The sequence below is a fragment of the Kitasatospora misakiensis genome, assembly GCF_042656005.1.
Lineage (GTDB): Bacteria > Actinomycetota > Actinomycetes > Streptomycetales > Streptomycetaceae > Kitasatospora > Kitasatospora misakiensis.
Genome location: NZ_JBHSOF010000013.1, coordinates 113,561 through 161,120, shown reverse-complemented (window position 1 = coordinate 161,120; position 47,560 = coordinate 113,561). Strand labels below are relative to the sequence as shown.

Below are 47,560 nucleotides of genomic sequence, written 5' to 3'. Positions count from 1 at the left end.
CCAGGGCCCCGGCGCCTGGCCCGTCTGCTCCGTCAAGGCCGGCCTCACCAAGTAAGGCCTGACAGCAACACCAAAGCAACGCCGCTGTGCCCGGACCGGGCACAGCGGCGTCGCGCGTTCCCCGGCCGCGCACGTCCCGCGGCTCAGACGAGCAGGACCCGGCGCCCCCGGGTGTGGCCGGCGCGGCTGTCGGTGTGCGCCTCCGCCGCCTCGGTGAGCGAGTACGCCTTCTCGACCGGGATATGGAGCCTGCCCCGGGAGATGAGGTCGACGGCCTCGGTGAGCGCGTCCGGCACGCTCCCGGCCACGCCGGAGAACCGGACGCCCAGCCGCGGCGCGCCGAGGTCGGCGATGGAGACGACCTTGCGCGGGTCCCCGGTCAGCTCGACGAGTTCGCGGATCACGCCCGACCCCGCCAGGTCGAGGGCCGCGTCGACCCGGCCCAGCCGCCGCACCCGTTCGACCCAGCCCTCGCCGTAGGTCGTGGCGAGGGCGCCCAGCTCGCGCAGGTAGTCCTGGTTCGCGGCCCCGGCCGTGCCGATCACCGTGATGCCGCGCGCGCGGGCGATCTGCAGCACCGCCGACCCGACGCCGCCGGACGCGCCGCTGACCAGCAGCGTCTGCCCGGGCCGCACGCCGACCTCGCGGATGATGCGCAGCGCCGTCTCCACCACCGACGGGTACCCGGCCGCCTCCTCGAAGTCCAGCCCCTCGGGCATCCGGGCCCAGGCCGACAGCACGGCGAACTCCGCGTACGTGTCGGCGCCTTCGCCGAACACCCGGTCGCCGACCTCGACCCCCTCGACGCCCTCGCCGACCTCGTCCACCACCCCGGCGGCGTCCAGGCCGACCCCGGCGGGCAGTTCGACCGGGTGGGCTCCCAGGACCTGGCCCTCCCGAAGTCTCCAGTCGACGGGGTTGACGCCCGCCGCCCGTACGGCGATGCGGATCCGGCCGGGGCCCGCGTGGGGCTCCTCGGCTTCCACCAGTTGCAGGACTTCGGGACCGCCGAACTCGGCGAAGCTGACTTTCCTCATACGGCCGAAGATAACCCTAACGGTTAGGGTTTCACAACGGTTGCGGATTCGTACCTGGTAGTGTCAGGCCATGACCGAGCCGCCCGGACGCCGCGAACGCAAGAAGGCCGTGACCCGCCAGAAGATCGCCGACACCGCGCTGCGCCTCTTCCTGGAGCGCGGGTACGACGCCGTGGGTATCCGTGACGTGGCGGCCGAGGCCGACGTGGCCGTCACCACCGTCTTCGCCCACTTCGCCTCGAAGGAAGCCCTGGTGTTCGAGCGCGACCAGGACTTCGAGCAGCGCCTCACCCGGGCGGTGACCGACCGGCCTCCGCAGGAGCCGCTCGTCCCGGCGCTGCACCGCGAGGTCCACGCCCTGGTGCGGCACTGCACGGCGGAGGGCAGCGCCCCCGTCCGAGACATGATCGAGGGATCACCCGCCCTGCGGGAGTACGAGGAGTCGATGTGCCTGCGTCACGCGCAGGCGCTGGCGGCGGCGCTGGTCGCCGACCCCCACCTCGCCCGGAGTGCGACGGCCTGCCGGGCGACCGCGCGCTTCACCATCGACGCCTACGCGCTGGCCTGCCGGGCGGACGATCCCGGGGCCACGGTGGACGAGGTCTTCCGGATGATCAAGGCGGCCTGGGAATCCACCGCGCCGTGAGCCGGGGACGCCGACGCGCTGCGGACCCTTGTCTTCCGATTTCCGAGCGATTCCCCCCGGCCGGACCCCGACGGGCCGGCCGAAGGGAAGCACCGTACGGCCGGTCAGCGCAGGTCGAACCGGTCCAGGTCCATCACCTTGGTCCAGGCCGACACGAAGTCACGGACGAACTTCTCGTCCGCGTCCTCGGCGGCGTAGACCTCGGCGAGGGCGCGCAGTTGGGAGTTGGCCCCGAAGACGAGGTCGACGGCGGTGGCCGTCCACTTCGTGGCGCCGGTGGCGCGGTCCCGGCCCTCGTAGACGTTCGCCTCCGACTCCGAGGGCTGCCACCGCGTGCCCATGTCGAGCACGTTGACGAAGAAGTCCGTGGTCAGCGCCTCCGGACGGTCCGTGAGGACACCGTGCGGGGAGCCCCGGAAGCCGGCGTTCAGCGCCCGCATGCCGCCGACCAGGACCGTCATCTCGGGTGCGGTCAGTGTCAGCAGGTTCGCCCGGTCGAGCAGCAGGGTCTCCGGCGACAGCTTCTCGCCCGGCCGCAGGTAGTTGCGGAAGCCGTCCGCCCGCGGTTCGAGCACGGCGAACGTCTCCACGTCCGTCTGCTCCTGCGAGGCGTCCGTGCGCCCCGGGGCGAACGGGACCGGCACGGCGTGCCCGGCGTTGCGCGCGGCCCGCTCGACCGCCGCGGAGCCGCCCAGGACGATGAGGTCGGCGAGCGAGATCCGCTTGCCGCCGGTCTGCGCGCCGTTGAAGTCGCGCTGGATCTCCGCCAGGCGCCGGACGGTCTCCGCGACCTCGGGCGCGTCGTTGACCTCCCAGTCCTTCTGCGGCGCCAGCCGGATCCGCGCCCCGTTGGCGCCGCCGCGCATGTCGGTGCCGCGGAAGCTCGCCGCCGACGCCCAGGCCGCGGCGACCAGCTGCGGAACGCCCAGGCCGGAGCCGTCGATCCGCTCCTTGAGGGCGGTGATGTCCTGCTCCGCGACCAGCTCGTGGTCGACCTCGGGGACCGGGTCCTGCCAGAGCTGCGGCTCCGGCACCCACGGTCCGAGGTAGCGCGACACCGGGCCCATGTCGCGGTGCAGCAGCTTGTACCAGGCCTTGGCGAACGCCTCGGCGAGCTGGTCGGGGTGCTCGTGGAAGCGCCGGCAGATCGGCTCGTAGACCGGGTCCTCGCGCAGCGCGAGGTCGGTGGTCAGCATCATCGGGGCGTGCCGCTTCGCCGGGTCGTGCGCGTCCGGCACGGTGGTCTGCGCCGCCGGGTCGGTGGGCTTCCACTGCCGGGCCCCGGCGGGGCTGGTGGTCAGCTCCCAGTCGTAGCGGAACAGGTTGTCCAGGTAGCCGCTGTCCCACTTCGTCGGCTCGCTGGTCCACGCGCCTTCGAGTCCGCTGGTGAGTGTGTCGGCGCCCGAGCCGCTGCCGTGCGTGTTGTGCCAGCCCAGGCCCTGCTGTTCTAGCGGGGCGGCCTCGGGCTCCGGTCCGAGGTAGGACGGGTCGACGGCGCCGTGGCACTTGCCGAAGGTGTGGCCGCCGACGATGAGCGCGACGGTCTCCTCGTCGTTCATCGCCATCCGCCCGAAGGTCTCCCGGATGTCCACGGCGGCCGCCCGCGGGTCCGGATTGCCGTTGGGGCCCTCCGGGTTGACGTAGATCAGCCCCATCTGCACGGCGCCGAACGGGTTGGCGAGCTGACGGTCGCCGCTGTAGCGCTCGTCGCCGAGCCAGGTGTCCTCGGAGCCCCAGAAGATCTCCTCGGGCTCCCAGATGTCCTCGCGTCCGAAGCCGAAGCCGAAGGTCCTGAACCCCATGGACTCCATGGCGCAGTTGCCGGCGAACACCAGCAGGTCGGCCCAGGAGATCTTCCGGCCGTACTTCTGCTTGACCGGCCAGAGCAGGCGCCGCGCCTTGTCCAGACTGGCGTTGTCCGGCCAGCTGTTGAGCGGCGCGAAGCGCTGGGCGCCGCTGCCGCCGCCGCCCCGGCCGTCCGCGATGCGGTACGTGCCGGCGGCGTGCCAGCTCATCCGGATGAACAGCGGCCCGTAGTGGCCGTAGTCGGCGGGCCACCAGTCCTGCGACTTGGTCATCAGCTCGATGACGTCGCGCCTCAGCGCGTCGACGTCGAGGGTGGCGAACTCCGCCGCGTAGTCGAAGTCCTCGCCCATCGGGCCGGCGACGGGAGAGTTCTGGTGCAGCACCTGGAGGTCGAGTTGGTTCGGCCACCAGTCGCGGTTCGTCCTCGGGCGGGTCCCCGTGGGGGTGGGGGAAGGAATTGCTGGGTTTTCGCTCTCGCTGCCGGACACGTCCGCCCCTTCTTCCTTGCTCGGTTTTTCTACCCTTTTGCCCGTATGGTCCCGCACCGGGGACCGTACGGCGGGCAGAACACGCGGGCACCTCCGCTCGGCGGCCGCCCTCGCGCGGGGGCGGTGCGCGGGGGCAAGCAAGGACGACGCGGGGGCGGTGCGCGGGGGCGGTGCGCGGGGGCGGTGCGCGGGGGCAAGCAAGGACGACGCGGGGGCCCGGGGGCCCGAGGGTCAGTCGCCCAGCGAGGCCAGCAGGTCGCGCAGCAGGCCGTTGAGCCGGTCGACCCGCTCGGGGCCGAGGGCCTCGACGGTGTCGCGCTGGACGGCGATGCCGGCGGCCAGCGCCGCGTCGACGGTGGACCGGCCCTCTGGGGTGAGGCTGATCCGCAGACCGCGGCGGTCGTTCGGGTCGGGAGAACGGGTGACCAGGCCGGCCCGCTCCAGCTTGTCCAGGCGGCCGGTCATACCGCCGGTGGTCAGCATCAGAGCGGCGGTCAGCTCGCGCGGCGAGAGGGCGTACGGCTCGCCGGACCGGCGCAGGGTGGCCAGCACGTCGAACTCGCCGCGCCCGATGCCGAACGGCGCGTACGCGCGCTCCATCCGCTCCCCCATGCCGCGGGCGAGCCGGTAGATCCGCCCGAAGGCCTCCATGGCGTACAGGCTGTCCGCGAGGTCGGGCCGCTCCTCGCGCCACTGGGCGGTGATCGCGTCCACCGGGTCGGCGGCGGGGCGGTGCGGGTCGGGGGTGGAGCCGGGGGTGGTGGTCATGGGCCCAGTCTTCCACAGGATCGCTTGCCAGGAAGCCGCTTGACAGTGATTCGCTTAGTGCTAAGTTACTTACATGCTTTCAAAAAGGAGCCAGGGCTTCCCCGGCGAACGCAGCCTGATGACGGCCCTGGCCATCGACGCCCTCGGCAACGGCATGTACGTGCCGTTCAGCCTGGTCTTCTTCCGCCACGTCACCGACCTCCCGCTGGCCGTCATCGGCCTCGTCCTCACCACCACCGGCCTGGCCGCGATGGTCGCGCTGCCGCTGGTCGGCAGCGCGGTGGACCGGTTCGGCGCCCGCCGCATGCAGATCGCCCTCCACCTGGTCCGGGCCGCCGGGTTCGCCGTCTACCCCTTCGCCGCCGCGCTGCCCGCCTTCATCGCCGTCACCCTGATCACCGCCGTGGCCACCCGCGGCTACCCCGCCGTCCAGCAGGCCAGGATCGGCGAACTCACCTCCGGCAGCGCCCTGGAGCGCGTCAACGCCCTCAGCCGCAGCCTCGCCAACGCCGGCCTCGGCGCCGGCAGCCTGCTCGCCACCCTGCTCGTCGGCCTGGCCGGCGACGGCGGCTACACCGTTGCCGCGCTGCTCAACGCCGTCAGCTTCCTGGCCGCCGCCGCTCTGGTCCGCCGCGTCCCGGACGGCCGAAGCGGCGACGGGAAGGCCGCCAACGTGAAGGCCACCGACGTGAGGACCGGCGGCGGGAAGACCCGCGGCGGGAAGGCCGGCTACCGCGCGGTCCTGGCCGACCGCCCGTTCCTCGGCCTGGCCACCGCCAACCTGCTGATCTCCCTCGGCTACGCCGCACTCGCGGTGCTGCTCCCGGTGTACGTGACGAGCGTCCTGCACGCCTCCGCCTCGCTGGCCGGCCTCTCCTTCGCCGTCAACACCGTGCTCTGCGCGGCCCTCGGCGTCCCCGCCGGGATCGCCGTCCGCCGGTTCACCACCCGCAACCGGGCCGCCGCCACCGGCGCCGCGCTGTTCGCCGCCGGATTCCTCGCCCAGGCCCTGCTGGTGCCCGCCGCCGGACGCTTCACCACCGCCGGACTGCTGGCCGTCGTGGTCCTGATCACCCTCGGCGAGATCGTCCACAACCCCGCCGCCTCGGCCCTGGTCACCGCCACCGCCCCCGCCGCCGTCCGCGGCCGGTACATGGCCACCTACCAGCTCTCCTGGTCGCTCTCCGCCGCCCTCGCCCCCTCGCTGCTCACCGGTCTGCTGGCCCTCGACAGCCGGCTGCCCTGGCTGGCCCTGGCCGCCGCTACCCTCGGCGGCGCGGGCCTCCTGCTCCGCCTGGAGCGCCGACTGCCGGCCCACGCCGTCCGCCCGGAGGCGCAGCGGGCGGCCCTCACCACCGCGGCATGAGCCCGACAGGCCCGTCCGCCGGACCTCACGGCCCCGAACTCCACGGCCCCTCACCTCCCCGCCTCCGACGCCCCGGGCGTCGGAGGCGGACCCATGTCGTCGAGCGGGGTCGCACTGTCGGGTGACGGCGCCGGTCGGGCGAGCGTGGACGGGGCACACTGGCCTCATGACCCGGGATCCCGAGAAGCGGCGGTCGGTACCGCCCGAGCTGGGCGCGTACCTGGCGGACCTCGTCCACCGCACCCGGGACGTCTGCGGGCCGCGCCTGGTGAGCGTGCTGGCGAGCGGTTCGGTCGCGCTCGGGGACTACCGGCACGGGCGTAGCGACGTGGACGTGACGGTCGTCGTCGAACCGGACGTACCACCGGAGACCCTGCGGGAGCTCGCCCGGGAACTCGCCCACCCGCGGCTCCCCTGCCCGGCGGCCGGCCTGGAACTGGTGGTGTACGACGCCGACTTCGCGAACCGCCCGTCGGGCGCCGCCGGGTACCTGCTGAACCTCAACACCGGCCCGCTGCTCCCGGAGCGGGCCGATCACGACGCCGCGGGGACCCCGGCGTTCTGGTTCGTCATCGACCGCTCGATCACCCACCGGAACGCGCTCACCCTGTGGGGCCGCCCGGCGCACCAGGTGATCGCGGAGCCCGACCCCGCCGCCCTGTTCGCCGCCCTGCGCGCCTGCGTGCGCGAGCACACCGACGGCGAGGGCCACCTCGCGGACAACCGGGTGCTCAACGGCTGCCGCGCGCTGGTGTACTGCCGTACCGGCCGCTGGACGCCCAAACGCGCGGCGGGCCGACGGATCGCCGCCACCGATCCCGACTTCCGGCCGCTGATCGAGGCCGCGCTGCACAGCTTCGAACTACCGCGCCCGGCCGCCGCCGCACTGCCCGCCGCCGAGGTGCGGGCCTTCCTCTCCCGGGTGCGTGAACAGGTCGACCGGGCCGCGGACGCGACCGGCGCCGCACCGTGACACCGGTCGCACGCCGCACGCCGCCGGTCCGGGATCCGGGGTCATCACCTGCGCGCCCGGCCCGCTGCCGATGGTCGGCAGCGGGCCGGGCGTGACCACCGTGGGCGCGGGCGGTCAGCCCTCCTGACGCGCGTACAGGCCCCGGTCCACGCGCTGCGCCCGGCCGGCCCTGGCCAGTCGCTCCAGCATGGTGCGGACCGTGTTCACGTTGCCCGGCGTGGCGTCGATCTCCAGCTGGACCGTCACGTCGCGGGCGCGCAGCGGCGCACCGGCGGCGCCGAGCACCTCCAGCACCTTCTCGGAGGTGGCACCGACCACGCGACGCACGGCCGTCGACGCACCCGTCGCCGCCCCGGCCTGCTCCTCCCCTGCGGGCTGCGTGTCGGCGGCGGGAGCGGCGGGGGCGGCCTTCTTGGCCACCTTCTTCGCCACCTTGCGCGCCGCCTTCTTCGCGGGAGACTTCTCGACGGCGGACTTCTCGGTCGGGGACTTCTCCGTCGCGGACTTCTCGGCGACCGACCGCTTCGCCGGGGCCTTCTTGGTCGTGGCCCGGGCAGCGGTCTTCTCAGCGACCGGCTGTTCCGCCACCGGCTCCTCGGCGACCGGCGGTTGGGCGACCGGCTCCTCGGCAACCGGCTGGCTGGCGACCGGTTCCTCGGCGACCGCCTGCTTCGCCGCGGCCTTCCTGACCGCCGCCTTCTTCGCCGGGGCCTTCTTGGCGGCGGCCTTCTTCGCCGTCGCCTTCTTGGCCGTCGTCTTCTTGGCTACGGCCTTCTCGGCCACCGGCTTCTCGGCGGCCGGTTCCGGAGCAACGACCGGCTCCTCCAAGGGAGTCGGGGCCTCCGCGCCCTCGGCTCCCTCGACGGCCTTCGCGGGTTCGCCGTCCGCCGTGGCCCCGACCTCCTCGCCGCCGCCCGTGGCCGCCTCCGGCTCCCCGGCGAGGGGAGCGTCGGCGAGGGGAACGTCGGCGAGGGCGCGCAGGCTCTCGATGGCGCCGCGTACGGCGTTCTCCTGGGAAACGACGGACGTCAGTTCGTCCTCCAGAAGTCGCCTGCGCGCCTCGATGTCGGGGAGTTCCGTCTCCAGGCGGGCAATGACGTCACCGAAGCGGCTTTCTGTCACGGTTCCTCGTTTCGTCGGTCCACACATCGGCCGTTGGGCTTGCACACTCGCTACCCCACTGTGGGGACCTGCTCAACACGAACGTGGGCCCCGTGGCAGACATCCTGCCCCGTTGTTGTCCTCGCATCCCACCAAATCCCAACCTGATGCACAACAGACGCCGACAGGCAGGGTGCGCCCCGGAGTTGCGCACGCGTTCCCACGCGTCTCCGGACCGGCTTGACGGTCGGACCGACCCGATCGGATCGACCCGGTCAACTCCACCTGGTCAGGCCGTCCAGATAGACGGCGGTGCGACCGGTCGCGTTGGGGGCGGGGGTGAACTCCACGCCCACCTCGCGGACATGGGCGAGGTCGGGCACCCCGGCCAGGTCGAGTCGCAGCGGCTTCCCGTACGGGCCGACGGTGACGGCCGAACTCTCGTTCCACGTCCAGGTGGAGGCGTCACCGGTGCCGGTCCGGACGTACAACTTGGCGGTGGTACCGGCCGCTTGGTCGCCCCAGGGCGCGGTGCCGGCGGCGACGGTGAGCACGGTGGCACCGGTCAGGTCCGCGGGGGCCGTCCGCCGGAGGTACACCGTGCCCCGGTCGGGTTCGACGTCCGCCTTGAGCGCGCTGCGCCGCTCGGCCGCGCCCTCGTCGGCGACCGCCCAGGGCCCGGCCGCCGTACCGGACCCGGACCAGCCCTCGGTGCCGTTCTCGAAGCCGGCCAGCAGGCCGCCGCGCCGCACGTCGTCGAGGTAGACCGCGGAGCGGCCCGTCGCCCCGGCCGCGGGGGTGAACTCGACACCGATCTCCCGGACATGGGCCCGGTCGGGGACCTTGGTCAGGTCGAGGACGAGCCGGTTGGGCTTGGTGTCGACGGTGACGGCACCCGAGTCGGTCCAGGTCCAGCCGGAGGCGTCACCGGTGCCGGTCCGCACGTACAGCTTGGCGCGGCTGCCGCTCGCCTGGTCGCCCCAGAGTGCGGTGCTGGCGTCGACGCTGAGCACGGTGTCCCCGGAGAGGTCGAGCGGGCTGACCTTGTTGAGGTAGGCGGGGCCGGTGGCGAGGTCCACGTCGGCCTTGAGCGAGCCGTTGCCGTGCGCGGACCACTCCGTGACCTGCCACGGGCCGTCTGCGAGGTGCCAGCCGCTCCAGCCCTCGGTGCCGCTCTCGAAGTCCTGGTACACCACCGGCGGGTTGTCCACCGGAGCGGAGGCGAGGTCGACCGCGCCCCGGTTGACCGTCCACGGGTCGTTCATCAGCTTGGCGCCGTTGACGTTCCGGGCCGGACTCCACTCGTTGTTCCAGGCCAGGAAGTAGGAGGTGCGCGGGAAGCGCTCGTGCAGGGCCTTCACCCACCGCTCGTAGTCGAAGGTGCCGCCGGCGCCCGAGCCGGGGCCGATCTCGGTGAACGCGAAGGGCTTGCCGAGTTCGACCAGCCGCTCGTACCCGGTGATCGCCGACGGGTCGGCCGTGTAGCAGTCCAACCCGACCACGTCGGCGTACGCCCGGCCGACCCAGTAGGCCGCGGGGTCGCCGGAGCCGCAGTTCGGCGCGTACGTCCACAGCAGGTTGTGCAGGCCCTTGGCGGTGGTCAGGTAGTCGTAGGTACCGCGCCACAACGCCGCGAAGTCCGCCGGGTCCTGCCGGCCCCACCAGAACCAGTCACCGTTCATCTCGTGGAAGGGACGGAACAGCACCGGCACCCCGGCGTCGGACAGCCGTCGCAACCCGGCGGCTATGTCGTCGAGTTCGGCCCGCCAGGCCCGGCCGGACGCGCTGGCCGGGTCGGACAGTTGACGGAACGTCGGCTGCGGCAGCGGGGTCCGCCAGTCGGCGCCCGCGACCGGGTTCGGCAGGTGGACGCTGACCGAGACCAGTCCGCCGCGCCCGGCGTGCTCGATCAACTCGGTGTCGCAGTCGGTATTGATCGCGGTCGGCGCCTGGGCGGCGTTCCAGGCGCTCGCGTAGTCGCAGGCCAGCACGGCCGGGAACTGCCCCGTCCGGTCGGCGAGTTCGGCGACGTCACGGTACTGGGTGGCGAAGTCCTTGCCCGATTCGGCCGCGGCGCTGCCGCTGTAGCCGGCGAAGAACCCGGAGGCCGTCCGGCTCCGCAGCCCCCGGTCGGGCAGTTGGGTGAGCCAGTTCAGCACCGCCCGCGCCTGTGGGCTCGCACTCGCGTCCACCGGCTGGACGACGGCCGCCCCTGCCGTCGGCGTACCGACGCTCCCGCCGCCGAACACGGTCAGCACCGTCACCAGGCCCGCGGCCGTTCGTCGACGCAGTCTCATCGACATCCCCCGTTCGTTCCCCGGCAGGGCCCTCCGCCCCGCTACCGGGCGACAACACTAGAGGCTTTTCGCGGACATTGATCTTGGCTCAGGAACCGCCCGCGCCGGCCGTCCGTCCTCTCCACGGGGGTTGCCGCGGACGCGGCGCCCCGGGGCAGGCCCCCTACAGCTCTTCACCGCTCTTCACCGCTCTTCACCACCGAGGTCCGAGGAGATCCATGGTCGACACCGTCAACTCACTGGTCACCCGTCTGCACGAAGTACTGGTGCAGATCCTCACCGAGGGATCCCCCGCGGCCGGGGCCAGGGGCCTCCAGGACGTCATCGCGCGCGCCGCCGCGCTCGGCCCCGACGCTGCCTGGATCGCCGCCTCGGGCCACGCGAGCCTCGCGGAGCTGGCGTGGGCCCAGGGCGAGGCGGAGCCGGCCATCCACCACCTGGAGGCCGCGGTGTCGGGCGGCTACAACGACTGCCTGTCGCTCCACACGCCCCTCATGCTGCCGCTGCACCGGGATCCCCGCTTCCAGGCGCTGTACGGGCTGATGCGCATCACCCAGGCCGATTTCGACGAACTCCTCTGGCTGCACCGGGAGATGCGGACCATGGTGCGGGAGGCCCAACAGGCGAGCGTCGACAACATAGGCCGCCTCGACACCGGGGTGTCCCTGCTCCCGCAGGCGCCCCTGCCGACCCGTGAACCCGACACCCTCGGGCTCCTGATCACCCGGATCGACGTCGCCGCCGTCCAGACCGCGCTCCAGCAGGCCGCCGTGAAGGCGGAGTTCCAGCGCAGCGCCGGGAACACCAGCCTCAGCCTCATCGACGACACCTGGGACTACACCCGCGCGAGGCACGACGCCTGGTACGCCGACGACCTGGACGAGCGCCGCCTGCGGGCCGCCGAGGCCCGGGCCTTCGTCGAACGCCCCGGCGCCGACACCACCCTCGTCCCCTGCCCTCCGCTGGGCTCGCTCACCTACCCGGGCTGAGGAGCGGCCGCACCGGCGTGGTGGCCGGTGCGGCGCCTGGGGCTGCTCAGGCCGGGGTCAACGCGTCCTCTTCGAGACCGTCGAGAACGAACCCGTTCTCGAAGCGCACCCGGTAGACGGTCCGGGTGCCGGCTCCGGGGCCGACGCCGCCTCCGGCTCCGGCCGCTTGCGCCCGGACGACCTTCTGACGGAGGTCATCGACCAGGCCGGCCGCGAAGCCCGTGAGCGGGACGCCGCGGACCTGCTGGTCGAACTCCGCGACGTAGTCCCGGCCCCCGCCGCCGCCGGCCTGCGTCCCGACGCCCGTGACGGTGCCCGCCAGACCCCCGCCCAGGAAGAGCGGGCCGGGGCCCCCTGCCCCGCCCGCTGTGCCATGCCCGGTGACCTGCACATCCCTGGTCAGCCGCACCCTCGCACCGGTGTCGTACGCCATGGGTGTACCCCCTCGTTCGATCATGGCCGTGACCCTGGCGAGCGTAGTCGAGTTGCCGCAGAAGGAAAGGGGTCCGGCGGGATCGGCGCTACGCCTCGGGGCGGCGACGGGCGAGGTGGACGGTGACGTCGGCGGCGATCTCGACCGCCTCCGGCAGGACCCGCAGGATCCGGCGGAACACCTCCTCCTGCTCCGGGGGCGGCAGCACGAGATAGGCGGAGACGGTCGACAGAAGGCCGACGTAGTCGCGGGCGCCCACGGTCAAGCGCCGTTCGAGAAGGGACTGTTGAACGTCGGTGAACCACGCGGACCGTTGGAGCTCGGTGCCCGGCCACTGCAGGTGCTGCCCCGGCGGGGTCCCGTCGGGGGACGGGACGTCGTCGCTCTCCAGGAACGGCGCCCGTGCCGCGCGGACGGCCTCCGCCACCGCCGGGTCGGCCAGCTGGACCGGTCCGCCGAAGGAGGCGAACACACCGCCGGGCTCCAGCAGCGCGGCCACGCGCGCCCACCGCCCCTCCGGCTCCGTCCAGTGCAGCGCGGCCGCCGCGTAGACCAGCCCGTACGTCGCGCCCGGTCGCAGCTCCTCGAACGCGGCCCGCACCGTCGTGACGTCGGCCGGCACATGTCGGCGCAACTCGGCGAGCATCGCCCCGTCGGGCTCGGTCGCGGTGACCGCGACCCCCCGTCCGGCGAACAGCCGGGTCGCCTTCCCGGTCCCGGCCCCGATCTCCAGCGCGGCGCCGAACGGCCGACCCGCGTACGCCGCCACCAGCTCGAAGAGCTCTGCGGGGTACCCGGGCCGGAAGCGTTCGTAGGCTTCCGCCTTCGTTCCGAAACTCAGCGCGCGACTGGACATGGTGGGCATCCTGACACGTCGCGCACCAACGATGCGCGGAATTCCACCCGGACCTCGCCGACCGGTCCGGCGGCCGGAGGGTGTCCGGAAGCCCGGAAGGGAGCGGGAACCGGGGACCCGAGCGGTTCCGCCTCTGGGCAAAGTGGGGTGGAGTCCCGACAATGAGCATGTCACTCGCTCGTTCCGTTCTGTCCCCTCACACCCAACGGGGGTACCACGCCGTGTCCTTGACCACGCGTACACCGATGAGCCGGCGGGCCTTCAGCCGCGCTGCCGTGCTGGTCGCCCTCGGGGTGGCGGGGCTGGCGGCCGGGGTGCCGCGGGCCCGTGCGGCGGGGGTGCCGGGCGGTGCCGACTGGCTGGGGGCCGTCGACGCGCAGGCCTCGCTCGCCCGGCTCACCCTGCCCGGGACGCACGACACCTGTTCGCTGTACGGCGGAGGGCTGACGCAGACGCAGACCCTGTCCGTGCCGGACCAGTTGGCGGCCGGGGTGCGGTTCCTCGACGTCCGATGCCGGGCCGTCGACGGGGTCCTGGCGATCCACCACGGGCCGGTGTTCCAGCAGATCTTCTTCGGCGACGTGCTCAACCAGTGCCAGGCGTTCCTCGGCGCCCACCCCGGCGAGGCCCTGGTGATGCGGGTCAAGCAGGAGTACTCCACCGTCTCCGACGCCGAGTTCGGCGCACTCTTCGCCGACTACCGGCGGCGCTGGCCGGGCCTGTTCTGGACGGAGGACCGGATCCCCCGGCTCGGCGAGGTGCGCGGCCGGGTCGTCCTGCTGGCCGACAACTCCGGCCTGCCCGGCATCCGGTGGGGCGGCGGGCGAACTGACATCGAGGACGACTACGACATCGGCACCGTCTTCGAGCTCAACTCGCGCAAGTGGCCGGAGGTCTCCGCCCACCTGACCGCCGCCCGCGCCGCCACCGACCCGCAGCGGCTCTTCCTGACCTTCACCTCCAGCTCCGGCTGGGGCCTCTGGCCCCGGCAGGCCGCCGACGCGATCACCCCCAAGCTGCGCGGCTACCTCGGCGGCCTCGACCGCTCGACGCGGCCGGTGCTCGGCACCGTCCCGATGGACTTCGTCACCCCCGACCTGGTGCGCTCGCTGTACGCGCTGAACTTCGGCGCCTGACGGCAGGCGGGGGTTGGAAGACGGGCGCTACCTCAGGGCCGCCGCCGGAACGGGGCGAGGGTGGCGCGGACGAGATCGGCGGCGCCCCAGTCGGGGGTGAACTGGGCGATCACGGCCAGGTGCTGGCGCAGTTGGAGGATCGGCATGCGGTCGCGCCAGTCGCGGTCGAGTCCGGTCAGCTCGGCGTAGCGGTCGAAGAACACGTGCGCCTCGGGCGGCGGTGCCGTCGTCCACAGGTGGGCCAGGTCGACCTCGGCCCAGGTGTACGACACGGCCGGGTCGATCAGTGCGGGCCGCCCGTCGGGGGTGGCCATGACGTTCAGCGCCCACAGGTCGCCGTGTGTCAGGCAGGCGGGCCGGACCGGCAGCAGTTCGGGCAGGCGGTCGCACAGCCGCTCCAGCGCCGCCCGGTCCGCGGCGTCGAGCGCCTCCCGGACGCGGGGTTCGTCGAGCCAGCGCAGCAGGCGGTGCTGGGCGAAGAACTCGAACCCGTCGTCCTCCCAGGTGTTGACCTGCCGGCGACGGCCCAGCCAGTTGTCCCGGTGCCACCCGAAACGGGGGTGCCGCGTGCTGGTGTGCAGGTGGGCGAGCGCGTGCGCGAGCTGCTCCCAGAACGCCTCGGTGCCCGGCCGGGGCCGCAGCACCGACAGCACCAGCAGGTCGCGGTCCGCGAGGATGATCTCGGGTGTGGCGATGCCGCCCGCCTCGCGCAGCGCGGTGAGCCCTTCGGCTTCCGCGGCGAAGGCGTCGAACGACGGCGGCTCGCCGAACGCCTCGACGAACACCTCGTCGAACGCCTTGACGAACACCGACGTGCCGTCGCCGCGGCGCGCGAGACCCGCGGTCGCGGCGAGGCCTCCGGTGGCCGGCTCGGCCGCGACGGCGTCGGTCAGGCCGGCCGCGTGCAGGCGTTGGAGCAGGAAGGACATCGCGTCGGTCACGGGTGTGCTCCTGTCGTTCCTGTCGTCCTGGGGTCCTTCTGCAAACCCCCGCCCGCCGTCCTGGCCTGCTTGCGGTAGGCGCCCGGCGGCGATCCGAAGTGTCGTTTGAAGGCTTTGGCGAAGGCGAACTCCGAGGTGTACCCGGCGTGCTGCGCGACGGTGCTCAGCGGGGCCGGCGAGTGGTGCAGCAACCGCGCCGCGGTGGCCATCCGCCAGTTGGTCAGGTAGGTCAGCGGCGGCTCGCCGACCACCGAGGCGAAGCGGCGGGCGAACGCCGCACGGGACAGCCCGGCGCGGGCGCCCAGCGACTCCACGGTCCAGGGACGGCCGGGATCGTCGTGGATCGCCTTCAGGGCCGGGGCGACCGCCGGGTCGGTCAGCGCGGCCGTCCAACCCCGGGTCCGCTCCGTCGGCGCCTCGGCGTACCACGACCGGAGGATGTACAGCAGCAGCAGATCGATGAGCGCCGTGACGACCGCGTCCGAGCCCGGCTGCGGCGCGTGGAACTCGGCGCACAGCTGATCGACCGCCGAGCGCAGCACCGGGTGGCGGCCGGGCACCGCGGGGAGGTGGATGACCTCCGGCAGATCGCCGAACAGCGGATGCGGGCGATCGACGTCGATCGCGTACGCGCCGCACACCAGCACCGTGCGCGGCCCCGGTCCGTCCACGGTGACCTGGCCGATCGGCGAGGAGCGGTCCACACGCTCCGGTACGAAGTCCACCGGATCGCGGTCCGGCACGTCGCACAGGGTGTGTCCGCTGCCGCGCCGCAGGAACACGATGTCGCCCGGTCCGAGCGCGAGCGGTTCGCCGTGCGGCGGCAGCAGATGGCAGCGCCCTTCCACGACCACGTGGAATCCGGCTCCCGAGACGGGTTGGAACTTCAGGGCCCACGGGGCGTGCGCGTCGGTGCGAGTCACCATCGGGCGTCCCGTGCGCAGGACTTCGAGGGTGTCGCTCAGGATGTCCATGGCGCCACCCTAGCGCCCGTGCGGCGAGACGATATGACAGGGAATCAAGATCTTCAGTCATTCACCGTCTCGCTGTGGCGGCGTACGTTCGTGCCATGGCGGTGCCGAGCCCTTGGCGCCGCATCGACGAAGGAGCGGATCCCATGTCTCTGGCCGGCAAGAAGATCGTGATCATCGGTGGCACCTCCGGCATCGGCTTCGCGGTGGCCCAACAGGCCGTGGCGGCGGGCGCGGACGTCGTGGTCGCCTCCAGCAGTCAGGATCGTGTCGACGCCGCGACGAAGCGCTTGGGCGAGCGGCCGGACGGGCGGGCCGAGGGCCGCCGTCTGGACGTCGCCGACGGCGACGCCATCGCCGCCTTCTTCGAGCAGGTCGGGGAGTTCGACCACCTCGTCTACACCGCGGGCGAAGCCCTGCTGATCAAGCCCTTGGTCGACACCACCCCGGAGGAGGCCCGGACCGTCTTCGAGCGCAGGTTCTGGGGCGCCTTCCTCTCCGCCAACTACGCCGCACCGCGACTGCGCGACTGCGGCTCGATCACCTTCAGCTCCGGCGTCCTCGCGATCCGCCCCCTGCCCGGAACCGCGCTCGCGGCAGGGATCACCGGCGGCGTCGAGGCCCTGTCCCGGGCACTCGCCGTCGAACTCGCCCCGCTGCGCGTCAACGTGGTCCAGCCCGGCGTGATCCGCACCGAGCTGTGGGACGGCAGCGTCCCGGACCCGGAGGCCTTCCTCCAGGACGCCGGGTCCGGGCTGCTCACGCGGCGCGTCGGCACGGCCGAGGAAGCCGCGGCGGCCTATCTGTTCGCCCTGTCCAACGCCTACGTCACCGGCACCACGCTCGCCGTGGACGGCGGCGCGGCACTGGTGTGACCCGGGCCCGGGCTCCGCGCAGGCCGGCCGACCGACGGAGCGACGCCGCACCCGCCCGTCAGACCTGCGGGAGGTGGTCGGCGAGCAGGGCGGCGAACTCGTCGGGCGTGACGATGCGAATGCCGAGCTCCTCGGCCTTCGCGCGCTTGGATCCGGCCTTCTCCCCGGCGACCAGCAGGGTGGTGCGCTTGGAGACCGAGGAGGAGGCCTTGCCGCCGGCCCGCTCGACGAGTTCGTTCATCTCGTTGCGGGAGAGCGCGGCGAGCGGGCCGGTCATGCTGCCGGTGACGACCACGGCCTCGCCGGCGAGCGGGCCCGTACCCGCCCCGTCCTCGGCCGCCGGCCCCTCGGTGACCGCCACGGCGGGGGCCTGGGGTTCGGTGACGGCCGTGCCGACGCCGTGGGCGGCGAGCTTGTCCAGCAGCGGGGCGAGCTCGGCGAGTTCGGCGACGATGACGCGGGCCTTCTCCGGGCCGATCCCGTCCACCGTCGCCAGCGTGTCGGCGTCGGCGGCGCGGATCGCGGCCATGGAACCGAAGTGGGCGGCGACGCGGCGCGACATCGTGCGCCCGGTGCCCCGGACGCCGAGCGCGCAGAACACCCGGTTGAGCGGGCGGCTGCGGGCGGTCTCGATCGCGGCGAGCAGGTTGTCCGTGCTGGTGTCGCCCATGCGCTCCAGGGAGAGCAACTGCTCACGGGTAAGGGTCCACAGGTCGGCCAGGTCGGTCACCAGGCCGGCGTCGACGAGCTGGACGACCCGGGTACCGCCCAGTCCCTCGATGTCCAGCTGGTCGCGACCGACGGCGTAGCCGATGGACGCCACGACCTGGCAGTTGCGGCCCCGTACGCAGCGCCAGCGCTGCTCCTCCCGGTCGATGGCGTCGCCGCAGCGGGGGCAGACCTCGGGGAAGGCGATCGGGCGTTCGTCACCGGTCCGCTGGTCGGTGAGCGGCGCCTCGACGCGGGGGATGACGTCGCCGGCGCGGTAGACGAAGACCTGATCGTTGATCATGAGGTCGCGCCGGGTGATGTCGGCGGGGTTGTGGAGGGTGGCGTAGGTGACGGTGACGCCGTCGATGACCACGGGTTCAAGGACGGCGCGCGGGGCGATGATGCCGGTGCGGCCGACGTTCCACTCGACGTCGAGCAGTCGGGTGACCTTGTGCTCGGCGGCGAGCTTGCGGGCGACGGCCCAGCGCGGCGCGCGCGAGCCGGAGCCGGCGTCCCGCTGGTCCACGGCGGCGTCCGCCTTGACCACGACGCCGTCGATGCCGAAGGGCAGGGCGGAGCGCAGGGCGACGATCTCGTCGATGCGCTGCTGCACCTCCTCGATCGTGGCGCAGCGCAGCGGGTGGGCCGCGGTGGTGGCGGCGGTGTGGGCGCCGAGGGCGGCGAGCCGTTCGAGGAGGGCGCTGTGGGTGAGGTCCTCGTCGAGGCCGACGGCGCCGTAGGCGAAGAAGGTCAGTTCGACGCGGTAGGGGCGGTCCTTGGCGCGCAGGGTGCCGGCCGCGCCGCTGCGGGGGTGGGCGAAGGGCTCGGCGCCGTGCTCGGTGCGGATCCGGTTGGCGTGCTCGAACTGCTCGTGGGTCAGGAGGACCTCGCCGCGCAGTTCGACGTCGACGGGCTCGGTGAGCGCGGCGGGCAGGCCGAGGACGGCGTCGGCGGCGTGGCTGATGTCCTCGCCGGCGAGGCCGTCGCCGCGGGTGAGGATCTGCTGCAGGCGTCCGGCGCGGTAGCGGGCGGCCACCGCCAGGCCGTCGAGCTTCGGCTCGACGCACCAGGCGGCCACCGGGCGGCCCAGCCGCCGGTCCAGTCCGCTCGCCCACTGGGCGAGTTCCTCGGCGGAGAACACGTTGTCCAGCGAGAGCATCGGCACGGTGTGCGGCACGTCGCCGACGACCGCCCCGGCGGCGACCTTCCCGCTGGGCGAGTCGGGCAGCACCTCGCCCGGGTGCGCCTGCTCGTAGGTCTCGATGGCGCGCACCAGGGCGTCGTACTCGTCGTCGCCGAGCGGGGTGGTGCCGTCCCCGTAGTAGGCGGCGGCGGCCCGGACGGCGGTGGCGACGGCATCGGCGTAGTCGCCGGGGGTGAGCAGAGCGGCGTTCATGGACGACATCATCGCCAGCACCACTGACAATTCCACTGAGGCCGGAGCGACCGAGGGGCGGGCGCCGTCAGTCGAGGCAGAACTCGTTGCCCTCGACGTCCTGCATCACGATGCACGACTCGTTCTCCTCGTCGGCGTACAGGACCTGCACGCAGACCGCGCCGAGCGCGACCAGGCGGTCGCACTCGGCCTGGAGGGTGGCGAGGCGCTCCTCGCCGACGAGGCCGGTGCCGGCCCGGACGTCGAGGTGCACCCGGTTCTTGACGACCTTGCCCTCGGGGACGCGCTGGAAGTACAGGCGCGGGCCCACGCCCGAGGGGTCCTTGCAGGCGAAGGCCGCGCCGCGGCGCTCGGGCGGCAGCGAGCGGTTGAAGGAGTCCCAGGTGTCGAAGCCCTCCGGCGGCGGCGGGGCGACGTAGCCGAGCACCTCGCACCAGAACCGGGCGACGCGCTCCGGCTCGGCGCAGTCGAAGGTGACCTGGACCTGCTTGACCGATGCCATCCGTCCTCCGTGGTACGTGCGGGTCACCGGAGTCCGCGCCCCGGTGATCTTGTTCACGGCGGGCGAGCCTGCCACATCGCCACCCGGAGCTCAAGCGGTTTTCGGTCCGCCGACCGCGGTGGCCGGCGGATCAACGGACCAGCGGATCAACGGACCAGCGGCAGGAAGACCGTGTCGACGATCTCTTCGAGGGCGTCGTCGGGGACCGGGGCGAAGGTCGTGAGGATGTCGTGCCGCAGCAGGTCGAAGGGGAGGGACTTGAGGCGTTCGGTGAGGCGTTCCGGTCGGACCTCGCCGCGGGCGACGGCGCGGGCGAAGAGTTCGTCGAGGGCTTCCGCCCGGCCGGTCAGGAGGGGGTCGCGCAGCTCGGCGGGGTTGGTGCCGGTCTCGCGGTGGTAGTCGGCCAGGCGCAGGTTCATCACGGTGACGAGCCGGACGCGGGTCCCGGAGTTGAGCTCCCGCAGCAGGGCCAGGACGTCCCCGCGCAGGCTTCCCGTGTCGGGGAGGGCGACGCGGGAAGCCCGGAGGGTGTGGGCGACGGCGGCGCGGACGAGTTCGTCGCGGTTGGCCCAGCGGCGGTAGAGGACGGGCGGGCTGGTGCCGGCGCGCTTGACGACGGCGTCCATGGTGAACCGGGCGTAGCCGTGTTCCGCGAGTTCCGCCCAGGCCGCGTCGAGGAGCGCCTTCTCCAGTGCCGGTCCGCGGCGTCGTTCGGTCATGCACCCCTCCGTTGGAAAGACTTGCCTTTCTTATTCTAGCGCCCTACTCTGACGGCCGTAAGATAGACCCGCGTATCTAAAGGTGGCTGTTGCCCATGAGTACTCCGAACCCCTCCACCCCCGATCGGGTGGATCCCGCCGTGTGGCGCATGGCGATCGCCCTCATCGTGGGCGCCCTCGCCGTCGTCTTCGACACCACCATCGTCAGCGTCGCGCTCGACGACCTGACCAAGGGACTCGACGCCCCGCTGTCCACCGTCCAATGGGTGGGCACCGGCTACCTGCTGGCCGTGTTCGTCACCGTCCCGCTCGCCGGATGGGCGCAGGCCCGGCTCGGCGGCCGACGCCTGTGGATCGCGGCCCTGGGCGTGTTCCTGCTCGGCTCGGTCCTGAGCGCGCTGGCCTGGGACGCGGCCGGCCTGATCGCCTTCCGCGTCCTCCAGGGCGCCGCGGCCGGCATCATGATGCCGCTCATGGCCACGCTGCTCATCCAGGCGGCCCGGGGCCGGAACATCGGCAAGGTCATGGCCGTCATCAGCGTGCCCACCGCCCTCGGACCGATCCTCGGCCCCGTCCTCGGCGGCCTGATCCTGCATCTGGCCGACTGGCGCTGGCTGTTCCTCGTCAACATCCCCTTCTGCGCCGTCGGCGCCCTGCTCGCCCTGCGCCACCTGCCCGACGACCGACCCGCGCCCGACCGCCCGGGCGCGCCCCTCGACCTCCTCGGCCTGCTCCTGCTCTCCCCCGGCTGCGCCGCCCTCGTGTACGGCCTCTCCCGGGTCGAGGGCAGCGCGGGCTTCGCCGACGCCGAGGTCCTCGCCCCGCTGATCGGCGGATTCGCGCTGGTCGCCGGCTTCGTCGCCCGGGCACTGGCCCGCCCCGAGGGCGCGCTCGTCCAGGTGCGGCTGTTCCGCCACCGCGCGGTGGCCTCCTCCGCCACCCTGCTCTTCCTCGGCGGCATCGCCCTGTACGGGTCGATGATGCTGCTCCCCCTGTACTTCCAGCAGGTCCGCGGCGAGGACGCGCTCGGCGCCGGACTGCTGCTCGTCCCGCAGGGGGCCGGCGCGCTCCTCGCCCGCGGGCTGGCGGGGCGGTACACCGACCGCGTCGGCCCGCGCGGGGTCGCCGTCGCGGCGTTCGCGCTGGTCGCCGTGACCACCGTGCCGTTCGCCTTCGTCACCGCCGACAGCAGCGCGGTGCTGCTCATGGCGGCGCTGTTCGTCCGCGGTATCGCGCTGGGTGCCGCCATGATCGCGCCGATGGGCGCCGCCTACGTCGGACTGGCGCACCGGGAGATCCCCGACGCCAGCATGATCACCCGGGTCGCCCAGCAGCTCGGCGGCTCGGTGGGCATCGCCCTCCTCTCCGTCGTCCTCCAGCACGGCACCCGCGCCGCCCGCACCCCGGACGCGCTGGCCGAGGGCTTCGGCACCGCCTTCTGGTGGGCGCTGGCGCTCACCGCCGTCGCCGTGCCGCTCTGCCTGCTCCTGCCCGGCCGCCCCGAGCCGGTGGCCGACCAGCCGGCGGCCCCCGAGCCCGCAAGCACCGGCGGAGCCGTCCGAGCGGCTTCCTCCGCCGAGGTCTGAAATCCGCTCGCGCGGCAACGCTCCCGGTGAGCGCCCGTCTCCCTCCAACCCGAACGAAGAACGCAGAAGGAGTACTCATGACGATCACTCTCCGCCCGGGAAGCACGGTGATGTTCACCGGAGACTCGATCACCGACGGCTGGCGGCTGGAGAGCGCGGACGGCCTCGGCTTCGGCTATCCGCTGCGCGTCGCGGGCGAATGGGGCCTCCGGCACCCGGACCGGCCCGTCACCTGGCTGAACACCGGGGTCGCCGGCCACAAGGTGATGGACCTGGAGGCCCGGTGGCAGGCGGACGTGCTCGACGCGCGCCCGGACGTGGTGTCGATCCTCGTCGGCATCAACGACGTGGGCTGGCACACGACCGCGCCGGACGGCCGGGTCATCCCCGCCGAGGAGTTCGCGGCGGGCTACGACCGGCTGCTCGCGCCACTGGCCGAGGCCGGCACGGACCTCATCCTCGTCGAACCGTTCCTCCTGCCGATCAGCGGCACCGTCGAGGCCGGTCACGCCCTGGTCGACGAGGAGGTCCGCAAGGAATGGCGGGCCGATCTGGACCCGAAGATCCAGGCCGTGCGCGAACTCGCCCGCAGGTACGGCGCGCACCTGCTCGCCGCGGACGGCATGTTCGCCGAACTCGCCGCGACGACCGGCCCCGAGCACTGGTCCGCAGACGGCGTCCACCCGACGGCCGCCGGCCACGCCGCCCTCGCCTCGGCCTGGCTACGCCTGGTCGGGTGAGCGCGAGCGGGGCGGGCGGGGGCGGGGGCGGGCGCGGGCTCAGAGGTCGGGCTGGGTCGGGGACCACTTCTTGCCGTTGTAGGAGTACGCGGGCGCGTCCCGGATGCCGACGGTGTGGAAGGGGCGGCCGTGGTTGTCGACCCGGAGCCGGCCCTGGCGGTCGCCGCTGCTCCAGACCAGGTAGAGGTTCCAGGAGACGTCCTGCGAGGCGGTGGTCGCGTCGACGTTGAGGACCTGCGGGTCGGTCGCGGAGACGCGGTAGGGGAAGTTCGAGAGGGCCGACTTGCCCGTGGTCCCCTCCGCCGGGACGGGGACGGCCCGGGGCGCGGGCGCGTCGAGGTCCACCGCGAAGGCCGCCGGGGTGAGGGCGCCGCCGCAGCCGGAACCGGGGGTGTAGGCGTTCCCCTTGGGTGCCGGCTGCGTGCTGACGACCTGGATGTACGCGGCGTGCAGGACGACCGGGGTGGCGTCGGCGCCCTGCGCGGTCAGTTGCAGACGCAGGTGGCCTCCGGGGACGGCTTGTTGGGCGGCCGCCCAGCTGTCGCTGTCCGCGGAGGAGTCCGGCGGCACGGTCACCTGGCCCGGGGGCCGGGGCGAGAGGAACCACTGGCCGCAGGGGCTGCCCCAGTTGTCGGTGAGGACGTTGACGTGGAAGGGCGCTGAGGTCTCGTCGACCGGGGCCGCAGTGGCTGACGTCGAGGCCGCCGGCGTCGAGGCGGCCGGGGTCGAGGCGGCCGGCGCGGGGGACGGCGAACTCGGGGGCGCGGACGAGGTCGGGGACACGCTCGGGGGCTCGGCGGAGGCGGTGGCGGAGGGTTCGGCGCGGCCCTGGAGCACGACCGCCGGTACGGCGACGACCAAGCCGACCACCGCCACCGCGCCGAGCACCACCCGGGACCGCCGCCGACCGGGACGGGCCGAGGGGCCCGGGGACGGCACCGTGGTGACTGTCACCGGGTCGGCCTGCGGCTCCGGCGCGGGTGCCGGCTGCTGACCGGGAGCCGGTTCCGCAGCCTCCGGCGCCAACGTGGTCGCCGCCCGGGCCGGTTGCGGCTTGGACGCCGCCGCCCCCGCCTCGCGGCGCCGTGCCGCGTCCGCCACGATCCAGCACCGGTGCAGCTCGACGAGTTCGGCGGCGGACGCCCCGCACGCCCGGGCGAACCGTTCCACCGGCGCGTACTCGGCGGGGACCGCCGCACCGTTGCAGTAGCGGTGCAGGGTGGAGGTGCTGGCGTGCAGTCGGGTGGCCAGCACCCCGTAGCTGTGGCCCGACCGTTCCTTCAGTGCCCGCAACATGCCGGCGAACTCGTCGGTCTCCACACCCATTACTCTGACTCCCCGCACCGCGCCCCGGCCCGACTCCCCGCCGAACCCGCAGCTCACGGTACCGGTTGCCGTTCCGGGACCTCCAATCCCGGGTGGCGCGCGGCGCGCTCAGGGCCGCGCTCAGGGCCGCCGGTGGTCCGCGGTGGCGGCGGAGGCCGCCGCGTCGGCGACCGTGCTCCGGTACAGGCCCAGCTTCGGCTTGAGCACCTTCGCGCCGGGGTCGAGGGGGAAGTTGCGCGTCTCCGCGGCGGGCATGTGGTCGCCGTCGGCCAGCACGTTGATCTCGTCGATCCCGGCGGCGGTGCCGGTGGTCGCGTCGCCGGGGTTCAGGTCGATCACGGCGTACGCCGTCCGCCCGGCCCCGAGCGGGTAGGCCGGGGCACCGCCCAACCCGCCGGGGACCAGCGGCGTGACGTCCTTGCTCCGGTCCGCGGCGTGCGAGTCGCCAAGGCTGACCAGCGGGTAGTAGCTCAGCCCGCAGGCCTGCGGGCCCTGGTTGCGGACCTCGATCACCCGCTGGGTCGGCGCCGCCGGGCGGACGGTCACCCGCACCGTCAGGCTCTTGCCCTCGCACGGGTGGGTGTAGGCGTAGGAGTCGCCGTCGGCGATGCCGCCACCGGCGGACGCGGCAGCGGCAGAAGGCGCGGCCGGAGCGGCGGGGGCAGCGGGCGCGGCGGTGCTTCCGGCACCCCCGCCCTTGGGCGCCGCCGTGGTCGGCTCCGCGGCGGGCTGAGGCCCGCCGGCAGGCTTCGACGCCGTAGGAACCGGACCGACCGGGTCCGCCCCGGCCGGAACCGGACCGGCCGTGTTGGGCGCGGCGGGCTTCGGCGAACCGGCCAGGTCGTCGGGCCCGCAAGCGGTCAGGGTGAGGACGGCGCCGACGAGCGCGGCCGGAACGAACAGAGCACGGCGAGTGGACATGAGGGATCCCCGTAAGCGATGAGCGGATGAGAGAGGCGGTCGGCGCCACCGTCGGCGCCCCGCTGAGCAGCACTCTGACCCGCCGTCCGTCCCACCGGCCAGGCTTTCCCGCCGATCCGGCACGCTGGAACGATTCCACCCCCTCTGACCTGCGGATTCGCTGGCGCCTGGAACGGCCCGGTGGGACGCGGCGAGTCCCGTCGTCCGCGACCTCCCCGCGCGGCCGGCCTGCCGGGCAGCGGGGATCCGTCGCGCTGGGTGTTGGAACGGTTACTCATGGGCAGTCTCCGGGGCGGGCGGATCCACGGACGGACAGCAGCGGAAGGAAAACGGCATGAGCCAGGACGCGGGACACGGCGACGGCGAGCGGACAGAGATTGCGGCGAGCGGCACCGACCGGGAGGACGGGCTGCGGAGCTCCGCCGCCTTCCTGGTCGACGAGGCGCTCGGCTTCCTGTTCCCGGCCGCGCTCCGGGCCGCCGCCGACGTCGGGGTCGCCGACCACCTCGTGAAGGGCCCCGCCTCCGCCGCCGAGCTCGCCGTCGCGACCGGCACCGACGCCCGCAATCTGCACCGGGTGCTGCGGCTGCTCGCCACCCGCGGCATCGTGGCCGAGGACGAGCGGGGCCGCTTCACGCTGACCGAGGCCGGGCAGGCCCTGCGCAGCGACGTCCCGTACTCCGCGCGGACGGCGGTCCAGATGCTGACCGACCGGACCATGTGGCGGCCGGCCGGGGAGCTGACGCACTGCCTGACCGAGGGCACAACGGCGTTCGAGAAGCTGTTCGGCGTGCCGTTCTTCGACCACTTCGCCAAGGACGAGCGGACCGCGGCCGTCTTCCACGTCGGCATGGCGGCGATGTCCGACCCGGAGAACGCGCCCATCGCGGCCGCCTACGCCTTCCCGCCGAGCGGCACGGTCGTGGACGTCGGCGGCGGCCACGGCGGTCTGCTGCTGGAGGTGCTGCTCCGCAACCCCGGTCTGGCGGGCGTGCTCTACGACCGCTCGCACGTCCTCGCCGGGAACCGGCTGGGCGCGCACGGGCAGATCGCGGGCCGCTGGACACCGCAGGAGGGCGACTTCTTCTCCTCCGTACCGTCGGGCGACGTCCACCTACTCAAGCGGATCACCCACGACTGGGACGACGACAGCTGCGTGACCCTGCTCGGCCACTGCCGCCGCGCCCTGCGTCCGGGCGGGCGGATCCTCGTCCTGGACGCCGTGGTCCCGCCGGGCAACGCGCCCCACCAGTCGAAGGCGCTGGACCTGATGATGATGGCCTCCCTCACCGGCCGTGAGCGCACCGAGGCCGACTTCGCGGAGCTGTTCGGCAGGGCCGGACTGCGGCTGTCCCGGGTGATCCCCACGCCCACGGTGCTGTCGGTGGTCGAGGCCGTCGCGGCCTGAGTCCCGAGCAGGTCATGGGCGGGCCCGACGGACGGGCCCGCCCGAGGGATCAGGCGGGCTGCCAGAGCTCGATGCGGTTGCCCTCGGGGTCGGTGACCCAGCCGAAGCGGCCGACGCCCTCCATGTCCTCGCCCTCCTCGGCCACGTCCGCGCCCTTGGCCCGGAGCTGGGCGAGCATCGCGTCCAGGTCGCGGACGCGGAAGTTGAGCATGGTCTGCTGGGTGCGGCGGCCGAAGTAGTCGGTGCCGGACTCGAAGGTCGCGAAGACCGTCGGCCCGGCGTCCTGCTGCCACAGGCCGTGCTCGTCGGCGTCCAGACCCAGGCAGTCGCGGTACCACGCGGCCAGGGCCTCCGGGTCGGCGGCGCGCAGGAAGTAGCCGCCGATGCCAGTCACACGTTCCATGTTTCCCGTTCCTGTTCTGTCCTGCCCGGAGGGCGACGTCCGGTGGGCGACGTCCGGTGGGCGACGTCCGGTGGGCGACGCACACCCTTCTACCAGGCGAGCAGCCGCAGGTCCCCGGTCGACGCGAGGCCGTCGACCCCTCCGACGCGCCGACGTGCCCGGCCGGGCCTCCCGGGAATTCCCCCGACGCCGTTGACGGGGCTTTCCGGGAGCATCCGGACACGCGAATCACCGGAGTAATTAGTTCCACTTCCGGAACCAGGGAGTTACGTCGCGCAGGTCGCCCCGAAAATACCCCAGAAATAACCCCGCCACAGAACAGCTGCGGTGAAATCGGAAACCGGTGAGCAACGGGCAGAATCCGCCCACGACCGAAATTCCGGCGTCTCACAATGACACGAATCGACTTCCCAAACCGCAGGTCAGCAGCCATTGATCGATTGAGACGTCTCAAAGCGGCGCACGCCCCTCGAAGCGGCCTGACCGCTGCGGCAGAGTCGCTTCCCGTCGGGCGGTGCACAGCCCGGCCTTGATCCGGGAATGGCTTCTCCCCTCGATGACGAGGCATGCGGAATTCCCGATCCATCGATCGAAAGGCAGTGACATGAACAAGAAGATCGCGGCCGGCATCCTGGCCGCGGCCACCCTGGGCACGGTGCTGCTCGGCAGCGCGGCGCCGGCCTTCGCGAGCAGCGGCGGCTGCATCACCGGCGACGCGTGCCTCTACTACAGCCCGAACCGGGCCGGCGCCAAGTTCGGCAAGGGCGAGGCCGGCAACTACAGCGGCAACTTCGGTGGCGGCGGCGCCGGCAACGGCCAGCCCGTGCTGAACAACGCCGCCTCGGTGTGGAACATGGACCACAACTTCAACCTCCGCGTGCACTACCGCGAGTACAGCATCCGCAACTCCGGGCCGAACCAGTTCGTCCCGCACGACCAGTGGGTGAACCTGGGCGCCGTGCCGTGGAACGGCGGCTCGGTCAACATGCGCAACAACAACCACTCGCAGAGCTGGGAAAACCGCTGATCCGGCCCTGACCGGGTGCCGGGCCCCCGATTCCCCGGGGGCCCGGCCCCCGGGTCGGCCCCACCGACCCACCGCCCGACCGCCCGACCGCCCGTGGCATCGCGCGGGCCGGTGTCCGAGGAGTCCCGCATGACACCCCCGCGCCGTGGCCGTTCGCTGCCGGCCCTGCTGCTGACCGCCACCCTCGCCCTGACCGCCGGCTGCGCCTCCGGATCCGCCGGAACCGCCGGCACCGCGGCCACGCCACCGCCGCCCTCCGCCTCCCTGGGCCCGATGGACCCGCCCCCGATCGGGGAGGTCCCCCGGTTGAGCCGGGCGGACGACCGGGCCCTGCCCATCGAGGCCTACCTGCTGAGCGGGGAGCAGTTCCGGCAGTACGACGCCGCGCAGGGCGTGCTGGTCACCCGGTGCGTGCGGCGGTTCGGCCTGGACTACTCCGCGCCGACCTCGACCGCGCCCGGCGAGACCCAGACCACCCACCGGTACGACCCGATCGAGCTCGCCGACGTCTCGGTGAACGGCTACCACTCGCCCGATCCGAACCGTGGGAAGAAGCCCGCCGCGGCGCCCTCGCTGAGTGCCGCCGTCACCACCGTGCTCGGCGCCGGCCTCGGGCCGGACGGCAGGCCCGCCGCCGACACGGCCGCCGAGTACGGCGGCAAGCGGCTGCCGCCGGGCGGCTGCATCGCGGACGCGCAGCGGGAGTTGACCGCGCGGGGCGGTACCGGCCGGGACGCGGACGTCGCGGTGGGCGTCAACTACGAGGGCTTCGAACGTTCGCGGCAGGACCCTCGGGTGAAGGCCGTCTTCCAGGACTGGTCACGGTGCATGGCCGAGCGCGGGTACTCCTACGGCACGCCCGGGGACGCCCTGCGGGACCAGCGCTGGGCGGCCACCGAGAAGCCGTCGGCGGAGGAGATCGCCACGGCGACGGCCGACGTCGAGTGCAAAGCCCGGGTCAACGTGGTGGGCGTCTGGTTCACCGTCGAGGCCGCGTACGAGCAGGAGTTGATCCGCCTGCGGCTGCCGGAGCTGACGGCGGCCAAGGCGGCGAACGACGCGATGCTGGAGGTCGCGGCGTCCGTGACGGCCGCCGGCGCCTGAGCCCCGGCGTCTGAGCACCGGCGTCTGAGCACCGGCGCCCCGACCGAAGCCCCCGGCCCGCGCGCGGGCCGGGGTCGCCGGCGCGTGCGGTCAGTTGACGTGGACCACCGGGCCGCCGGCCTGACTGGAGTCGGTCAGCGGGCCGTAGGTCGCGGAGAAGTAGCCCTCGCCCGGGCAGAGGCTCGACCCGCCGCTCTTGACGAAGTGCTCGTTGCGGAAGGCCAGGGTGTGCGTGGCGTTGTCGGCGGTGCCGGTGAAGGCGCCGCTGAGCTGGTAGGTGCAGGTCAGGGTGCCGAACCAGCTGTTCAGCACGGCCGAGGCCTGGACGGGGCCGGAAGCTCCGGCGGTGAGGACGACCGGGTGGCCGGCGCCGTCGCCGATCGCCAGGTTGTACGCGAGGTTGCCGACCGTGAGGCTCTTGACCGAGGTGACGCCGGTGACGTTGGCCGTGCAGGAGCCGAAGGTCAGACCGGTCAGGGACGCGGTCGCCGCCCCCGGCGCGTCCGGGTTGGTCAGCGCCCGTGCGGTGAACGGCGAGACGCCGCAGGTCACGCCGGTGGAGCCGGTGGCGGCCGAGTAGAAGGTGGCCTTGGTGCCGGCGGCGAGCGGGGCGACCAGCACGTCACCCGCGGCGACGGCCGGGCCGGCGGCGTCACCGGTGGTCAGGACGGGGACGGCGGCGGCCGCGGTGGGCACCGCGGACGCGGGGGCGGCGCCGACGGCGAGGGTCGCGGCGGCAGCGGCCAGGGCAAGGCAGGTGCGGATACGCATGGAGGGTGCCTCGTTCTCGGTGGGGGTGGCGAGCGGGCAGGGGCGGCGAGCCAGCACGGCTTCCGGAGCCCGCGAGGGGCAGGGGGCCGGGGCTTCCGGGAGCTGACTACGTTGTAGAGCGGTGTCCATGCACCGTCAAGGAGCTGGGTGGCACTTGTTGACGAATCGTCAGCAAGGCGTGTCCGAGGTATTGCCAGGGCCGCCGGGTGCTCCCTACCGTCGAGTACCGACCCGCCGCCCCTCCGGCGATCCCTCGGTCCGTCGATCCCTCGATCCCTCGATCCGTCGATTCCGACTTCGTGCACAGCCCTGCGCTGCGCACGCGCGAAGGAGCCCGCGATGCCCCTCCCCCACCCCCGGCGCTCCCGGCGCCTGCGGACCCTCCTCGGCATCACGGCCGCGCTCGGCCTGGCCCTGCCCGGCGCCACGGCGCTCGCCGACACCGGCACCAACACCGGCACCGGCACCGGCACCGGCACCGGCACGCGCGAGCGTCCCGCCCCGGCCGGCGCCGCCGCCCTGCGGGAGGTGATGTTCGTGGGCAACAACTGGGACGGCACCGCCGACGTCATCACCTCGCGCGGCGGCCTCAGCCGGATCGGCCGGATCAACGTCGTCCCCGACAAGGACCAGCGCCTCACTGAGATCTACCTGAACCCGGTCAAGCTCGGCTACTTCCTCGGCGTCCGGCTGGGCCCCGGCGAGGGCCACGACCAGTTCGTCGACGACATGTACTCCACCCCGGACGGCACCGCCGTCGTCGTCTCCCGGCCGAGCTTCGCCGACGTGGTGTCCGTCGACCTCGCCAGCGGACGGATCAACTGGCGCTTCCCCGTGGCGGGTTACCGCTCCGACCACATGGCGCTCTCACCCGACGGCACCCGGGTCGCGGTCTCCGCCTCCACCGCCAACACCGTGCACGTCCTCGACATCGCCACCGGCCGCCAACTCGGCTCGTTCCGGACCGGCGACAAGCCGCACGAGAACCTCTTCACCGACGGCGGCCGGCGGATCTGGAACATGTCGATCGGCGAGGTCACCACCGCCCTCGACGCCCCCTGGCTGGACTGGACCAAGGGCGACCGGCGGATCACCGTGGCCGACGCCGAGACCTTCGAGACCGTGCGGGTCGTCGACATGCGCGAGCGGCTCGACGCCTTCGGCCGCCCCGACCTCTCGGACGCCGTCCGCCCGGCCGCCTTCAGCCCGGACGGCTCGACCCTGTACTTCCAGGTCTCCTTCTTCAACGGCCTCGTCGAGTACGACGTCGCCGGCGACCGGATCACCCGGATCAGGACGCTCCCCGAGAACCCCGCGACCAACCAGGACCGCACCACCTGGGTCAACGACTCCCGCCACCACGGCCTGGCGATGAGCCCCGCCGGGGACAAGCTCTGCGTCGCGGGCACGATGGACGACTACGCCACCGTGGTGGACCGGAGCACGCTCCGGGAGGGGCCGCTCGTCCCCGCCGTCAAGCCCTACTGGGCGACGGTCAACGGCGACGGGACGTCCTGCATCGTCTCCGAGGCCGGGGCCGACCGGGTCAGCGCGATCGACTTCGCCACCGGGCAGCGCACCTCCTCCGTCGACGTCGGCGACCACCCGCAGCGCGTCCGCCTCGGCCGGGTGCCCACCGGCTGGACCGGCCCCGCGGCGCGGTGATCCGAGGGCCCCTGGAAACCGCCCGGGGCGCGGGGGCCGTCAGGCGTCGCTCCGCCGGTACCCGGCCGTGCCGTGCAGTACCGCCCCGGCCGCCCGGGCCGACTCCAGGCTGCGGGTGAGCGCCTCGGCGCCCGCCACGGGGTCCAGGTCCATCAGGCCGGGCGGCCAGGTGCCGGGCGGCACGACGAGCACCACGACCGTGCCCCGCCCGGCGGCGGCCGCCTGCCAGCCGGGCGAGGCCAGCACGTCGGAGGCCGGCTCCCAGGCCTGCCGTCCGCCCACCAGCACCAGCCGGGTCAGCACGTTCCCCTCCACCTCGACCACCGCGGTGGTGGCGGGCGGCTCGCCGGCGGCCAGGACGAAACCGCTGTCCACCACGTGGTCGACGAAGGCGTCGAAGAGTTCCGGGCCGATCTCCACGATCAGTTCCGCGAACGGCGGGCCGGCCGCCACCGCCCGTACCGCGAGCGCCCACACCATCGGCACCCGTCCGTCGTCGCCCGCGCCGTCCGTCTTGTCCGTCTCGTCCGCCATGCCCGGTCCAACGAGCCGCGAGCCGATCCGACGCGGGCCGCGCGCCGCACTGGAGATAGGACAGCTACGGCGCCGCCGACCGCAACCGGTCCTCCAGGGCGAGCACCTCCGCCAGGCCGGGGCCGTACAGGGCGGGGATCTCGGCGGCGAGCCCGCGCAGCAGGGCGACCGCCTCCGTCGCGGCGGCCAGCGCCTCGGCGCGTTCGATGCCGGCCTCGGCGCGCACCCGGGCGTGGAACGCCAGCGCGACGCCGAGGTCGCCCCGGCGCGCCGCCGGGTTGAGCGCGGCCTGCTCCCGCATCATCGCCACCGCCCGGGTGGTGACCCCGGCCGCCTCGCGGAACCGACCCAGATCGGCCAGGGCCGCCGCGTGCAGCGACAGGCAGTCGGCGAACAGGGCGCCGTGGACGCCGGGTTCGGTCCGGTCCAGCTCGTCGAGGACGGCGACCGCCTCGGCCGCGGCGGCCAGCGCCTCCGCCCGGCCGACGTGGGTCCGGGCCGCGTTGCCGAGCGCCATCGCCAAGTCCCGCCGGTGCACCGCCGGGTTGGCGAGCGCGAGCCGGCGGTAGAGCGCCACGGCCTCCTCGGCGCTCCGCAGGGCCCGGCGCCGCTGGTTGCGGGCGGCCTGGCGGCGGGCCAGGTTGTTCACCGCCTGGGCGAGCCCGTGGGCGTGGGCGGCCGGGTCCGCCGAGGAGAGCCGGCGGTACAGGGCCACGGACTCCTTGGTGACGTCCAGCGCCTCGGCGTGCCGGCCCAGCCGGGAGAGCACCACGCCGAGGTGGTTGAGCGCGTTGGCGAGCTGCGGGCGGTACGCGGGGTCCGCGTGGGCCAGTTGCCGGTGCAGGTCGACGGACTCCTGGGTGGCGGCGAGCGCCTCCTGCGGGCGCCCGAGCCCCCAGAGCGCCGTGCCGAGGCCGAGCAGGGTGGCGCCGAGCGGCGCGGTGAACGGCGCGGTCACCGCCTGGCCGCGCCCCCGATCGACCGCCTCGGAGGCGGTGCGCAGGCACTCGTCCCAGCGGTTGAGCTTGGCCAGGGCCTCGCAGCGCAGCACCAGGACGTGGGCGAGTACGGCGGCCGTCCCCGGATCGGTGGGACGGGTGGCGGCCGGGCGGGGGGTGGACGCCGTGCCGTCCCGGAGGAGCCGGGCGGCCTCGCCGGTCGCGGCCAGGGCCTCCTCGTAGCGGCCGGCCAGGACCAGCCGACCGCTCAGCTCGAAGGCCTCCCGGGCGGCGTCGGGCGGTCCGTCCGGCTGCGGCCGCCGCCCGGCCCTCGGCGTCTCGTCGGACATGGCCCTCCCGGGATTCGGGGCGGCCGTCGAAGGATCGGACCGCCGCTCGGTGAAGGGAACTGACGGATCGTCGATCAGGCGGCCCTCTCTTTCGGGCCTCGCCGCCGGGCGCGCGCCGGACGACCTCGTCAGTATGCCCGGCCGGGCCGCCCTCGGACCGGCGAACGGTCGACTCCGGCCGGCCGGAAGGGACTTAAGCGAGGAGGGTCACGCCGTCACCTTGGCGACGAACGCGGCGAGGTTGTCCACCGTGCGGCGGATCTTCTCCTCCACGCTGAGCGACTCGTGGAGCTTGGTGCCGATCTCCTTCTTTCCACGCACGTAGAGCGAGCAGGCCAGGTCGGCGCACATGTACGCGCCGACCGAGTTGCCCTGCTTGCCGGCCTTTCCGGCGCGGGGCGCCACCAGCAGCGAGACGCCCCCGGTGTGCGTGGTGACGCACAGCGAGCAGATGCTGCGGCGGGCCTGCCAGGAGGCGGCGCCGGAGGAGCGCAGCGCGACCGCCACCGGGCGTCCGTCGAGCTCGGCGACGAGGTAGGCGCGGTCGGGGGCCTGCGGGTCGCGCCAGCCCAGGAAGTCCAGGTCGCCCCAGGGGCGCTCGGCCAGGTCGCGGGGGATGTTCAGGCGCGACGCCTCACCCTTGGTGCAGTTGACGAAGGCGGCGCGGATCTCGGGTTCGGTCAATGGCTTCATAGGGAGCAACGTAAATTACCTAGAACCCCTAGGCAAATGTATTATGGCTCCAGGTGAGCGAAAGGACCGGAATGGCACGCGTGGGACTGAACACCGAGCGGCTCACGGTGGCGGGGGCGGAGCTCGCCGACGAGGTCGGCTTCGACAAGGTGACCGTCTCCGCGCTCGCCCGGCGCTTCGGCGTCAAGGACGCCAGCCTCTACTCGCACGTCAAGAACTCCCAGGACCTCAAGACCAGGATCGCCCTGCTCGCCCTGGCGGAGCTCGCCGACCGCGCGGCCGCCGCGCTCGCCGGCCGGGCCGGCCGGGACGCCCTGACCGCCTTCGCCAACGCCTACCGCGACTACGCGCACGAGCACCCCGGCCGCTACGCCGCCGCGCAGCTCGACCTCGACCCGGAGACGGCGCGCGCGAGCGCGGCCGTCCGGCACTCGCAGCTGACCCGGGCCCTCCTGCGCGGCTACCACCTCGCAGAGCCGGACGAGACCGACGCCGTCCGCCTGCTCGGCAGCACCTTCCACGGCTACGTCACCCTCGAACGGTCCGGCGGGTTCCAGCACACCCCCCGCTCGGGCGAGGACACCTGGGCCCGGATCCTCGACGCGCTCGACGCCCTCCTGCGGGCCTGGCCCACCGCCGACTGACCCCGGCGCCGGCCCGTCCACCACCACCACTGCCGCCGCCTTGACGGATTGTCACTCCCGTTACCGGCCAAGGCCAGCAGCCCCAGCCGGTACCTGGTACACACGCCCCGGACATCCGCCGTACACGCGACCGGAATACAGTCCGCCGTCATGAAACGATCATGTTCACGACCAGAAACCGCCCGGTCCCGGTTGGCCTGGTGGGCCCGGGTGGCCGCGCTCTGCACCGCGCTGGCCCTCGCGCTGGCCGGCGCGCCCGCCGACCGGTCGTTCGCCAGCGGGGTCACCGGCACCACCGACCAGGTGCTGTTCGCGGGCGGCACCGGCGGCTACGGCTGCTACCGGATCCCGGCCCTGACCCGGACGGCGGCCGGCACCCTGCTCGCCTTCGCCGAGGCCCGCAAGTCCCCGTCCTGCGCCGACCGGCAGGACATCGACCTCGTGGTGCGCCGCTCCACCAACGACGGGCGGACGTGGGGCCCGATCGAGGTCGTGCTCTCCGGCGGCCCGGGCGACCCCGACCAGCCCTACACCCGGGGCAACGCCACCGCCGTGGTGGACGCCGCCACCGGCCGGGTCTTCCTGCTCTCCACCTCCAACCCCGCGACGCCGACCGGCAAGCGGATCCCCTGGATCCAGCACAGTGACGACGACGGCCGCACCTGGTCGCCCGCCGAGCAGCTGACCGCGACCTTCACCGGCGCCACCAACGGCTGGTTCGCCACCGGCCCCGGCCACGGCGTCCAGCTGACCCAGGGCGCGCACGCCGGGCGGCTGGTCGTCGGCGCCCACCAGATCCCGTCCACCGGCGTGGTGCACGCGGGCGTGCTCTTCAGCGACGACCACGGCGCGACCTGGCAGGCCTCCAACACCCCCAACTCCTACGTGCCCGACCCCGCCCACCCCGGCCAGGCCCTGGTCAACCCCGGCGAGGTGTCGGTCACCGAACTGCGCAACGGCGACGTCTACACCGCGGCGCGCAACCAGATCGGCGGCAGCGCCGACCACCGCACCCGGGCGGTCAGCACCGACGGCGGGACGACCGTGCCCGCCGCCGGCGTCGTCCCCTCGCTGGTCACCCCGGACGTCCAGGGCTCCGTGCTGGCCCTGCGGCAGACCTGGCAGAGCGCGGCCGGCGACACCCTGGTCTTCTCCGGCCCGGCCGACCCGTCCAGCCGGCGCGCCATGACCGTCCGGTACTCCACCGACAACGGCGCCAGCTGGAAGACCCCGGCCCGCGGCCTGGTGACCGACGACCCGTCCGGCTACTCCGACCTCGTCGAGACCGCCACCGGCGAACTCGGGCTGCTCTACGAGACCGGCACGTCCTTCTCGGCGGACCGGATCGACTTCCGCGCCCTCACCCCGGCCGCGCTCGGGCTGCCCGGCGGCTTCCACGGCACCGGCTCCGACCAGCAGCAGGTCCCGGCGGCGGTCACCACCCCGGACGCCGGTCCGCAGCACGGCGACGCCTACCCGCGCGGGGGCGCCGCACTCGGCTCCGGCCGGTTCGGCCAGGGCCTGGTGCTGGACAACACCGGCACCGCCGCCCAGTACGCGGACCTGCCCTGGTCGCGCCCGATCGACCCGGGCGCCGGCGACTTCACCTACAGCCTCTGGTTCCAGTACCGGGCGAGCGCCGCCTCGGCCCAGCAGGTGCTGTTCTGGGGGTACGGCGCGGGGACGTCCGTGCCCCAGGTGTGGCTGCGCGCGCAGCCGGGCCAGGACCGGCTCTACGGCTGGGTCCAGGGCTCCGGCTCCGGCACCGCCGTGGCCCTGGCCGACCCCTCCCCGGCGTCCGCGTTCGGCGACGGCGGCTGGCACCTGGTGACGCTGTCCCGCACCGGCGGCACGGTCGCCCTGGCGGTCGACGGCGGCACGCCGGCCACCGCCACCGGCGTCACCGGCGCCGTCACCCCGGGCCCGGCCGACCGGACCACCGGGCTGCGCCTGGGCGCCAAGCCGGGCACCGCCGCCGAGGACCGGTTCACCGGCTCGCTGGACGAGTTCCGGCTGTACCGCACCGCGCTGACCCAGCCGCAGATCGGCGCGCTGCGCGACACCAACGCCGACGCCCTCGGCTCGGAGGCGGACGCGGCGCTCGGCGTCCGGCTGCCCTTCCAGGTGCTGGACGGGGCCGGCGCCGCCGCGCGGACCTCGGTGGCGATCGAGGAGGACGTCTCCGGGCACTGCGCCGACGGCACCCTGCTGGGCGGGCGGCCGCCGCTGGTGGCCGGCCGGATCGGCTCCAACGGCGTCGCGGTCGGCAGCGCCCACCCCGGCGTCGACGTGCGCTACACCCCGGCCCTCGACGTCGGCGCGGGCGACTTCACCACCACCCTCTGGTTCAAGTACCAGGCCGGGGCGAGCACCCCCGACCAGGCACTGCTCTGGGCCTACGGCTCCTCGGCCGGCCGGCGCTCCCTCTGGGTGCGGGCGCAGCCCTCCCAGGACCGGCTCTACGCCTGGGTGCAGACCACCACGGACGCCGTCTCGGTGACCCTGCCCGACACCTCCTCGGCCACCGCCTTCGGCAACGACGCCTGGCACCTGCTGGCGCTGACCCGCACCGGCGGCACGGTGCGGCTGAGCGTGGACGGCGGGGCGCCGGCCTCCGTCGACGGCCTGACCGGTTCGCTGACGGCCGGCCCCGAGCAGGGCATCGAGGGCCTGCGGGTGGGCGCCAAGTCCACCGGCGGCGACGTGCTCACCGGCTCGCTGGACGACTTCCGGCTCTACCACCGGGCGCTGAGCGGCACCGAGCTGGCGACGGTCGCGGGCTCGGCCACGGGCAGCGGTGGCGGCTACCCGGCCGACCTGCCGGCGCTCTGGTGGAGCTTCGAGAACCAGTGGACCCAGCAGCACGACGTGGTGCGGCTCGACGACGGCCCGTCCACCCCGGACAGCTCCGTCCACTGCGTCAACGCCCGGGTCGACGGCGGGGCGCGGCCGACCGCCGACGGCGCCTTCGGCGGCGCGCTCACCCTGGACGGCACCGACGACGACGTACGGCTGCCGTACCGGTCGGCGACGGCCCTGGGCGCGGGCGACTTCACCGTCAGCACCGAGGTCCGCCACTCGGCGAAGCCGACCGACCCCGACCAGGTGCTGCTCTGGGCCTACGGCACGGGCGCCTCGGAGCGGCAGCTCTGGCTGCGGATCCAGCCCTCGCAGGACCGGCTCTACGCGGCCTTCGAGACGGACACCGCGACCACCACGGTCACCGCGGTGGACTCCTCGGCGGCCACCGCCTTCGGTGACGGGAGCTGGCACCAGATGGCGCTGCGCCGGTCCGGCGGGACGCTCCAGCTGCTGGTGGACGGCGCGGTGGTCGGCTCCGCCGCGGTGCCGGCCGGCTCGGTGACGGTGACCGACGCCTTCGCGGTGAGCGGCTTCGAGCTCGGCGCGAAGCCGGACGGCACCAGCCGGTTCACCGGGTCGCTGGACGAGTTCCGGATCCACCGCCGGGCGCTGACCGGCCAGGAACTGGTGTCGGTCCACACCACCAACGCCGATCTCGGGCCGGTCACCGCCGTCCGGCTCGGCTTCGACTCGGTGAGCCCGACGGGCTTCGCCAAGGGGTGACGCGCGTGACGGCCCGGCCCGGCGGTACCGCTCCATGGTGCTGCCGGGCCGGGCCATCACCCGTCGCGGGTGGTGCGCGCGCGGGCCGTGAGCCCCACCGTGGGCCACGGGGGGGTCGGACCCCGCGCCCGGTGGCCCGGTCGGCACGTTCCCCGGAGGCAGGCGATGGACGACTACCCGCTGCTGGACATCTTCCTCACGACCATGTGGTTCTTCCTGTGGATCCTCTGGTTCATGCTCCTGTTCCGGATCTTCGGGGACCTCTTCCGGGACGACACGGTCGGCGGCTGGGGCAAGGCCGGCTGGTGCGTGTTCCTGATCCTGCTGCCGTTCCTGGGCGTGTTCGTCTACCTGATCGCCCGGGGCAAGGGCATGGGGGCGCGCGAGATGGCCAAGATGAAGCAGGCGGACGCCGAGTTCCGGGACTACGTCCGGGACGCGGCCGGGGCGGAGGCCAAGAAACCCAGCGCGGCCGAGGAGCTCGCCAGGCTGGCGGAGCTGAAGCGCGACGGCGCCATCACCGAGGAGGAGTACCAGCGCGCCAAGGCGCTCGTGCTGCAGTGACGACCCCTGCGGTGACGGCCCCCGCAGAGACGGCAGGACCCCCGGAGTGACGGCGGGACCCGGCCGCGATCGTTACACCGTCGCGGCCGGGGGCGCCGGCGGTGCGGGCGGAGCGGGGGGCGCGGGCGGCGCCGGCGGCTCGGGGGCCGGCGGCGCGTCGGCCGGGACCGCGTACGCGGGGGCGAGGAACTCCCGGACGGCGAAGGCCACCAGCACCACCACCACGAACCAGAACACCACCATGGCCGTCGGGTGGTCCCAGAAGGCGAAGACCACGGCCGCGACGAGCAGGATCGCCACCCCCGTCCACCGCTTGTAGCGGCGGACGAAGCGCTCCGCCGGGCCGCCCCGGAAGCCCGCCGAGTCGGCGGCCGAGCGCAGCGCCGCCACCCCGTGCCCGGTCACCGAGCGGACGGTCCCGGCGGCCCGCGAGGGGCCGATGAAGAACGCGCCGAGCGCGACGACCAGGGCCAGGAAGCCGACCGCCCGCACCGCGTTGCGCAGATAGGTGACGAGCGCGTCGTAGACGGCCCCGGCCGCGGCCGGCGAGGCGTCCGCGGGCAGGTGGTCGAGGAAGTAGGAGCGGAACACCGTCAGCGCGATGCCCAGCAGCAGCATCGCCGCCGCGATGCCGAGGGCGGCGCCGACCAGCGCGCGGCGGCGGTTGAAGGCCGTGAACACCGCGCCGGCCGCGACCAGCACCGTGATGATCGGCAGCCACCAGCCGAGGATCTCCAGGAGCCGGAAGCCGCCCCGGATCTTGGCGAGGTCGGGCGAGGAGAACACCACGAACTCGGTGTGCACCTCGGGGATCTTGGCGGCGGGCGCGAAACCGGCCTCGACCAGCGCGGTCTTCACCCGGTCGACCATCGGCCCGACGTCGACCACGACCTCGTCGTTCTTCAGCGCCACCGCGCCGCCGCCCTCGCCGGTGAGGGCTTTGACCATGGTGGCGTGCCCGGCCCGCACCGCCTCCCGCCAGACGGTCGCGAAGGCGTCGCTGGTGACCACCCGCTCGGCGGTGGCGTGCACGAGGTTGGTCAGCGCCCCCTCCAGCGGGCCGGTCAGGCCGCCGAGCAGCTGCGCGAGCCGCGGCGGCACGCCCTGCTCCGCGGCGGCCTGGGACAGCTCGTCGACGACGGCCTTGACGTCGATCCGCTCGGTCGTGGCGGTGGTGATGCGGTTGGCGAGGGCGTTCTGGACGTCGGGGTTCTCGGCCAGCGGCGCCATGGTGGCGACGAAGCGGCCGGTGTCGGTGATCTCGTCGTGGACCCAGACCGCGAGGACGGCGAGCAGCGACAGCACGGACGCGACCACCACCAGGACGACCGAACCCGTGGTGCGCAGCCGGTGGTGCTCCGGTTTCGTCCGGGCACCGGCACCGGCCTCCAGCTCGGCGACCCGGCGGTGCAGCGCGTCCAGCTCGGCGCTCTCCGGTCGGCCGGGCTGCGCGGGTCCGGGCTGCGCGGGTCCGGGCTCGGTCGGTGGCATGGGCGCGGCTCCTCGTCCTGGACACCCCGGGCTCCTGGACCACCCGGGCGAAGCGGTGGCGCCGGGAGGGGCGACCACCGCTGCACCCAGCCAAGGGCCCCGTGGCGCGCGCGGCGAGCAGGGCTGACCCACCGGGGTGACGGGGACCGGTCGCCGGCCGGCCGATCACCCCGAACAGGTGAGCCGGTGGCCGGGGGCGGCGGGTTAGCGTCGCTCAGGGTCGTTCTCCGGGCCGCGCCCGGACCGGCACCCTTCCCCCCTTCCCCCTCCCTTTCGCCCAGAGGAGCCGACGTGAGCAACGCATCCGACGCGCCCGGCGAACCGAACAACCCGAGCGAGAGCGAACTGCTCGAACCGGGCCCCATCGACTACCTGGTCATCGCGTTCCCCGGGAGCCACCTCACCGGCGAGGGGCTGCCGCTGCTGGTGGACCTGGTCGATCGCGACATCATCCGGATCCTCGACCTGACCTTCGTCCGCAGGGACGAGGACGGCACGGTGACCGCCGTCGAGCTGGCCGACGTGACCGGCGACGGGCAACTCGACCTGACCGTCTTCGAGGGCGCCTCCTCCGGTGTGCTCGGCGACGCCGACATCACCGAGGCCGGCCTCCTCCTGGAGCCCGGCGACTCCGCCGTGGTCCTCCTCTACGAGAACCGGTGGGCGGCCCCGCTGGCCGCCGCGCTGCGGCGCGCCGACGCCCGCATGATCGCCAGCGGGCGCGTCCCGGTCCAGGACCTCATCGAGGTGCTGGACGCGCTGGAGGACCTCGACGCCGCGAGCTGACCCCCGCGGCCCCTCCCCCATCACACTCACCCCTCAGGCAGGAAGCCATGCCCGGACTGCTTCGTGGCGTCGCCCGCACCGCGGTCGTCGCCGGAACGGCCACCGCCGTCTCCAACCGAGTCTCCCGCCGCCAGGCCGGCCGCTGGGCGCGGCAGGAGGCCTACCCCGAACCCGCGCCGCCCGCCCCGGCGGCTCCCCCGCCGGCCGCCCCGGCGCCCGCCGCGCCGACCATGGAGGAGAAGCTGGACCAACTCAAAGATCTCGCGGCGCTCAAGGAGCAGGGGGTCCTCACCGAGGAGGAGTTCGCCGCCCAGAAGGCCCGGATCCTCGGCAGCTGACCATGGCGAACCGGTGGAAGCCCCTGGTGGTGCTCGGGACCGGCCAGTTCCTGATGGTGCTGGACGCCTCGGTGATGAACGTGTCGATCAGCCAGCTGGTCGAGGACTTCGACACCGAGGTGACCGCCATCCAGGCCGTCATCACCCTGTACACCCTGGTGATGGCGGCCTTCATGCTGACCGGCGGCAAGATCGGCGACATGTTCGGGCGGCGCCGGGTCTTCGTGATCGGCCTGGTCGTCTACGGGGTCGGCTCGGGGCTGACCGCGGTGGCGCCCACGGTCGGGGTGCTCGCCCTGGGCTGGTCGATCATCGAGGGCCTCGGGGCGGCCCTGGTGCTGCCCGCGCTGGCCGCGCTGGTGGCCGGCTCCTACAGCGGCCGCGACCGGGCCGTCGCCTACGGCGTGATCGGCGGCCTGGCGGGCGCCGGCATCGCGGTGGGCCCGCTGCTCGGCGGCTGGGTCACCACCTACCTGACCTGGCGGCTGGTGTTCGCCGGCGAGGTGGTGCTGGTCGTGGCGATGCTGCTGCTGATGCGCTGGATCCCGGCGCAGCCCCGGCCGACCGACCGGCCCCCGCTCGACGTGCTCGGCTCCGTACTGTCCGCCGCGGGCCTGGCCGCCATGGTGCTGGGCGTGCTGCAGAGCGGCACCTGGGGCTGGGTCCAGCCGCGCAACCCGCCGTTCACCGTCCTCGGCTTCGCGCCGACCCTCTTCGTCGTCGCGCTCGGCGCCGGGCTGACGTACGCGTTCTGCGTGCACGAGCGCCGGCGCGAGGCCCGGGGCCGCACGCCGCTGGTCTCGCTCGACCTGTTCGGCAACCGGACGCTGCGCGCGGGGCTGACCACCCTGTTCAACCAGAACACCGTCCTGCTGGGCCTGTTCTTCGTCATCCCGCTCTACCTCCAGGTCGTCCAGGGCCTCGACGCCTTCGAGACCGGCCTGCGGCTGCTGCCGGTGTCCGTGACGATGCTCGGCGCCTCGATGTCCGGCACCCTGCTGCTGCGGATCGCCTCGCCGCGCGCCATCTGCCGGGTGGGACTCCTCGTCCTGCTCGCCGCCACCCTCTGGCTGATCGGCGCGATCGGACCGGAGCTGCACGGCGCCTCGTTCGCCGGGGCGATGGCGCTGCTCGGCGTCGGGATGGGGATGCTCGCCTCCCAGTTGGGCAACACGGTGCAGTCCAGCGTGCGGGCGGAGGAGCGCAGCGAGGCCGGCGGGCTGCAGTACACGGCGCAGAACCTCGGCTCCTCGCTGGGGACGGCGCTGATCGGAGCGCTCCTGATCGGCGCCCTCGCCACCTCCGTCACCAGCCAGATCGAGAGCGACCCGCGGGTCTCGGCGGCCGTCGCCGAGCAGGCCGGGGTGCATGTGGAGGCGGGCGTGTCGTTCGTGCCCGCCGACGAGGTGGCGGCCGCGCTGGCCGCCCAGCCGGGGGTGCCGCCCGAGGAGGCCGCCGCCGTGGTCGAGAACTACCGGGACGCGCAGATCGACGGCCTCAAGGCGGCCGTCCTCGCCTGCTCCTGCATCACGGCCGGCGCCGTCCTGTTCACCGGCCACCTGCCGTCCGCCCGCCCGGGCGCGCGGACGGACACGCGGTCGGCCCGCTGACGCGCCTGCTACGGCCCCGGCGGGGTGCCGGACGGGGTGCCGGACGGTCAGTGGCCGACGGCGACCTTGGCCGCGACGATGACCAGGCCCAGGACCAGGTTGACGGCACCCTCGGCGAGGATCTGGCGCGTCGGGGCGCCGGCCCGGCGGGCGCCCAGGGTGGCCCAGGCCACCTGCTGGCAGACCGCGACGGCGAGGGCGAGCCAGGCGTTGTCGCCGGTGCCGAGCCACGGGCTGATCAGGACCGCCAGGGCGGGCAGCGCGGCGGCCTCGACGATCGGCCACTCGTGCCGCCCGACCTCGCGCACCTGGCGCCGGGTGACCAGCTGGCCCGCCTCGCGCTGTCCGGCGATGTGGGCGTACACGTGCGCGGCCCAGAAGACCAGCCCGGTGATCACCAGCAGCAGGATGAGCGACAGCCTCGGGTGCGGCTCGTTCAGGCTGGAGGCGGCGATCACGGAGGCGGCCAGCATCGAGCCGTACACCGCGCCGGCGTAGTCCTTCGGCCGGGCGGGCACCGCCGCGCCCGGTTCGGGCGGGCCGGGGACACGGCGGCGGGGTGCCGGTCCGGGGACGGTCACGACGGCCTCCTGGGGACTGCGCTCTGCCGGCTCGCTGAGCCCTTCCCGCGATCCTCGCCGCTCCTGGGGCCGCCCGGCCTCACCCCCGCCAGGTGAGGCGCGATACCGATCGGCCGATTCGCCCGGTTGGCACCCCTCGTCCGGGCCGTACTACGGTCGAAGGGGCGCTACCCCGAACGGCTCGCGGCGCTGTCGCCGACGGCCGCACCCCGGGCCGCGTCGCGCCCGGCCGTGCCCTCCCGCACGGCGGAACCACCAGGCGGTGGCCGAATGCCGCACACCCGCACAGCACCCGCGCCCGTCCCCCCGCCGGTGCCGGTGACCGCACCGGAACCCACGGGCAGACCGCAGCCGACGGCCGCACCGACGCGGCTGCCCAACGGTGACCCGATGCTGATCACCCGGGTCCGGCCGCCGTGCCCGCCGGCCGCCGCCTTCCTGCGCCGCGACCGGCTGCTCGACCGGCTCGACGCGGCCGTGCTCCGGCCGGTCACCCTGGTCAACGGGCCCGCGGGGGCGGGGAAGACCCTGCTGGTGGCCGACTGGCTGGCCCGCGGCGGGCTCCCGGGCCCGGCCGGGTGGCTCACCCTGGAGCCGAGCGACAACCAGCCCGGCACCTTCTGGGCCTACGTCCGCGAGGCCCTGCAGACCGGGGTCGCCGGGCTGCCCGAGGAGGTCGGCGCCCCCGCCCGGGCCGAGCACGTCGAACCGTCCCTGCTGATCCGGCTGGCCGCCTGGATCAACGCCCAGCCCCGGCCGCTGGTGCTGGTGCTCGACGAGTGCGAGCACCTCGACAACCTCCGGCTCGCCGAGCAGCTGCACGACCTGGTCCGGCACACCGCCGGCCGGCTGCGACTCGTCCTGGTCGGCCGCAGCGAGCCGCTGCTGCCCCTGCACCGCTACCGGGCGGCGGGCGAACTCGCCGAGGTCCGGGCCGCCGACCTCGCGCTCGACCGGGCCGAGACCGCCGCCGTCCTGGAGCGCCACGGGCTGCGGGTCGGCGCGTCCACCGTCGAGGCGGTGCACCACGCGGTGTCCGGCTGGGCGGCCGGCGTGCGGCTGCTCGCCCTCGCCGCGCAGGACGCCGACGACCCCGAGGCCTACCTCGGGCGGATCGACGCCGGGCCGGGCGCGCTGTCGGACTTCCTGCTCGCCGAGGTCCTGCGGACCCAGCCCGCGCCGACCCAGGACCTGCTGCTGCGCTGCAGCATCCTGGGCCGGGTCCACCCGGACCTCGCCGACGCGCTCACCGGCCGGCGAGACGGGCGGCGGATCCTGGACCAGCTGCACCAGGACAACGCCTTCACCGAGGCCCTGCCCGACGGCTGGTACCGGCTGCACCCGATGCTCGCCGGCATCCTGCGGCTGCACCTGCGCGCCGCCACCCCGGACCGGGTCGACGAGCTGCGGGTGCGGGCCGCGCACTGGCTCGCCGACCACGGCCAGTACCGGGCCGCGCTGGACCACGCGGCCGAGGCCGGGGCCTGGGAGCTGGCCGCCCGGCTGCTGGTCGACCAGTTCGCCCTCGGCGAGCTGGTCGCCGGGCGGGACGCGCCGCGGTTGTGCGCCCTGTTCGCCCGGATGCCGCCGAGCGAGCACGCCCCGGCCGCCGAGCTCGTCCGCGCGGCCGTCCACCTGGCCCACGACGAGGCCGCCACCGCGCTGCGGATCGTGGAGCGCGTCGAACCCCGGCTGCCCGCCGACCAGACCCCGCTCCAGCTGGCGGCGGCCTTCGTGCAGACCGGCGCCGCCCGGCTGCTCGGCTCGGCCCCGCTCGCCGACCGGGCCGCCCGCCGGGCCCGCGAGCTGGAGGACCGGGCACCGGCCGACCTGCCGGAGCGCCACCCCGAGCTGCTCACCCTGATCGCCGCCGACCTCGGCTCCGCGCTGCTCTGGCACGGGCGCCTGGACGAGGCGTGCCGGGCGCTGGACCGCGCGGCGCGGGCCCCCGTCGCGCCGACCACCGCCCGGCTGCGCCACGACGCGCTCTGCCGGCTCGCGCTCATCGACTACCTGCGCGGCTGGCCGGGGCGGGCCGAACGCCGGGTGCGCGAGGCGGACGAGGAGGCCGACCGGTCCAGCCTGCCGCCCGACAGCCGCACCGAGGTCCGCGACCTGGTGCTGGCCGCCACCGCGCTGGAACGCGACGAGGTGGCCGAGGCCCGCGAGAGCCTGCACCGGATGACGACCGGCGGCGCGCCGGAGCACGATCCGGTGGTGACGCTGGGGAGCAGCGTGATCCGGGCCAAGCTGCACCTGGCCCAGGGCCGTCCGGACACCGCGCTGCGGCTGCTGGAGGAGACCAGGCGGCACGAGCTCGCGGACCGTCCCTCCGACTGGAGCCGCGAGCGCCTCGCCGTCACCGCCTGTGCCGCGCACCTGGCGGCCGGCCGTCCGCAGGCGGCGGTGGCGGTCCTGGACGAGGTGCCGACCCGGGCGCCGGACTCGGTCGTGGTGGCGGCCGGGGCCCGGCTGGCCGCCGGCCGGGACGAGGAGAGCGCGCTGGCCGAGCTGCGCGCCCTGCGCGACGATCCGGCGGTGGGCAGCGCGACCCGCACCCGGGCGCTGCTGCTCCTGGCGCAGGCCGACGCCGGGCACGACGGCCCGGACAGCACCCGGCTGCTGACGCAGGCGCTCGCCACCGCCGAGCCGGAGCGGCTGTGCCGGCCGTTCCGCGAGTCGGCCCCGTGGGTGCGCCGCCGGCTGCGCCACCTGCCCCAGCTGGCCCGCGCGCACAGCTGGCTGCCGGGCGACCTGCGGCCGCCCGCCCGCGACCCGGACCCGGATCCACACCGGGGCGCGGACGGCGAGCCGGCGCCGCCGACCGAGCCGCTGACGGAGCGGGAGCGGGAGATCCTGCTCTGCGCCGCCCGGCTGCTGTCGACCCAGGAGATCGCCGAGGAGCTGTTCCTGTCGCCGAACACCGTCAAGACGCACCTCAAGAGCGTCAACCGGAAGCTGCTCACCGCCAACCGCCGCGACGCGGTGCGCACCGCCGCCCGGCTGCGGCTGCTGGACGCGAAGTGAACCGGGACGGGCGCGGGGCCCGCTGAATCGTACTCGGGGGCGGTGCTCACTCGGGCAGCCGGCGCAGCTCCGTGACCGTCAGTCCGAGCGCCTGGAAGCGGTTCAGCAGCCCGTACAGGTGCGCCTCGTCGACGACGTCGCCGACCAGCACCGTCTGGTCCGGGACGACCGTACTCTCCAGCTCCGGGAAGCCCTCCCGGCGGGTCGTCTCCTGCAGCAGGCCGGACACCCGGATCTCGTAGCGCATGGGGCCGGCTCCCTTCGCCTCGGCGGTGACGTCCAGTCTCCCCGCCGTCGGGAAGGCGCCGCATCACCCCGGCGAGGTGACCTCCCGGGGCGCGGCGGCCGAGGCACCGAAGCCGGCCGGAGGGCGACGGCGGTCGGGCCGGGCCGTCACCCGGGCCGGGTGATCCGCCCGCCCGGCGGCGGTCCGTACGGTGGCGGCGCCGGCAGTTCCTCCGTAAGCCCGGGGAGCCCCCACCATGAGTCCGTACCCCCCGATCGCCGACCACGGTGTCATCGGCGACCTGCAGACCGCCGCCCTCGTCTCCACGGCCGGCGACATCGACTGGTGGTGCACCCCCCGGTTCGACTCCCCCAGCCTCTTCGCGGCCCTGCTGGACGACGCCGGGGGCGGCCGCTGCCGGCTCGCCGTCGACCGGGACGCCGTGCCCGAGGTCTCGGTGAAGCAGCTCTACCTCGCCGACACGGCGATCGTGGTCACCCGCTTCCTCTCCCCCGAGGGCGTGGCGGAGGTGGTCGACTTCATGCTGCCCGACACCTCGCCGACCCCGAGCGACCGGCACCGGATCGTCCGGGTCGCCCGGGTGGTCCGCGGCCGGGTACCGTTCGTCCTGGAGTGCCGGCCGCGCTTCGACTACGGCCGCGCCGAGCACACCCTCACCGTGCTCGACGACCGGGGCGTCCGCCTGCGGGGGCCCGGCCAGGACCTCTGTGTGCAGGCCACCGAGTCGCTCGTACTGCGCCCGGACGGCGCGGACGTGACCGCCCGGTTCACCCTGGAGGCGGGGCGGACGGCCACCGTCTGCCTGACCGCCCTGCCGTCCGGTGCCGAGCCGCCCGCGGCACCGGACGAGCGGGCGACCTGGGCCGCCTTCGAGGCCTGCCGGTCGTTCTGGTACGGGTGGCTCAAGTCGTCCAGCTACCGGGGGCGTTGGCGGCAGATCGTGGACCGCTCGGCGATCACGCTCAAGCTGCTCAGCTACCGCCCGACCGGCGCGCTGATCGCCGCCGCGACCATGGGCCTGCCCGAGCAGGTCGGCGGGGAGCGGAACTGGGACTACCGCTACACCTGGATCCGCGACGCCTCGCTCTCCGTGCACACCCTGATCGGCCTCGGCTTCCGGGAGGAGGCCCTCGCCTTCCGCCGCTGGGTGCGCGAGCGGATCGAGTCCGCCGGCGCCGAGCGGGACGGACTCCAGATCATGTACCGCGTG

The 47,560-nt window shown here is 74.2% G+C and carries 42 protein-coding genes (1 of these 42 only partly in view); 20 read left to right on the top strand and 22 right to left on the bottom strand.

Annotated features, from left to right (window positions below; translation table 11 throughout):
* Nucleotides 1–143 precede the first annotated feature (143 nt).
* Entirely contained in the window at nucleotides 144–1,037 is an 894-nt protein-coding gene (locus ACFP3U_RS13390; protein ID WP_380225678.1) for an NADP-dependent oxidoreductase, read from the bottom strand.
* A 70-nt stretch (nucleotides 1,038–1,107) separates the two neighbouring features.
* On the opposite strand from ACFP3U_RS13390, the gene ACFP3U_RS13385 reads away from it, so the two are divergent.
* A complete protein-coding gene (locus ACFP3U_RS13385; RefSeq protein ID WP_380225677.1) occupies nucleotides 1,108–1,683 on the top strand; it encodes a TetR/AcrR family transcriptional regulator in 576 nt (191 codons plus the stop codon).
* A gap of 104 nt (nucleotides 1,684–1,787) precedes the next feature.
* On the opposite strand, the gene katG is transcribed toward ACFP3U_RS13385, so the two are convergent.
* Entirely contained in the window at nucleotides 1,788–3,977 is a 2,190-nt protein-coding gene (katG, locus tag ACFP3U_RS13380) for a catalase/peroxidase HPI (protein ID WP_380225676.1), read from the bottom strand.
* 231 nt (nucleotides 3,978–4,208) lie between these two features.
* Nucleotides 4,209–4,745 (bottom strand): MarR family winged helix-turn-helix transcriptional regulator, encoded by a 537-nt coding sequence (locus ACFP3U_RS13375; protein ID WP_380225675.1) that lies wholly within the window; start codon nucleotides 4,743–4,745, stop codon nucleotides 4,209–4,211.
* A 73-nt stretch (nucleotides 4,746–4,818) separates the two neighbouring features.
* Between ACFP3U_RS13375 and ACFP3U_RS13370 the strand changes: the two genes are divergently transcribed.
* Together ACFP3U_RS13370 and ACFP3U_RS13365 are read left to right on the top strand one after the other, a co-directional pair.
* Nucleotides 4,819–6,111, top strand: coding sequence for an MFS transporter (locus tag ACFP3U_RS13370; protein ID WP_380225674.1), 1,293 nt, complete (start codon nucleotides 4,819–4,821; stop codon nucleotides 6,109–6,111).
* Between the two features lie 166 nt (nucleotides 6,112–6,277).
* Nucleotides 6,278–7,084, top strand: coding sequence for a nucleotidyltransferase domain-containing protein (locus tag ACFP3U_RS13365; RefSeq protein ID WP_380225673.1), 807 nt, complete (start codon nucleotides 6,278–6,280; stop codon nucleotides 7,082–7,084).
* A gap of 114 nt (nucleotides 7,085–7,198) precedes the next feature.
* Here ACFP3U_RS13365 and ACFP3U_RS13360 read toward each other — a convergent pair whose 3' ends face one another.
* Both ACFP3U_RS13360 and ACFP3U_RS13355 read right to left on the bottom strand, forming a co-directional pair.
* Nucleotides 7,199–8,206, bottom strand: a complete 1,008-nt coding sequence (locus tag ACFP3U_RS13360; protein WP_380225672.1) for a histone H1-like repetitive region-containing protein — start codon at nucleotides 8,204–8,206, stop codon at nucleotides 7,199–7,201.
* 254 nt (nucleotides 8,207–8,460) lie between these two features.
* Entirely contained in the window at nucleotides 8,461–10,488 is a 2,028-nt protein-coding gene (locus tag ACFP3U_RS13355; RefSeq protein WP_380225671.1) for a glycosyl hydrolase, read from the bottom strand.
* Nucleotides 10,489–10,700: 212 nt separating this feature from the next.
* Here ACFP3U_RS13355 and ACFP3U_RS13350 point away from each other — a divergent pair, with 212 nt between their 5' ends.
* Entirely contained in the window at nucleotides 10,701–11,471 is a 771-nt protein-coding gene (locus ACFP3U_RS13350; RefSeq protein WP_380225670.1) for a hypothetical protein, read from the top strand.
* Nucleotides 11,472–11,517: 46 nt separating this feature from the next.
* On the opposite strand, the gene ACFP3U_RS13345 is transcribed toward ACFP3U_RS13350, so the two are convergent.
* Nucleotides 11,518–11,904, bottom strand: a complete 387-nt coding sequence (locus ACFP3U_RS13345; RefSeq protein ID WP_380225669.1) for a hypothetical protein — start codon at nucleotides 11,902–11,904, stop codon at nucleotides 11,518–11,520.
* Nucleotides 11,905–11,992: 88 nt separating this feature from the next.
* On the bottom strand, nucleotides 11,993–12,760 hold the full coding sequence (locus ACFP3U_RS13340; protein ID WP_380225668.1) for a class I SAM-dependent methyltransferase: 768 nt from the start codon (nucleotides 12,758–12,760) through the stop codon (nucleotides 11,993–11,995).
* Nucleotides 12,761–12,987: 227 nt separating this feature from the next.
* On the opposite strand from ACFP3U_RS13340, the gene ACFP3U_RS13335 reads away from it, so the two are divergent.
* The gene (locus tag ACFP3U_RS13335; protein WP_380225667.1) at nucleotides 12,988–13,896 is read left to right on the top strand and encodes a phosphatidylinositol-specific phospholipase C; all 909 of its coding nucleotides are present in this window, start codon (nucleotides 12,988–12,990) and stop codon (nucleotides 13,894–13,896) included.
* Nucleotides 13,897–13,928: 32 nt separating this feature from the next.
* On the opposite strand, the gene ACFP3U_RS13330 is transcribed toward ACFP3U_RS13335, so the two are convergent.
* Both ACFP3U_RS13330 and ACFP3U_RS13325 read right to left on the bottom strand, forming a co-directional pair.
* Entirely contained in the window at nucleotides 13,929–14,837 is a 909-nt protein-coding gene (locus ACFP3U_RS13330; RefSeq protein ID WP_380225666.1) for a fructosamine kinase family protein, read from the bottom strand.
* A complete protein-coding gene (locus ACFP3U_RS13325) occupies nucleotides 14,834–15,811 on the bottom strand; it encodes an AraC family transcriptional regulator (protein ID WP_380225665.1) in 978 nt (325 codons plus the stop codon). Before ACFP3U_RS13325 ends, ACFP3U_RS13330 begins: the two co-directional genes overlap by 4 nt.
* Nucleotides 15,812–15,954: 143 nt before the next feature.
* On the opposite strand from ACFP3U_RS13325, the gene ACFP3U_RS13320 reads away from it, so the two are divergent.
* A complete protein-coding gene (locus ACFP3U_RS13320; protein WP_380225664.1) occupies nucleotides 15,955–16,683 on the top strand; it encodes an SDR family oxidoreductase in 729 nt (242 codons plus the stop codon).
* A 58-nt stretch (nucleotides 16,684–16,741) separates the two neighbouring features.
* Here ACFP3U_RS13320 and ligA read toward each other — a convergent pair whose 3' ends face one another.
* The 3 genes from ligA to ACFP3U_RS13305 form a co-directional block, all read right to left on the bottom strand.
* On the bottom strand, nucleotides 16,742–18,799 hold the full coding sequence (ligA, locus tag ACFP3U_RS13315) for an NAD-dependent DNA ligase LigA (protein ID WP_380225683.1): 2,058 nt from the start codon (nucleotides 18,797–18,799) through the stop codon (nucleotides 16,742–16,744).
* Nucleotides 18,800–18,857: 58 nt separating this feature from the next.
* Complete coding sequence (locus ACFP3U_RS13310; RefSeq protein ID WP_380225663.1) at nucleotides 18,858–19,292, bottom strand: VOC family protein; 435 nt, start codon at nucleotides 19,290–19,292, stop codon at nucleotides 18,858–18,860.
* A gap of 146 nt (nucleotides 19,293–19,438) precedes the next feature.
* Nucleotides 19,439–20,011 (bottom strand): TetR/AcrR family transcriptional regulator, encoded by a 573-nt coding sequence (locus ACFP3U_RS13305; RefSeq protein WP_380225662.1) that lies wholly within the window; start codon nucleotides 20,009–20,011, stop codon nucleotides 19,439–19,441.
* Nucleotides 20,012–20,106: 95 nt separating this feature from the next.
* Between ACFP3U_RS13305 and ACFP3U_RS13300 the strand changes: the two genes are divergently transcribed.
* Together ACFP3U_RS13300 and ACFP3U_RS13295 are read left to right on the top strand one after the other, a co-directional pair.
* Nucleotides 20,107–21,597, top strand: a complete 1,491-nt coding sequence (locus ACFP3U_RS13300; RefSeq protein ID WP_380225661.1) for an MDR family MFS transporter — start codon at nucleotides 20,107–20,109, stop codon at nucleotides 21,595–21,597.
* A gap of 77 nt (nucleotides 21,598–21,674) precedes the next feature.
* Nucleotides 21,675–22,337 carry an SGNH/GDSL hydrolase family protein gene (locus ACFP3U_RS13295; RefSeq protein WP_380225660.1) on the top strand — a complete coding sequence of 221 codons (663 nt, stop codon included), beginning with the start codon at nucleotides 21,675–21,677 and terminating at the stop codon, nucleotides 22,335–22,337.
* A 39-nt stretch (nucleotides 22,338–22,376) separates the two neighbouring features.
* Here ACFP3U_RS13295 and ACFP3U_RS13290 read toward each other — a convergent pair whose 3' ends face one another.
* Together ACFP3U_RS13290 and ACFP3U_RS13285 are read right to left on the bottom strand one after the other, a co-directional pair.
* Entirely contained in the window at nucleotides 22,377–23,663 is a 1,287-nt protein-coding gene (locus ACFP3U_RS13290; RefSeq protein ID WP_380225659.1) for a helix-turn-helix domain-containing protein, read from the bottom strand.
* A 120-nt stretch (nucleotides 23,664–23,783) separates the two neighbouring features.
* Complete coding sequence (locus tag ACFP3U_RS13285; protein ID WP_380225658.1) at nucleotides 23,784–24,584, bottom strand: DUF4232 domain-containing protein; 801 nt, start codon at nucleotides 24,582–24,584, stop codon at nucleotides 23,784–23,786.
* Nucleotides 24,585–24,918: 334 nt separating this feature from the next.
* Here ACFP3U_RS13285 and ACFP3U_RS13280 point away from each other — a divergent pair, with 334 nt between their 5' ends.
* Nucleotides 24,919–25,992 carry a methyltransferase gene (locus tag ACFP3U_RS13280; protein ID WP_380225657.1) on the top strand — a complete coding sequence of 358 codons (1,074 nt, stop codon included), beginning with the start codon at nucleotides 24,919–24,921 and terminating at the stop codon, nucleotides 25,990–25,992.
* A 49-nt stretch (nucleotides 25,993–26,041) separates the two neighbouring features.
* Here the strand turns inward: ACFP3U_RS13280 and ACFP3U_RS13275 are convergent, their stop codons facing one another.
* A complete protein-coding gene (locus ACFP3U_RS13275; RefSeq protein ID WP_380225656.1) occupies nucleotides 26,042–26,395 on the bottom strand; it encodes a VOC family protein in 354 nt (117 codons plus the stop codon).
* Nucleotides 26,396–26,999: 604 nt separating this feature from the next.
* Between ACFP3U_RS13275 and ACFP3U_RS13270 the strand changes: the two genes are divergently transcribed.
* A complete protein-coding gene (locus ACFP3U_RS13270) occupies nucleotides 27,000–27,422 on the top strand; it encodes a hypothetical protein (protein ID WP_380225655.1) in 423 nt (140 codons plus the stop codon).
* Between the two features lie 129 nt (nucleotides 27,423–27,551).
* Nucleotides 27,552–28,526, top strand: a complete 975-nt coding sequence (locus tag ACFP3U_RS13265; protein ID WP_380225654.1) for a hypothetical protein — start codon at nucleotides 27,552–27,554, stop codon at nucleotides 28,524–28,526.
* A 90-nt stretch (nucleotides 28,527–28,616) separates the two neighbouring features.
* On the opposite strand, the gene ACFP3U_RS13260 is transcribed toward ACFP3U_RS13265, so the two are convergent.
* Nucleotides 28,617–29,297, bottom strand: a complete 681-nt coding sequence (locus tag ACFP3U_RS13260) for a Tat pathway signal sequence domain protein (RefSeq protein WP_380225653.1) — start codon at nucleotides 29,295–29,297, stop codon at nucleotides 28,617–28,619.
* A 339-nt stretch (nucleotides 29,298–29,636) separates the two neighbouring features.
* Here ACFP3U_RS13260 and ACFP3U_RS13255 point away from each other — a divergent pair, with 339 nt between their 5' ends.
* Nucleotides 29,637–30,962, top strand: coding sequence for a YncE family protein (locus tag ACFP3U_RS13255; RefSeq protein ID WP_380225652.1), 1,326 nt, complete (start codon nucleotides 29,637–29,639; stop codon nucleotides 30,960–30,962).
* A gap of 39 nt (nucleotides 30,963–31,001) precedes the next feature.
* On the opposite strand, the gene ACFP3U_RS13250 is transcribed toward ACFP3U_RS13255, so the two are convergent.
* The 3 genes from ACFP3U_RS13250 to ACFP3U_RS13240 form a co-directional block, all read right to left on the bottom strand.
* The gene (locus tag ACFP3U_RS13250; RefSeq protein WP_380225651.1) at nucleotides 31,002–31,496 is read right to left on the bottom strand and encodes a hypothetical protein; all 495 of its coding nucleotides are present in this window, start codon (nucleotides 31,494–31,496) and stop codon (nucleotides 31,002–31,004) included.
* Nucleotides 31,497–31,560: 64 nt separating this feature from the next.
* Nucleotides 31,561–32,784, bottom strand: coding sequence for a tetratricopeptide repeat protein (locus ACFP3U_RS13245; RefSeq protein ID WP_380225650.1), 1,224 nt, complete (start codon nucleotides 32,782–32,784; stop codon nucleotides 31,561–31,563).
* A gap of 207 nt (nucleotides 32,785–32,991) precedes the next feature.
* Complete coding sequence (locus tag ACFP3U_RS13240) at nucleotides 32,992–33,477, bottom strand: FBP domain-containing protein (protein ID WP_380225649.1); 486 nt, start codon at nucleotides 33,475–33,477, stop codon at nucleotides 32,992–32,994.
* Between the two features lie 71 nt (nucleotides 33,478–33,548).
* Between ACFP3U_RS13240 and ACFP3U_RS13235 the strand changes: the two genes are divergently transcribed.
* The 3 genes from ACFP3U_RS13235 to ACFP3U_RS13225 all read left to right on the top strand — a co-directional run bounded on the left by ACFP3U_RS13235 (nucleotide 33,549) and on the right by ACFP3U_RS13225 (nucleotide 38,270).
* A complete protein-coding gene (locus tag ACFP3U_RS13235; RefSeq protein WP_380225648.1) occupies nucleotides 33,549–34,121 on the top strand; it encodes a TetR/AcrR family transcriptional regulator in 573 nt (190 codons plus the stop codon).
* A 192-nt stretch (nucleotides 34,122–34,313) separates the two neighbouring features.
* Nucleotides 34,314–37,706 carry a LamG-like jellyroll fold domain-containing protein gene (locus ACFP3U_RS13230; RefSeq protein ID WP_380225647.1) on the top strand — a complete coding sequence of 1,131 codons (3,393 nt, stop codon included), beginning with the start codon at nucleotides 34,314–34,316 and terminating at the stop codon, nucleotides 37,704–37,706.
* A 165-nt stretch (nucleotides 37,707–37,871) separates the two neighbouring features.
* Nucleotides 37,872–38,270, top strand: coding sequence for an SHOCT domain-containing protein (locus ACFP3U_RS13225; RefSeq protein WP_380225646.1), 399 nt, complete (start codon nucleotides 37,872–37,874; stop codon nucleotides 38,268–38,270).
* 72 nt (nucleotides 38,271–38,342) lie between these two features.
* Here the strand turns inward: ACFP3U_RS13225 and ACFP3U_RS13220 are convergent, their stop codons facing one another.
* Nucleotides 38,343–39,761: a hypothetical protein gene (locus tag ACFP3U_RS13220; RefSeq protein ID WP_380225645.1), complete on the bottom strand. Its 1,419-nt coding sequence runs from the start codon at nucleotides 39,759–39,761 to the stop codon at nucleotides 38,343–38,345.
* Nucleotides 39,762–40,052: 291 nt separating this feature from the next.
* Between ACFP3U_RS13220 and ACFP3U_RS13215 the strand changes: the two genes are divergently transcribed.
* Genes ACFP3U_RS13215 through ACFP3U_RS13205 form a run of 3 tightly spaced genes read left to right on the top strand, consistent with a single transcriptional unit; the run spans nucleotide 40,053 to nucleotide 42,495 of the window.
* The gene (locus tag ACFP3U_RS13215; RefSeq protein ID WP_380225644.1) at nucleotides 40,053–40,547 is read left to right on the top strand and encodes a DUF6325 family protein; all 495 of its coding nucleotides are present in this window, start codon (nucleotides 40,053–40,055) and stop codon (nucleotides 40,545–40,547) included.
* 47 nt (nucleotides 40,548–40,594) lie between these two features.
* Nucleotides 40,595–40,885, top strand: a complete 291-nt coding sequence (locus tag ACFP3U_RS13210) for an SHOCT domain-containing protein (RefSeq protein WP_380225643.1) — start codon at nucleotides 40,595–40,597, stop codon at nucleotides 40,883–40,885.
* Nucleotides 40,886–40,887: 2 nt separating this feature from the next.
* A complete protein-coding gene (locus ACFP3U_RS13205) occupies nucleotides 40,888–42,495 on the top strand; it encodes an MFS transporter (RefSeq protein WP_380225642.1) in 1,608 nt (535 codons plus the stop codon).
* 47 nt (nucleotides 42,496–42,542) lie between these two features.
* On the opposite strand, the gene ACFP3U_RS13200 is transcribed toward ACFP3U_RS13205, so the two are convergent.
* A complete protein-coding gene (locus tag ACFP3U_RS13200) occupies nucleotides 42,543–43,076 on the bottom strand; it encodes a hypothetical protein (protein ID WP_380225641.1) in 534 nt (177 codons plus the stop codon).
* Between the two features lie 390 nt (nucleotides 43,077–43,466).
* On the opposite strand from ACFP3U_RS13200, the gene ACFP3U_RS13195 reads away from it, so the two are divergent.
* On the top strand, nucleotides 43,467–46,103 hold the full coding sequence (locus ACFP3U_RS13195; protein ID WP_380225640.1) for a winged helix-turn-helix domain-containing protein: 2,637 nt from the start codon (nucleotides 43,467–43,469) through the stop codon (nucleotides 46,101–46,103).
* 46 nt (nucleotides 46,104–46,149) lie between these two features.
* On the opposite strand, the gene ACFP3U_RS13190 is transcribed toward ACFP3U_RS13195, so the two are convergent.
* Nucleotides 46,150–46,350: a hypothetical protein gene (locus ACFP3U_RS13190; RefSeq protein ID WP_380225639.1), complete on the bottom strand. Its 201-nt coding sequence runs from the start codon at nucleotides 46,348–46,350 to the stop codon at nucleotides 46,150–46,152.
* A 235-nt stretch (nucleotides 46,351–46,585) separates the two neighbouring features.
* On the opposite strand from ACFP3U_RS13190, the gene ACFP3U_RS13185 reads away from it, so the two are divergent.
* Nucleotides 46,586–47,560, top strand: the 5' portion of a protein-coding gene (locus tag ACFP3U_RS13185; RefSeq protein WP_380225638.1) for a glycoside hydrolase family 15 protein. 855 nt of this gene lie beyond the right edge of the window; the window shows 975 of its 1,830 coding nt (coding positions 1–975); its start codon is at nucleotides 46,586–46,588; the stop codon falls past the right edge of the window.

Coding starts and splice junctions, on each gene's coding strand:
- ACFP3U_RS13370 (WP_380225674.1), top strand. CDS start 4,819: ATGCTTTCAAAAAGGAGCCAGGGCTTCCCCGGCGAACGCAGCCTGATG.
- ACFP3U_RS13270 (WP_380225655.1), top strand. CDS start 27,000: ATGAACAAGAAGATCGCGGCCGGCATCCTGGCCGCGGCCACCCTGGGC.
- ACFP3U_RS13295 (WP_380225660.1), top strand. CDS start 21,675: ATGACGATCACTCTCCGCCCGGGAAGCACGGTGATGTTCACCGGAGAC.
- ACFP3U_RS13355 (WP_380225671.1), bottom strand. CDS start 10,488: ATGTCGATGAGACTGCGTCGACGAACGGCCGCGGGCCTGGTGACGGTG.
- ACFP3U_RS13310 (WP_380225663.1), bottom strand. CDS start 19,292: ATGGCATCGGTCAAGCAGGTCCAGGTCACCTTCGACTGCGCCGAGCCG.
- ACFP3U_RS13340 (WP_380225668.1), bottom strand. CDS start 12,760: ATGTCCAGTCGCGCGCTGAGTTTCGGAACGAAGGCGGAAGCCTACGAA.
- ligA (WP_380225683.1), bottom strand. CDS start 18,799: ATGTCGTCCATGAACGCCGCTCTGCTCACCCCCGGCGACTACGCCGAT.
- ACFP3U_RS13365 (WP_380225673.1), top strand. CDS start 6,278: ATGACCCGGGATCCCGAGAAGCGGCGGTCGGTACCGCCCGAGCTGGGC.
- ACFP3U_RS13190 (WP_380225639.1), bottom strand. CDS start 46,350: ATGCGCTACGAGATCCGGGTGTCCGGCCTGCTGCAGGAGACGACCCGC.
- ACFP3U_RS13250 (WP_380225651.1), bottom strand. CDS start 31,496: ATGGCGGACGAGACGGACAAGACGGACGGCGCGGGCGACGACGGACGG.
- ACFP3U_RS13285 (WP_380225658.1), bottom strand. CDS start 24,584: ATGTCCACTCGCCGTGCTCTGTTCGTTCCGGCCGCGCTCGTCGGCGCC.
- ACFP3U_RS13320 (WP_380225664.1), top strand. CDS start 15,955: ATGTCTCTGGCCGGCAAGAAGATCGTGATCATCGGTGGCACCTCCGGC.
- ACFP3U_RS13280 (WP_380225657.1), top strand. CDS start 24,919: ATGAGCCAGGACGCGGGACACGGCGACGGCGAGCGGACAGAGATTGCG.
- ACFP3U_RS13325 (WP_380225665.1), bottom strand. CDS start 15,811: ATGGACATCCTGAGCGACACCCTCGAAGTCCTGCGCACGGGACGCCCG.
- ACFP3U_RS13260 (WP_380225653.1), bottom strand. CDS start 29,297: ATGCGTATCCGCACCTGCCTTGCCCTGGCCGCTGCCGCCGCGACCCTC.
- ACFP3U_RS13375 (WP_380225675.1), bottom strand. CDS start 4,745: ATGACCACCACCCCCGGCTCCACCCCCGACCCGCACCGCCCCGCCGCC.
- ACFP3U_RS13220 (WP_380225645.1), bottom strand. CDS start 39,761: ATGCCACCGACCGAGCCCGGACCCGCGCAGCCCGGACCCGCGCAGCCC.
- ACFP3U_RS13255 (WP_380225652.1), top strand. CDS start 29,637: ATGCCCCTCCCCCACCCCCGGCGCTCCCGGCGCCTGCGGACCCTCCTC.
- ACFP3U_RS13235 (WP_380225648.1), top strand. CDS start 33,549: ATGGCACGCGTGGGACTGAACACCGAGCGGCTCACGGTGGCGGGGGCG.
- ACFP3U_RS13225 (WP_380225646.1), top strand. CDS start 37,872: ATGGACGACTACCCGCTGCTGGACATCTTCCTCACGACCATGTGGTTC.
- ACFP3U_RS13290 (WP_380225659.1), bottom strand. CDS start 23,663: ATGGGTGTGGAGACCGACGAGTTCGCCGGCATGTTGCGGGCACTGAAG.
- ACFP3U_RS13300 (WP_380225661.1), top strand. CDS start 20,107: ATGAGTACTCCGAACCCCTCCACCCCCGATCGGGTGGATCCCGCCGTG.
- ACFP3U_RS13245 (WP_380225650.1), bottom strand. CDS start 32,784: ATGTCCGACGAGACGCCGAGGGCCGGGCGGCGGCCGCAGCCGGACGGA.
- ACFP3U_RS13385 (WP_380225677.1), top strand. CDS start 1,108: ATGACCGAGCCGCCCGGACGCCGCGAACGCAAGAAGGCCGTGACCCGC.
- ACFP3U_RS13275 (WP_380225656.1), bottom strand. CDS start 26,395: ATGGAACGTGTGACTGGCATCGGCGGCTACTTCCTGCGCGCCGCCGAC.
- ACFP3U_RS13350 (WP_380225670.1), top strand. CDS start 10,701: ATGGTCGACACCGTCAACTCACTGGTCACCCGTCTGCACGAAGTACTG.
- ACFP3U_RS13210 (WP_380225643.1), top strand. CDS start 40,595: ATGCCCGGACTGCTTCGTGGCGTCGCCCGCACCGCGGTCGTCGCCGGA.
- ACFP3U_RS13390 (WP_380225678.1), bottom strand. CDS start 1,037: ATGAGGAAAGTCAGCTTCGCCGAGTTCGGCGGTCCCGAAGTCCTGCAA.
- ACFP3U_RS13305 (WP_380225662.1), bottom strand. CDS start 20,011: ATGACCGAACGACGCCGCGGACCGGCACTGGAGAAGGCGCTCCTCGAC.
- ACFP3U_RS13195 (WP_380225640.1), top strand. CDS start 43,467: ATGCTGATCACCCGGGTCCGGCCGCCGTGCCCGCCGGCCGCCGCCTTC.
- ACFP3U_RS13345 (WP_380225669.1), bottom strand. CDS start 11,904: ATGGCGTACGACACCGGTGCGAGGGTGCGGCTGACCAGGGATGTGCAG.
- ACFP3U_RS13205 (WP_380225642.1), top strand. CDS start 40,888: ATGGCGAACCGGTGGAAGCCCCTGGTGGTGCTCGGGACCGGCCAGTTC.
- ACFP3U_RS13240 (WP_380225649.1), bottom strand. CDS start 33,477: ATGAAGCCATTGACCGAACCCGAGATCCGCGCCGCCTTCGTCAACTGC.
- ACFP3U_RS13265 (WP_380225654.1), top strand. CDS start 27,552: ATGACACCCCCGCGCCGTGGCCGTTCGCTGCCGGCCCTGCTGCTGACC.